The organism is Yoonia rosea (assembly GCF_900156505.1).
In the GTDB taxonomy this organism is placed as follows: domain Bacteria; phylum Pseudomonadota; class Alphaproteobacteria; order Rhodobacterales; family Rhodobacteraceae; genus Yoonia; species Yoonia rosea.
Map to the genome: position 1 here is coordinate 2,204,337 of NZ_FTPR01000001.1, position 54,240 is coordinate 2,258,576.

Here is a 54,240-nt window from a genome sequence, read left to right on the forward strand (position 1 = left end):
CTGTGAAGGCATTCAACTTGTCGATGTCAAACGCATAGGCCTGCAGCACATTGGGCACCATCCCAAGCTTTTCGCGACAGATATCAAAGTACTTCTGCGTAGCCTCCGGCAACGGGTCAGCCATGGGCAAATCGAGGGCGGTGGGTTGGTCAGTCAAAGGTTCACTCCGGCAATCGTCGATAGTGGTACTGTCCCACAAGCGTCATGCCGAGGGAAGTGTAGAGCGCGTTGGCCGCGTCGTTCACCTGCGTCGTCACCAGCGTCAGGTAATCCGCGCCATTGTCCTGCGCCCAAAAGGCTGCGGCCCGTGTCAGATGTTGCGCAAGGCCCTGACGGCGGTGGACGGTCGCAATCTCAAGCGCGTGGATCATGGCGCATCCGGCGGCGATGCCCACATAAACCGTTCCTGCAGGCTGGTCATTCAACCGCCCCAGCAAGGTTGTCTTTGGCCCCACGGCGCGTGCCATGATCGCCAAACGCCCTTGGCCGATCCCGCCCGCGGCCCAGATTTCTTCTTGTGCGGCCAGCGGCGGCCAGACTTCAAAACTGGTGACCGGCGGCGGACGTTCGGTGGCGACTGCGGCGACAGGGGCTGCGTAAAGGTTTGTGACGTCTTTGATCACATAACCGCGTGCGGCCAGCATGTCGTCCAAGGCGTCCTCACCCGCGCGCACCATAAAAAGTGGCGTTTGCCTTGCAGCGCGCATCGCGCCTTCAGCCAACGCAATATCGGTGTCGGTAGCAGGCCCCTGCGCTGTTGCGGCACTCACACGGCTGCTGCCGCTGTTATCAAGCCGTATTTTCCAAGGACCGACCGCGCGGCTTTCTGCGGGCGGCCATGTGCCTTCGATCACGGAATAGAGTGTTTCAAGCGACGGAAGTGTCGTCATGCAAATTTCGCCTCAAGTGCTTTTATCGCCAGATCGAGCGCAACAGCGTCACTGCCGCGCACGACGATGTTCGACCCGTAAACCCCATCTTTCTGGAAAGGGTAAGACCCGACGCTCAGATCGGGGTAATCTTGCGCAAATGCGCCCAATGGTCCCGCCAAATCGCCCTCACCCTTGAAGAGTTGCAGAGTGCGCGACAACAGCGGCGCACCACCTGTCAGTGTCGGCAGGATGCTCGCGACCATGGCTTTGAACACCGAAGGAACCCCTGCCATGACATGCACGTTCCCAAGGCTGAATCCCGGTGCCGTACTGACCGGATTGTCGATCAGCGTCGCCCCGTCGGGAATACGCGCCATACGCAAGCGAGCTTCGTTCAATTCCTGCCCCGACCGGTCGTAGTGCGCCTGCAACAGCGCGCGTGCATCGGCGCGCACGTCGATATGCGCACCAAAGGCTGCGGCGATACAATCGGCGGTGATGTCATCATGGGTTGGTCCGATACCGCCACTGGTGAAAACATGCGTATAACCCTCTGACAGAGCCTTAACCGCCGCGATAATCGCATCCCGATCGTCACTGACTACCCGCACCTCTTTGAGATCGATGCCCCGCTCGGTCAATTGTCCTGCAAGATAGTGCATATTCGCATCGCGGGTCCGCCCCGAAAGGATTTCATCGCCGATCACAAGCATGGCAGCGGTAGGGTTTGGCATCTGGTGGTTCTCCTGTCCTGTCAGAATTGTTATAGGGCGCGTATGGAATTTGCCACGCCTCTTGTCCCTGCCCGCCTGATCAAACGTTACAAACGGTTTCTGGCCGATGTCCGCTTGGAAGACGGGCGTGAAGTCACCGCACATTGCGCCAATCCCGGGTCAATGATGGGTCTGGCCGAACCTGGCATGAAGGTCTGGCTTGAGCCGAATGATGATCCAAAGAAAAAGCTGAAATTTGGCTGGCGTCTGGTGGATCACGAGAACGGGCATTTTACCGGTGTCGATACATCGGTGCCCAATCGCGCGCTCAAAGCCGCGTTGATGGCGCATGAGGTGCCCGGCCTGCCGCCTTATGATCTGGTGCGGGCGGAGGTGAAATATGGCGAAAACAGCCGGATTGATTTTCTGCTGAGCGGTGACGGGCCGGATACCTATGTCGAGGTCAAAAGCGTGACCTTGTCGCGCCAGTCCGGACTGGCGGAGTTTCCCGATAGCGTCACCGCGCGGGGCGCAAAACACTTAGCGGAATTGGCGCAGATGGTGCGGCAGGGGCATCGTGCGGTGATGTTCTATCTGGTCCAGCGGACCGATTGTAGGGCCGTGACCTTGGCAGGCGATATTGACGCTGCCTATCAGGCGGCCTTTCACCAAGCAGCAGACGCCGGAGTTGCGGTGTTGGCGCATGCATGCAGAATCGGCCCTACGGCGATCACACTGGGCGATCCAATCCCGTTCCGGCCCTAGAAGTTTGTGCGCAATTCGCCTATGTGGCGAAAAAGACGACAAAGGAACGCGCACCGTGGAAACGAACAAAACGCATCTGACCAAAGATGGCATTCGCCTGTATCAGCCCGAAGACTTTGCCGGCATGGCAAAAGCGGGGGCTCTGGCGGCCAAGCTTTTGGACGATATTGCGCCCCATGTGACCGTGGGCCAAACCACCGGTGAGCTGGATCGTCTGATCACCCAATGGGTGGATGAAGCGGGGGCAGTGTCTGCCACGATCGGTTACAAAGGCTATCAGCATGCAAGCTGCATTTCTGTCAACCATGTGGTCTGTCATGGTATTCCCGGCGCCCCCATCCCGAAATCAGCCAGCGAGACCGTGTCGCGCAACCACGAAAAGCGACGCGAGGATGATGCGCTCAAGGACGGGGATATCCTGAATATCGACGTCACAGTGATCGTTGACGGATGGTATGGCGACACCAGCCGGATGTACGTGGCAGGCACGCCATCCAAGAAGGCCGAACGCTTGATACAGGTGACCCATGACGCCCTGATGAAAGGGATCGAGGCTGCCAAGCCTGGCAATACATTTGGCGATATCGGCCACGCGATCCAGCTTTATGCCGAAAGCCACCGGATGTCTGTGGTCCGTGATTTTTGCGGGCATGGGCTGGGCCGTGTGTTCCACGCGCCACCCAATGTACTGCACTACGGGCGCGAAGGCACCGGTGCTGTGCTTGAGGAAGGCATGTTCTTTACGATTGAGCCGATGATCAATCTGGGGCGCCCTGATACCAAGGTTTTGGTCGATGACTGGACCGCTGTGACCTTTGACAGATCGCTTTCAGCCCAGTTTGAACATTCAATCGGCATCACCGCAGATGGGTGCGAGATTTTCACGCGCTCACCGGGCGGCAAGTTTCACCCCACAAATGGCGCATAAATTTAGAGGGAAAATCGCCCGTGATTTCCCCTCTTGCGAATAACTTGCAACTGGGGTGGCGTGGCCCTATATCTGTTGCGTCGCTAGCGGTGACACCTTTCCCCTGAAAACCTGATGAAAAGGATGCACGCTATGCACCTGATAAAATCTGCCGCTCTGCTGGCCGCGCTTGGCCTGTCTGCAACACTTGCAACCGCCCAAGAAGTGACACTGCGCTTTCAGCACTTTGTCTCACCCGCCAGTGCGAACCCCACCTACTTCATGCAGCCCTGGGCCGATGCCATTGAGGAACAATCAAATGGCCGCATCAAGGTAGAGCTCTATCCCTTTATGCAGCTCGGCGGCTCTGCGCCAAGCCAATACGACCTGATCCGCGATGGTGCGATTGATGGTGGCTGGGTCATCCCCGGGTATCAGCCCAACCGTTTTCCCGAAGCGGAGGCGATGGAACTGCCGTTCATGACAAGCAAATCCGGCGAGGAAGCCAGTGCTGCGGCGTGGGAATTCACGCAGGAATATCTGATGGATGACTTTGCGGATGTGCATGTCATTGCCGCCCATATGCATGGGCCGGGTATTGTGCACAAACGCGGCGCATCAGTTGCTACTCTAGAAGACTTCGCAGGGCTCAAGCTGCGCGGCCCGTCACGCCCGGCCACAATGTTGCTGGAAAAGCTGGGTGCGACCCCGATCGGGATGCCTGTGCCGCAATTCCCCGAAGCCCTTTCGCGCGGCGTTGTCGATGGCGGCGTGATTACGTGGGAAATGTCTCCATCGCTTAAGCTGGACGAACTGACTGACAGCCATACGGATGTGGCGGGTGATGAGGCGCTTTATAACCTCTACTTTATCTGGGCGATGAATAAGGACGTCTATGAAGGTCTGCCCGATGATCTGCGCGCGATCATTGACGCCAATTCTGGCATGATGGCAAGCCGCTGGGCCGGCCGCGCACATGATACCGGCGATGTCGTCGGCCGTGATGTGATGGCTGCGGATGGTAACGAAATTGCGCAACTATCCGAAGCTGAAACGGATCGGATCAAAGCGCTGGGTGCGGAAGTGACGGCTGATTGGATCGCCGAAATGGACGCCAAAGGCTATGATGGCGCAGCCTTGGTGACCAGCGCACAAGCCGCTGTCGCAGCAAACCGCGCGGCAGAGTAACTGCTCCCCCTGAGCAACCCTTTCGCCAAAGATCGAAAAGGGTTGCTCGCATATATGCTGATTGCGTTGCGCAAGGCCCGCGCTGTCAGCTTTGCCAAGGTTGATTTATCGACCTTGGCTTTTGATTTCTGACAACCCACACCGGCGCTCTGTCCACAGCGACTGCAACAGACACCGACTATGGTGGACGCTTCCAGATCATCGTGGCGCAACGATCCGGATAGAGTGCCTTTGGGTTTTCTGGCGGGGCTTAGGTAATCCGGGCGACGACGTAGTCCGCCAAATCGACCAGCATCTGTTTCAGCGGATGATCCGGCACAGCATCCAGCGCCGATTTCGCCTTTTCCGCCCATGCCAGCGCATCCTGTCGGGTGGCCTCCATCGTCCGGTGTTTGGCAAGAAGCGCGATGGCGTGATCAAGATCGCCTTCGTCCTGCCTACCTTTTCCGATTGTCCGTTCCCAAAAGGCGCGTTCATCCGCATCGGCGGCGGCAATGGCCCGAATCACAGGCAGGGTGAGTTTGCGCTCGCGGAAATCGTCGCCCACGTTTTTACCGGTGGCTTTGGTGCCGCCATAATCGAGAAGATCATCAACGATCTGGAACGAAACCCCCAGCGCATCGCCATAATCGAAAAGCGCCTGTTTGGTCGCAGCGTCTTGCCCCGCAATCTCGCCGCCGACTTCCATCGCGGCAGAAAAGAGCGCGGCGGTTTTCCCGCGCACGACCTGCAGATAGATCGCTTCGGTTGTTGCCAGATCACTGGCGGCGGTCAGTTGCAGCACCTCGCCCTCGGCGATGGTAGCGGACGCATTCGCCAGAATATCCAGCACGCGCAGCGATCCCGTTTCAACCATCAACTGGAACGAACGGGCAAAGAGATAATCGCCGACAAGTACGCTTGATGTATTGTCCCACAACAGGTTTGCCGTGGGGCGGCCCCGCCGTTGCTTGCTTTCATCAACAACATCATCATGCAGCAAAGTCGCCGTGTGAATAAACTCAACCGTGGCCGCCAGATGGATATGGTAAGGCCCCGTATACCCACACATCCGCGCCGCGGCGAGTGTAAGCATCGGACGCAAACGCTTGCCGCCTGCCTCAACCAGATGCGCGGTCACTTCGGGGATACGCGGGGCGTGTTCCGACGCCATACGCTCGCGGATCAGCGCATTCACAGCCGTCAGATCATCGGCCAGCGCCTCGGCGAGTTGTTCGTGCGGTTTGGTGGCAGCGGTATCAAGGCTCATCGCAATTTCCGTCATGTGAATAGACAACGGCTGCACCGCGCCTTAGGTCTTTGGTTATGAAAGAGCTTCTACGCACCAATGACCCGACCGTCATCGCATTTGCAACCGCCCTTCTGGACAGCGAGGGTATAGACTGGTTCACCTTCGACGTAAATATGAGCGTCCTTGAAGGCAGCATTGGCATAATGCCGCGCCGCCTGATGGTGCTGGACCGCGATTTATTTATGGCCGAGGCGGTGATGCGCGACGGAGAGATCGACCTTGGGCGCGACTGAGGACCTGACCAAAGACGATTTTCTGGGTGGCAAAATCGCAATTTGGCAGCCCAAACGCGGATATCGCGCCGGAGTTGATCCGGTCATTCTTGCGGCCTCGGTTGCGGCGAAATCAGGGCAGTCAGTGCTGGAACTGGGGTGCGGCGTTGGAACCGCGTCGCTTTGTCTGGCCGCCCGCGTCCCAGATTTGCAGATAACGGGGGTTGAGGTGCAGCCGGAATATGCCGCACTCGCCCAGCGCAATGCCGATGAGAACGCGCTGCCTCTGACAGTGGTACGTGCTGATTTGCGCGCGTTGCCAACGGAGCTGCGGCAAGAGCGGTTTGATCATGTCATCATGAACCCGCCCTATTTTGATCGCACTGCAGGCACGGCATCGGACGACACAGGCAAGGATATTGCTTTTGCCGGCGACACGCCGTTGCAGGCTTGGTTGGATGTCGGGGCAAGACGGGTTGGGCCGCGCGGATATCTGACGCTGATCCAACGTATGGAACGGCTGCCAGAGGTCCTCGATGCGCTTGCGGGGCGGCTTGGTGCCATCATCGTGCGGCCCATTGCAGGCCGCACGCACCGCGCGCCAGAGCTTTTCTTGCTACAAGCGCGACAAGAAGGAAAAACGCCGTTTCGCATGGCGCCGACGCTGATCATGCATGCCGGTGAGACGCATCAGGGCGATCAGGAAAGCTATACCCAAGAAGTGGCCTGCGTTTTGCGGAACGGCGCGGAATTACCCATCTGGAGTTAACGAATTCGCAATATTCGAGCGCCACGGTGGAAAGACGCCCAGTTTCTGCCTTGCAGCGTGACAGACAGGATCGAATGTGCTGCAATCAGAACACCCAAACCTAGAGGAGATCGACTATGAGCTTGAGTTCGCATGTACAGGAACTGAAGAAGAAGCATAAAAACCTCTCGGAGCATGTCGAGGCAATGCAGCGAAGCCCATCTGCCGATGACATCGAAATTGCAAAACTCAAAAAGCAGAAATTGATTCTCAAGGAAGAAATTTCGCGCCTTAGCGCGCACTAGCGATTTCTAACGCCGAAAAGAAAAGGCCACGTCCTGTTGACGTGGCCTTTGTGATTTCCAGGATGTGCCAGACCTTAGGTCATGTACTGGCCACCATTGGCCGACAGGGTAGAGCCCGTCACAAAACCCGCATCATCAGACACAAGGAAACAAACCGCGCGTGCGATCTCTGAAGCTTCGCCAAGACGACCAACGGGAATCTGCGGCAGGATAACTTCGTTCATCACTTTCTCAGGGATCGTGCTCATCATTTCGGTGTTGATATAACCGGGTGCCACGATGTTGACCGTGATACCGGCGCGCGCGCCCTCTTGGGCGAGTGATTTGGTGAAGCCGATGTCGCCTGCCTTGGTCGCGGCATAGTTTGCCTGCGCAAACTGGCCTTTCTGACCATTGATCGAAGAGATCGTGACAATGCGGCCAAACTTTCGCTCGCGCATTCCGCCCCAGACATTATGCGTCATGTTGAACACGCCGTTCAGGTTGGTGTCGATGCATTCATGCCACTGCTGCGGCGTCATCTTGTGGAAAGGCGCATCGCGTGTGATGCCCGCGTTGTTCACCAGAATCTCGACCGGACCGAGATCTGCTTCGACTTGGGCGACGCCAGCCTGACAGGCCTCGTAATTCGCAACATCCCATTTGTAGGTCTTGATGCCGGTTTCAGCGGTAAAGGCGGCAGCCTTTTCATCGTTGCCCGCGTAAGTCGCAGCAACCTGATAGCCTGCATCTTTCAATGCTGTCGAAATAGCTGCGCCGATACCGCGCGAGCCGCCTGTTACAAGTGCAACACGGGACATAGATTTCTCCTCCCAGAGATTTGATTAGTAATCTTATTATCGTTGCGCCACTACAGGCGCAACAATCTTTCTCAAAAATTACGGGCGCTCAACGCACATTGCAACACCCATGCCGCCACCGATGCAAAGCGTGGCAAGGCCTTTCTTGGCACCACGGCGCTTCATTTCAAACAGCAGCGTGTTCAAAACGCGGCAGCCGGATGCGCCGATCGGGTGACCGATTGCGATAGCCCCGCCGTTGACGTTCACGATCGCCGGGTCCCATCCCATCTCTTTGTTGACGGCACATGCTTGGGCCGCGAAGGCTTCGTTTGCTTCGACAAGATCGAGATCATCAACGCTCCAACCGGCCTTGGCCAGCGCCTTTTGCGATGCATAGATCGGACCGACACCCATGATGGTCGGGTCAAGCCCGGCTGTGGCGTAAGACGCAATGCGCGCCAGCGGTTCGATACCGCGTTTTTCGGCCTCATCCGCAGACATCAGCAAGGTTGCCGCGGCACCGTCGTTCAGGCCAGAAGCGTTCGCCGCCGTCACAGACCCGTCCTTGGTGAAGGCAGGGCGCAGTTTTTGCATGGCTTCGATGGTTGCGCCGTGGCGGATATATTCGTCTTTGTCGACGATGATATCGCTCTTGCGGGTTTTCACGGTGAAGGCTGTGATTTCATCGTCAAAGCGGCCTTCCTTCTGGGCCGCTTCCGCCTTGTTCTGTGACGCGACTGCGAATGCGTCCTGCATTTCACGTGTGATCTGGTATTTCTCGGCCACGTTTTCGGCTGTTTGACCCATGTGGTAGTTGTTGAACGCATCCCACAGACCGTCACGGATCATGGTGTCGATATAGGTCATATCGCCCATTTTGTGACCGGCGCGCAGGTTGGCGGCATGTACCGACAGAGACATGTTTTCCTGTCCACCAGCAGCGACAATAGACGCATCACCCAGCTGGATATGCTGTGCTCCCAGCGCAACCGCGCGGAGACCGGAACCACACACCTGGTTGATGCCCCAAGCGGCGGACTCTTTCGGCAAACCCGCGTTGATATGTGCCTGACGCGCGGGGTTCTGCCCCTGGGCGGCTGTCAGAACCTGGCCGAGGATCGTTTCGCTGACTTCGGATTTATCGATACCGGCGCGCGCGACGACGGCTTCCAGAACGGTGGCCCCCAGATCATGTGCGGGTGTGTTTGCGAATGATCCGCCGAAACTGCCAACGGCGGTGCGTGCTGCGGATGCGATAACGACGTTCGTCATGGATGGTTCCCTTCAGGTTTTGGTCCAGCAAAAAGGTGCCAGTTCCACCCGACAGGTGCAAGCCGAACACCTTAGCCCATTGCCTCTTTGGGTATGCGCAATTGTGCCGAAAAGCAAATCAAAGCATCTGGGGACTTGGTAGTTTTCTGTTAGAGCGCGGGTTTTGGCACGCCAAAGTAATACCCTTGCAAGCAATCCACACCGAGGCCTTCGAGAAATTCAGCCTCTGCAGCCGTTTCCACCCCATCAGCGACGGCAAACATTTCAAACTGATGCGCGACCGTAATCAGCGCCTCTGCCAAAACCTGATTGTCGGGATCACGGTCAATCCCGCGGATGAAGCTTTTGTCGATCTTCACCAGATCGAAGAAAAAGGATTTCAGATGTCGAAACGCAGTAAGGCCCGCACCGAAGCCATCCAAAGCAAAGCCAACACCCTTTGGTTGCATTTCAGCCATGAAGCGGATGACGTTTTCATGCAGCATCATGGCTGAGGTTTCACTGATCTCAAAGATCAAACGATCCCCGAGATTGTTGCGGTCCAGAAGCCCGCGATCCAAGGTGCGCCGCCATTCACCATCACCAATGGAACGCGCCGAAAGGTTGACCGAAAGACGCAAGTCCGGGTTCTGACGCAGTTTGTGCAGGGCCAGTTCCAGCGACAGGCAATCAATCTGGCGGCCCATATCCGTGTCTTCGACCTGCGGCATAAAGTGGGCCGCAGGCAGAACCCGCCCACTTTCATCCGACAAGCGGATCAGACCCTCATAGAAAGCGATTTGGTGCTGCGCGTCGGATGTTACAACAGGCTGGAACGCCAATTGCCCACGCCCCGCTGCCAGCGCATCGCGCACCAAAAGAAACACATCCGCATCGCGGCTGGCCATCGCGTATTCGAAAGGATCATCCAGCTCTTGCTTATCAACCTGCGCAAGGCCGAGCGTGGTGTTTTGCATCTGCGCACTCCATACTTACCCTGCGCAAGATGCCCCAGTTTGGGCTAACAACCGGTTAAGGACACCAAATGAACGAGCGTTGCGGCTGGGCCGGGCCCGAGCAGATTTACATCGATTATCATGACACCGAATGGGGTGTGCCCGAATATGACAGCCGCGCGCTTTGGGAAAAGCTGATCCTGGACGGGTTTCAGGCGGGGCTATCGTGGATCACGATCCTGAAGAAGCGTGATAACTTTCGGACGGCCTTTGCGGGGTTTGAGCCTGATACGATCGCCGAATGGGGCGAGGCCGATGTTGCGCGCCTGCTGGGTGACGCCGGTATCATCCGCCATCGTGGCAAGATCGAAGCAACCATCGGCAATGCCCGCGCATGGCAAGAGATCGAAGCGCGGCAGGGCTTTGACCGGTTCTTGTGGAACTATGTGGACGGGGTGCCGCTGCGCACGACCATTTCGAACCGTGCTGATATGCCGACGCAATCGCCGCTCTCGGCACAGATCTCCAAGGATTTGAAAAAGGCGGGCTTCCGGTTTTGCGGGCCGACAATTGTCTATGCCTTCATGGAGGCAACAGGGTTGATCAACAATCACCTGACCACCTGTCCGCGGCATGCCCCGTGTGCGGCATTGGCGCGCGATCCGGCCGATGTCTGGCCTACCAGCGTTTAAGCGCGTCCTCGTCAGCGTCTTTGGCATCAACCCATGAGGCGCCCTGCGCGGTCACTTCTTTTTTCCAGAACGGCGCGCGGGACTTGAGGTAATCCATCAGGAAGTCTGCCGCCTCAAAGGCTGCGGCGCGGTGCGCGGACGCGGTGGCGACCATCATAATCGGTGCACCAGGTTTCAGCGCGCCGTAACGATGGATCACCAATACATCGGCCAAGTCCCAGCGCGCGACTGCTTCATCCACGATTTTGCCAATCGCAGTTTCGGTCATGCCAGGGTAGTGTTCAATCAGCATTTCTTGCAGGTCGCCTTGGGTGTCGCGGACAACGCCAGTAAAGCTAACAACCGCACCAATATCGGTGCGCCCTTGCGCAAAGTCATTCAGCTCTGCGCCCGCGTCAAAAGGTTCTGCCTGCACACGAACCGTCATCAGCCGCCTGTCATTGGCGGAAAGAACGCCACTTCGCGGACACCATCAAGGGGTGCGTCGAAATCCGAGAGTTCCTGATCAAGTGCGACGCGTAAAGCGCTGATATCGGCAAAGGCAGCGGCATAGCGCTCTTCGCGCGCGCTGAGTTCCACAATCAGGTCGTTCACCGTTGCCGCACCTGTTTCTACCGTTTCATGCGGCAGACCAATGCGTTCACGGACCCATGCAAAATATACAACGTTCATATCTCACCATCCCGCAGAAAAGGCCGCGATTTGTTGAAGTAATCCCAGCCTGTCACCAGTGTCAAAACCGCAGCGGCCCAAAGCATTACGATACCGCCCCACCAGCTAATCACCATGCCTTGGTATTTCCACCACAGGCCCAACTCATCGGGGCCATTGCCAAAGATCGCGTCCTCGACCATCTCTTGTGTCATCGCGAGCGATTGCATCGCAAAATAATGCTCAAACGCGCCGGTCGCGAAAAGCATGGAAATCGCGACCATCTGGGCGGTTGTTTTCCATTTCGCAAGGTTCGTCACCTTCAGCGTACCAGCGGTATCGCCCAAAAACTCGCGCAGACCAGAGACAAAAACCTCGCGAAAAATGATCACCGTGGCAGGCAGCAAAATCCACGGGTTCATGCCGGAAAAGCCCGTAATCACGACCAGCGCAATGATCACCATCGCTTTGTCGGCAATCGGGTCAAGCATCGCACCAAGCTTGCTCTCCTGCTTCCATGCGCGCGCCAGATAGCCATCAAGAAAATCGGTCAGCGCCGCAACGATAAACAGCACCAGCGCGAACCAGTCCGCCCAAGGCCGCGCGAAATAAAGAAACATCACCACAACACCGGGTGCTGCGGCCAATCGCAGGATTGTGAGGATATTAGGCAGGTTTAATGTCATAGATGAGTGGTAGCGCGGCGCGGCGTCCGATACCAGTAGGTGTGTCGAGAATCTGGCCCAATCCGGCGGGAATGGATTTGACCCTCTGGGGCGTTCAAGACACAATACGCCTGACGCGGTGCACGTGCACCGCAAATCCTACCGATATATGGGGATACCCAATGAGATACGTTAAGCCCGAAAGTTTTGAGGCGGCCGCAACCCTATTGCGTGACGAAACCGGCATTTCCCGCATTCTCGCGGGTGGCACCGATGTGCTTGTGCAGCTGAAGGCAGAGATGGTCGAGCCTGATCTGATGGTCGATCTCAAGCATCTGCCCGGGATGCGTGAAGTCATCGCTGAAGACGGTGGATTTCGCATCGGGGCGGCGGTGTCAGGCGCGGAACTGGGTGAACATGACGCGCTAAAAGCAATGTGGCCCGGTGTGGTGGAAGGGGTCGAGTTGATCGGCTCTTCCCAGGTCCAAAGCCGTGCGACGATGGCAGGCAACCTGTGCACAGGCTCACCAGCAGGTGATGCGGTGCCTGCAATGGTCACAGCAGAAGCGGTGGCGCGGGTGCATGGCCCTGACGGGGTACGCGATGTGCCTGTTGTGGATATCCCGACAGGCCCCGGCAAGAATTCCCTGAGCAAAGGGGAATTCATCACTTCGATCTATCTGCCTGCCCGCCCAGCGCATGCAGGTGACGCCTATTTGCGCTTTATTCCCCGCACCGAAATGGACATCGCGGTGTCATCGGCGGCCGTCAGCCTTGCGCTCGAGGAGGATGGCACAGTCTCGTCCGCGCGCGTCGCGGTTGGGGCCGTGGCCCCGACGGTGCGTCTGGTGAAAGACGCAGGGGCGGCGCTTGTCGGCTCAAAGCTGGATGACGCAGCCATCGCTGCAATGGTGCACGCGGTTGAAGCTGCCTGTTCGCCGATCACAGACAAACGCGGAACCATCGAATTCCGCACGAAAACAGCAGGGGTTCTCGCGAAACGCGCAGCCCTTATCGCCTACGGGCGCGCAGGAGGTCAGCTATGAAAACGATACCCGTTGCAACAACCATCAACGGTGATGAGACAGAGTTCCTCTGCCATGCCGATGAAAGCCTTTTGGATGTCTTGCGCGACCGGCTTGGGCTGACCGGCGCAAAGGAAGGCTGCGGCACAGGCGATTGCGGTGCCTGCAGTGTGATGATGAACGGGCGTTTGGCCTGTTCCTGTCTGGTGCTGGGTGTCGAAACCGAAGGCGCCGAGATTGAAACCATCGAAGGCATGGCCAAGGGCGACAGCCTGCATCCTTTGCAACGTGTGTTTCTGGAAGAAGCCGCCTTGCAATGCGGCATCTGCACGCCGGGCATTCTGGTGGCGGCCAAGGCGCTCTTGGAAAAGAACCCCGATCCAACCGACACCGAGGTACGCTATTGGCTGGCGGGCAATCTTTGCCGCTGTACCGGTTATGACAAGATTATCAAAGCGGTCCAAACAGCGGCTGCTGAAATGAGAGGCGCATAACATGGCTTTTGACGCACAACCAACCCGCAAGTTCAATGTTGTCGGCACCCGGGTCACCCGCCCGGACGGGATCGACAAGGTCACGGGCAAGGCCGCCTATGGCGCGGATATCTCTGCACCCGGTATGTTGCATGGCCGCATCCTGCGCAGCCCGCATGCCCATGCGCGGATCGTGTCGATTGATACGTCCGCAGCAGAGGCGCTGGCCGGGGTGAAGGCCGTTGTTACAGGTGCTGACCTTGCGATGCCGGATGACGCTGATTTCGCGGATGTGGCAATCAACTGCCTGGCGCGTGACAAGGCGCTCTACGATGGGCACGCTGTGGCCGCCGTCGCGGCAACCAGCAAAGCAATTGCGAAACAGGCGATCCGGCTGATCAAGGTAGAATATGACCCCCTGCCCCATGTCACCGATGTGGACGCCGCGATGAAACCGGATGCACCCGTGGTGCAGGAAGGCCGCGCGCTTGAGAACGTACCGGCAGGCATGTCGCAAAACGTGACCACCTACTGCAAATTCGGCCATGGTGATCTGGACGCGGGCTTTGCCAAGGCGGACAAGATCATTGCACGTAGCTTTAAAACCGCCGCAACCCACCAAGGCTATATCGAACCGCAAGCCTGCATGGCGAGCCTTGGCAATGATGGCCGTGGTGAGGTGTGGTGCTGCACCCAAGGGCAATACATGGTCCGTGCGAATTGTGCGGCTGTTCTGGGCGTCGAGGAAAGCCAGCTGCGCATCACATCGTCCGAGATCGGCGGCGGCTTTGGCGGCAAAACATCGACTTTCATTGAACCCGTGGCGCTCGCCCTGTCGCGCAAGTCGGGCAAACCCGTCAAGATTGTCATGACCCGAGATGAAGTGCTGAAGGCAACAGGGCCGACGATTTCATCGTCAATGGATATCAAGATCGGCATGACAAAAGACGGCCGCATTACCGCGGCACGTGGTGAGTTGCGCTATTCGGGTGGGGCCTATCCCAACTTTACCGTTGAAATGGGCGCACAGGCTGCCTTTGCCGCCTACGATCTGGAAGCGGTGGAAACCATCGGCTGGAACGCCATGACCAACCGTCCCAAGGAAATCCCCTACCGCGCCCCCGGTGCGCCCACAGCGATCTATGCGGTGGAAAGTGTGGTGGACGAGCTTTGTCAGGAACTGGGCCTTGATCCACTGGACGTGCGTCTGATGAATGCGGCGCGCAAAGGCACCCTGTCGTCCTACGGGCCGACCTTCAACGACATCGGGCTGGTCGCCACACTGGAAGCGGCGAAGGCCCATCCGCATTACACTGCCCCCCTTGGCCCGAACCAGGGGCGCGGATTGTCCTGCGGTTTCTGGTTCAACTTTGGTGGCAACACCTGTGTGTCGCTGAACATCAATGACGATGGCACCGTTGGTGTGGTTGAGGGCAACCCCGATATCGGCGGCTCGCGCGCATCGATCTCGATGATGGCGGCGGAAGAACTGGGCGTGCCATACGATAAGGTGCGCACAGTGATCGCAGATACGTCGTCTTTGGGCTTCAACGATATCACCGACGGCAGCCGCGTGACCTTTGCGGTGGGCCTTGCCACGATTGAGGCTGCGCGCGCCGCCATCAAGGAAATGTGCCGCCGTGTGGCGAAAATCTGGGACATCGACGAAGACGCGGTGATCTGGGAAGATGGCGCTGCAAAACCTGCGGGCCCCAATGCAGGCACCCACCCGCCCATGACCTTGGCCGAGATTGCCGCCATTGCAGGCAACACCGGCGGCCCGATTGCAGGCCACCATGAGGTCAACGCCGATGGCGCTGGCGTCAGCTTTGGTGTGCACCTCTGCGATACCGAGGTCGATCCCGAAACAGGTGCCGTCAAAATCCTGCGCTACACGGTGTTTCAGGACGCAGGCAAAGCCGTACACCCCGACTACGTCGAAGGACAGATGCAGGGCGGGGCCGTGCAAGGTATCGGCTGGGCGTTGAACGAGGAATACATCTATGGCGAGGATGGGCGTTTGCAGAACCCTGCCTTCCTTGACTACCGCATTCCCGTGGCTTCGGACCTGCCACCCATTGAAACGGTAATCCTTGAAATCCCCAACCCCGGCCATCCCTACGGTGTGCGCGGCGTGGGCGAGACGCCGATCGTACCCCCCTTGGCTGCAATCGCGAACGCTGTGTCACGCGCGGCAAACGTGCGGTTGACGGAACTGCCGATGTCGCCGCCACGTGTGTTAAAGGCAATCACGGGCTAGGGGCGATGGTCCGCGTCAAACTCTGGGGGTCGCTGCGCACCTTCGCGGATGGCGAGGAATGGGTCGAAGTGGAGGCCAGCAACTTTAAGGAGTTGCTGGACGCCTTGGTCGAAAAACACCCCGGCCTTGCCCCGCAGATCAAACGGGGGGTGTCACTGGCACTGGACGGGGTGATCTACCGCGAGGCATGGTTCACGCAGATCGGGCCGGAGAATGAGGTGATCTTGATGCCCTATATGGTGGGGGGATAGCGTACCATGCACGCGCTGTTTTTCGAGGTCCGCCCGAAACCCGGGCATCTGGAGCATTATTTTGAACATGTTGCACTACTGCGGCCGGTGCTGGCCAAGCATACCGGCCTTACGTTTCTGGACCGTTACGCATCGCTGAAAGAGGCAGATGTGATCCTTTCCCATCAGCTTTGGGAAAGTGAAGAGGCCATTGTCGCTTGGCGCAAAGACGCAACGCACCGGCGGTCGCAAACCGCGGGGCGGCAAGTGCATTTCACCGACTACCGTATTCGTGTCGGCGCGCGTGTCTTGCATTGGACAGGTGGCGAGGCGACACCTTTAGGGGCGTCTGATACCTCACATGTCGTCGCACTTTATGGAACGGCACCTGTGACGGACCCTGCCTTTGGCGGCTTCGAAAGCGTCAATCACAAAGGCCAGTTCATTGCGCTGGCGACGGTCGATCGCGCTGCGGCCGCGCAGGCGTTGCTTGATCAACACCTTGGCACGTCCGGTCTGGAAGAGGCTGCGATCTACAGTATCCGCCGCGATTACGGGCAGCATGACCGGACGCAAGCGCCGACTTAACCATTCTCATGGAAGTAATCATAGACTGTCTGCGCCAGTTTCGCTGACACCCCGTCCACCGCGTTCAAATCGGCCAAATTGGCCCGCTTTGCTATGGTTCGGGCACTTATTATACCGTCCCCGACGGCCCGCTTGAACAAGGGGCGGAATACGCAGTTTAGGCTTGAATGCCCGCACGTCCGGCCTGTAGACCGTAAGGATAGTTTTGTAATTGTACGGGCCGTTACAGGCTCACTCATTCACAACTTACCCCATGGCAATTTGTGAACACAGGGCGTCATTTGGGCCCATACCAAAAGGGATAGGTGTCCACTCAATTCAAGTGAGGACTCTCATGAAACACGATACAATACTGATTACCGGTCTTTTGGTGGCGGCTTTGGCCACACCCACGATGCTGGCCGCGCAAGGCTGGGCCAATCCGGCAGAGCGCTACGTAGATGCGCATCTTGCCTATGCCGACGCAGCCTGTCCGATTATGGAAAACGGTATCGACCACTTCGTCTACTTTGCACGTGATCGGGGTGCGTTGCGTAATCATGCCTTGCTAGAGGCCCCGCGCTTTGACGGTGCCCAAATCATGTACGCCTGGGCAGAGCTTGAACCGCGCGAAGGTGTCTACGACTTCAGCAAAATTTACGGCGACCTCGCCTATCTGGACCAATACGGCAAGCAGCTGTTCATCCAACTGCAGGACGCCAGTTTCTGGGAAGGTTTTGTACCGGTGCCGGACTACCTACGCGCGGAAACCTATAATGGTGGTGCCGTCGAACAACTGTCTGAAACCGGCGAGGTGAATGGATGGGTCGCAAAGCGTTGGTCTCCGGCTGTTCAAGCCCGTTTCGCCGCACTGCTTGACGCGCTTGGCACCGCGTTTGATGGCGAAATTGCAGGTATCAATCTGCAAGAGACGGCCATCGGCGTATCCGCCGACAACGATCCCAGCTTCTCGCCAGAACTTTATTTCGACGGCATCAAAGCCAACATGACCGCGCTAAAGGCGGCGTTTCCACAAACAACGACACTGCAATATGCAAACTTCATGCCCGGCGAATGGCTGCCTTGGGAAGACGAAGGTTATCTGCAAGGCGTCTATCAGCATGGCAACGCTATTGGTGTCGGCCTTGGCGCGCCGGATTTGCTGATGCAGCGCAAAGGACAGCTCAACCACCCTTTGGCGATGATGCACGAAGGTGACTATTCGGTTCCCTTGGGGATCGCTGTGCAGGACGGGAACTATATCGGCCAGACCAATTCGAACGAGAACCTATCGGTGCGGTCAAATATCGTGCCCAAGCTGCATGCTTTTGCCGAAGACTTTCTACAGGTGGACTACATGTTCTGGGTTAACCAATCGCCTTATTTCGAAGAGGATGTGCTGCCTTGTTTTGAGTGACCTCTGCGTCGTCCCAGCACGTTCGGGTTTGCGCCCTCCGACACTGAATGCGTTGTCGGAGCGGCGTGAGTTAGGTCGCAACGGTCGCAGCCCGGACCGCCGCCTTGGAATCAGCCGTTCTCGTGAAAATAATCATACACCGTCTGCGCCAGTTTCGCTGACACCCCGTCCACCGCTTTCAAATCCGCCAGATTGGCGCGGGCGACGGCCTTGGCTGATCCGAAATGCGCCAGCAAGGCCCGTTTGCGGGTGGCCCCAACGCCGGGCACATCGTCCAGCGGCGTGGCCCCAATGGCTTTGGACCGTTTCGCGCGATGGGTTCCGATGGCAAAACGGTGCACCTCGTCCCGCATCCGTTGGATGAAATACAGCACAGGGTCATTATGGCGGAGCGCCATGACCGGTTTGCCGGTGCGGTGGAATTCCTCTTTGCCCGCATCGCGGTCTTCGCCTTTGGCGACGCCCACCATCGGAATATCGCTGACGCCCAGCGCATCCATGATCTCGCGCACAGCACTGACCTGCCCCTGCCCGCCGTCGATCAGCAAAAGATCAGGCCACGTCCCTTGCGTCCGTTCGGGGTCTTCTTTCAAAAGGCGCTGGAAGCGGCGGGTCAGGACCTCTTTCATCATGCCGAAATCGTCGCCCGGTGTGAGGCTATCGCCCTTGATGTTGAATTTGCGGTACTGGTTTTTGTCAAAACCATCCGGCCCCGCCACGACCATCGCCCCCACAGCATGGGCGCCTTGGATGTGCGAGTTGTCATAAACCTCGATCCGCTGGGGCACCTTTTCCAGATCAAAGGCCTCGGCCACACCTTTCAGCAGACGGGCCTGCGTGGCGGTTTCGGACATCTTGCGCGCAAGGCTTTCGCGGGCGTTGCGCAGCGCGTTTTGCACAAGCTCCGCCTTTTCGCCGCGCTGGGGCACCATGATTTCGACCTTGCGTTCTGCTTTCTCGGCCAAGGCGGCGGCCATCAGATCGTCGTTGTCCAGGCCGTGTGACAGGATCAAAAGGCGGGGCGGTTCGCGGTTGGAATAAAACTGGCCGACAAAGGCCTCCATCACCTCGGACATATCCTCATCCCCGCTGATGCGCGGATAGTAATCGTGATTGCCCCAGTTCTGGTTCGCACGGATAAAGAACACCTGCACGCAAGCCTGCCCCCCGTCCGTATGAAGCGCGATCACATCAGCCTCCGCGGTGTTCTGCGGATTGATCCCTTGGGCAGATTGCACTTGGGTCAGCGCCTTGATCCGGTCACGCAGCGCAGCAGCGCGTTCAAACTCCATCGCCTCGGACGCGTCTTGCATCTGTTTGGCAAGCGTTTCCTGAATACCTTTGGTGCGGCCTTGCAGAAATTTCTCGGCATCGCGGACCGAACCGGCGTAATCTTCTTCGGAAATCAGGCCACAACACGGACCAGAGCAGCGTTTGATCTGATATTGCAAGCAAGGCCGTGTGCGCGTTTCAAAGTCACTGTCCGAGCAATTGCGCAGCAAAAAGACCCGTTGCAGTTGATTGAGCGTGCGGTTGACGGCACCCGCGCCTGCGAATGGGCCATAGTAATTGCCCTTCTGCTTTTTCGCACCGCGATGCTTTTTGATCATCGGGAATGCGTGGTCTTTCGTGACCAGAATGTTGGGAAAGGATTTGTCGTCGCGCAGCAGGACGTTATAGCGCGGTTTCAACTGCTTGATCAGGTTCTGCTCAAGCAACAAGGCTTCGGTTTCTGTCCGCGTCGTCAGGAACATCATCGTCGCCGTTTCGCGGATCATCCGCGTGATGCGGGGCGAATGATTGCCAGGGCGGGAATAATTCGACACCCGTGCCTTCAGGTTCCGCGCCTTGCCGACATAGAGCACGCGGCTATCCGCATCGAGCATCCGGTACACACCGGGCGAATTATCCAGCGTGCGCAGATAGCCGTGGATCACGTCATATCCGGTGGGGGTTGGCTTGTTTGGCTGCTCAGTCATCTGTCTGGTCTATGATTCTGGTTTGTCTGCAATGGTAACGCGCCAAGGACAAGAGAAAAGGCATCCACTGTTTCTGTGGATAACTCCGTGGGTTATTCTCGGGCAGGTGGAAATTTCCGTTGTATTTAGCAGGGTTCAACGATTTGCGTAAAAAATAGGCATTTTACCAAACCATTGATAAGTATAGCAATTTTTATTGAAACTTCATTAACACCTTGAAAAATAGGCGGTTTATGAAGCTTTTGTGAAGATACGGGCGCGCAGTGCACAACTTGCCGGAGGTGTTACTCCAAACCCAACACGTCAGGCGTTTCCCACGCGAGGTGCTGGCCACCGTCCACAGCCAGCATCTGCCCCGTAACGGCAGGCGCGTCGAGGAAATATCCAAGGGCGGCGGTGATGTCAGCAGGGTTTGCGCCCCGCTTCAGGATCGTCGCCGCGCGCTGCTTGGAGAAGTGCTCTTTGCTTTGCCGGTGACCCTGCAAAGTGGGGCCCGGGCCGATCCCGTTGACCCGCACGCGGGGGGCCAATGCCTGCGCCGTCGTACGCGTCATCGCCCAAAGGCCCATCTTGGCGATGGTGTAACTCATGAACTCGGGCGTGAGTTTATGGATGCGCTGATCGAGCATGTTGACCACAAGGCCCTGGGCAATCGGTTCGCCCTCTGCGTCGGGCTTGGGTTCAGGCACTTGCGTCGCGAAATGCTGTGTCAGCACGAAGGGTGCACGCAGGTTGGATTCAATATGCCGGTCCCAGCTTTCACGGGTGGCGGAGGTGACGCTGTCATGCTCAAAAATCGAGGCATTGTTTACAAGGCACGTCAGCGGACCACCCAAGGCCTCTGTCGCGCGACCGACCAACGCCTGCGTTGCATCTTCGTCCAAAAGGTCCGCCTGTAGTGCAACGCCCTGACGCCCCAGCGCTGCGAGCTGGGCCACGGTTTCGCGCGCACCCGCCTCTGATCCGGCGTAGTGCACGGCCACATCATAGCCGCGCTGCCCCAGATAAAGCGCCATCGCTTGACCTAGCCGCGCACCTGCGCCCGTGACCAGCGCCCTCATTTCAGCTGCTTTTCGCACTGACACGGCCCTTTGCCGATCCGGTACCGCAGGCATTTCGGGCATTTGGCTTGCGCTAGACGCGCCTGCCCCGGAAACCGCCATTTGCCGAACATCGCCAATACCAGCATGAAGGCCAGAAAGAAAAAGATCGCTTTCAGGATCAAAGGCCAAACCTCGCGAATGCAGCGCGCTCTTCAATGCCGGCGACTGCATCATCCACAATCCGCGCGCCAAAGCGGGCAAAAAGCGGTTTTTTCTGATCGTAGCGCTTAAAGGTGACCTTGTCTCCAAAACGTTCCTTCATGACAGGAACCAGATGGCCGATCCCATCAACCAGCCCCTCGTCGACACCTTTCTGGCCAATGTAGACTTCACCGGTGAACAGATCAGGATTGTCCGATAGCTTGGTTCCCCGCCGCGATTTCACATAGTCGATAAATGTCGCGTGCAGGTCTTCCAGCCAACCTTTCAGCTTTTTCACATCCGCGGGTTTTTCGGGCTTGAACGGGTCCATCATGGATTTGGATTTGCCGGCCGTATAAACACGGCGTTCAATGCCAATTTTCCCGATTGCGTCGGTTGCACCGAAGCCCGCGCTGATCACGCCAATCGACCCGGTGATTGAGCACGGATCGACAAAAATCTCGTCCGCAGCACAAGCGAGCCAGTAGCCACCAGAGGCGGCCACATCTTCGACAAATGCAAAGACGGGGATTTTCTTTTCGTCTGCCAAGCGCCGGATGCGTGATGCAATCAGGGAAGACTGCACAGGTGATCCGCCCGGGCAGTTGATTTCCAATGCGACGGCCGCAGGCTTGCCTTTGCCAAAGGCCTTTTCGATGACAGGGGCGAGGCCGGGGTTATCAAGCCCCCGACCCGAATTGACGATCGCGCCCTGAAGCCGGATGACAGCGACGTAGGGCTCGGACTTCATGAATGGAATAAAACGTTTCATGGTAACTTACTTAGCCCTTCCCAAGCAGGGCGCAAGGGTTACTGTCTGATCCGCCATCCTGTGCGGAAAATCCACCAGATGACCGCCAGACAGATCGCGGTGAAAAGCGCGATCGCAAAGAGCGACGCGCCAATGCCGACATCCGCCTGCCCAAAGAAAGACCAGCGAAAACCGCTGATCAGATAGACCACGGGGTTAAAAAGCGTGATAGTTTGCCATACAGGCGGCAGCATGGTGATCGAATAAAAAGATCCGCCCAAGAAAACGAGCGGGGTGATCACCAACAGCGGGATCAGTTGCAGTTGCTCGAAATTGCCCGCCCAGATGCCGATGATGAACCCCAACAGGGCAAAACTGACGCAGGTCAGCACAAGAAAGGCTATCATCGCCAAGGGGTGCGCAATCTGGATATCGACGAAGAAGAACGACGTTACAAGGATCACAATACCAATGAACAGCGCCTTGGTCGCGGCGGCCCCCACATAGCCTGCCACCACCTCAAGAAAGCTGATGGGCGCGGACAGAAGCTCATAGATTGTCCCGATGAATTTCGGGAAATAGATGCCGAAACTGGCGTTGGTGGTCGCTTGGGTCATGACCGACAACATGATGAGACCGGGCACGATGAATGCGCCATAGCTCACGCCCTCAACCTCATCAATGCGGCTGCCGATGGCAGCGCCGAAGACAACGAAATAGAGTGCGGTGGACAGCACGGGCGAAATAAAGCTCTGCGTGATCGTCCGGAAGAACCGGCGCATCTCAAAGACGTAGATTGTCCAAATTGCGTTCAGGCTCATGTGGTTTCCTTTACAAGGCCGACGAAGATATCTTCGAGGCTGCTTTGTTGCGTTTGCAGGTCTTTCATCTGCAAACCGGCCTTTTGCAGGTCGGCCAGAAGGGTGGTGATGCCCGTCCGCTCGCCTTTGGTGTCGTAGTGGTAAAGCAACGAGAACCCGTCGTCGGCGCGGGTCAGCTCATAGTCAGCCAGCGCATCCGGGATCGTCTCGACTGCTGCGGACAATTCGATTTTCAACTGCTTGCGGCCCATCTGTGACATCAAATCGGCCTTGTTCTGTACCAGCAGGATTTCACCCTTGTTGATCACGCCGACACGGTCAGCAATTGCCTCAGCCTCTTCGATGTAATGAGTAGTGAGGATGATCGTAACACCCGAAGCTTTGAGTTTAGCGACAACCTCCCACATGTCTTTGCGCAGTTCGACATCGACGCCGGCTGTGGGTTCATCCAGAAACAACACACGGGGTTCGTGGCTAAGTGCCTTGGCGATCAGCACACGACGCTTCATGCCACCCGAGAGCGTCATGACCTTGTTGTCCTTTTTGTCGTAAAGCGACAGCTGCTTGAGGATATCCTCAAGGTAGGCATCGTTGCGGGGCTTCCCGAAAAGGCCACGCGAAAAGCGCACGGTGTTCATCACCGTTTCAAAGGGCTCAAGGTTAATCTCCTGCGGGACCAGGCCGATGAGGGCGCGCGCGCCACGGAACGCTTTTTGCGTATCGTGCCCGCCTACAGTGACGGTGCCCGAAGTTGGCACAGTAATTCCGCAGATCGTGGAAATCAGCGTCGTTTTGCCTGCGCCATTGGGACCGAGCAAAGCGAGAATTTCGCCCTCTTCGATGTCGAGGTTCACGGATTTAAGGGCCTCAAAACCCCCGGCATAAGCTTTGCGCAGGTTTTGGACGGAGACGATTGCGGACATATGAGTGCCTTTGATGATGTCAGCGTTACCTAGTGCCTTCGGCATAAAATGAAAATGCGCCAAGGGGTGTGCGGGGACGCACAGAGGTCACGCCATACGCGTCGCAACATCCAGCATGCGGCAGGAAAAGCCCCATTCGTTGTCGTACCAGCCAAACACCCGTAGCAGCCCGCCTTGGGTGACGCGGGTTTCAGGTAGCGACACCACAAGGCTTTCGGGGCGGGCGCGCAGATCGGTTGAGACAAGCGGTTTGTCGGTCCACCCGATAATGCCGGATTGAGCCTGCAAGACGGCATGGACATCTTCGCGCGTGACCTGACTGTCGAGCGTGACCGACAGATCGACGGCAGACACAGAGGCGACCGGAACGCGTACCGCTGCGGCCTCGATCCGCCCTGCGATATCGGGCAGCACCTCGTTCAGAAGCCGCTGGGCAGAGGTTGTGGTCGGCACCATTGACAATGCTGCGGCGCGGCTGCGCAGTGCGTCGCCTCGTGGCGCATCAATGCTTGGCTGGCTGCCGGTATAACAATGGATCGTTGTCATCCAACCCGTTCGCAGGCCCCATGTCGCATCAATAAGCTTTACCAACGGGGCCAGCGCATTGGTCGTGCAAGAGGCGTTAGAAACAATGGGCTGATCCTTCAGCAGGGCCTCGTTCGCACCTAACACGACCGTCAGATCTGCGGCAGAGGACGGCCCCGAGATCAGCACCCGCCGCGCACCTGCTTGCAGACCACGTTCTGCGACGGCGCGACTTTCGGCCTTGCCAGTACATTCAAGCAGGATGTCCACCCCAGACAGATCAAGCGTCGAGATGTCGACGGTCTGCGTGATCGGGATCGTCTTTGCGTCAACAACAAGTGAGCCGTCCGCATAGGTGACATCACCGGCATAAGGACCGAAAACGCTGTCATACGCGAACAGATGCGCGCAAAGTTCCGGATCGGCGATGTCATTGATACCGACAACTTCTATATCAGGCCAGGCGCCTGACGCATGCGCCCGAAGCATTGTGCGGCCAATTCTGCCGAACCCGTTGATGAATACACGCGCCATCTGACTGTCCTTACTATGTTACCCTTATTGCTGCACCTTTCGCGCGGGCACCACAAGCAAGGCTTGTACATCGACACCTCTGAATCGGCGCAAGAGAATCGCGTCGATTCCCACCGCATTTCTTGACAGAATCGGCAAAAGACTCGGTTTCAATCGTTGCAGCGCAGCAATGGTACGATGCAAAATTCAGAAAACGCGGAAATTCACCTTCAGCGAAACACCCGCGTGAACAGGTTGGTTGGATCAGGCCTAAAGCCGTAGGTTTCCAGTGAAAACAAAGGAAAATAGGCGATTTCCCGCCGGTCACTGTTTCTGCAGTCTTACCCAATGACGCAGAGTGAGAAAGATTAAGAACCACTAAACAACAAGTTAGTGTCACTTTTTGGCCTAATTTGAATGAGACGAAGATCATCGAAGACGAACGACCGTCGTGTGAGTGATGTTTGAAAGCTGGGTAGACAGATGGCGAAGCCGCAAATGAAAGAAGATACGACTGACAAGGATAGCTTCGTTGATGAGCTTAAGCCGGGCACAAAACTGATGCACGGCCAGTACACAATCGAAAGCTTTCTGAACGCAGGTGGTTTCGGTATCACGTATTTGGCCAAGGATAGCCTTGACCGCAAAGTCGTTATCAAAGAGTGCTTCCCCGGCGCGTTCTGCCGTCGCAGCCGCTATGTCGTGCAGGCCCGTTCGCGCGCCCACCAGAACGAGCTGAAGTCAATTGTCCGCCTGTTTGTTCAAGAGGCCCGCAGCCTCGCGAAGCTGAACCACCCGAATATCGTCGGTGTGCATCAGGTCTTCGAAGACAACGAAACCGCATATATGGCGCTGGATTTTGTAACGGGTCGCGATCTTCTTGATACAATCGAAGATCCAAACCACGGCCTGAACGCGGCGCAGATTAAATCAATCCTCAAGGAAGTATTGGGCGCGGTTGGCTTTATCCATGACCAAGGCATCCTGCACCGCGACATTTCGCCAGACAACATCCTGATCAACAAGGATTTCCACCCTGTTTTGATCGACTTTGGTGCGGCCCGCGAGGAAGCAACAAAACAAAGCCGTGTTCTTTCAGCGTTGCGTGTTGTGAAAGATGGCTACTCACCACAAGAGTTCTACATCGCAGGGTCCGAGCAAAGCCCCAGCAGCGACCTTTATGCCCTGGGTGCCTCTTTCTACCACCTGATCAACGGCGATGTACCACCAAATTCACAGGCCCGTTTGGCTGCGATCGCATCCGGCGAACCAGACCCATATGAACCACTTGTGGGCCGTTTCGACGAATATGAGCCGTCTTTCCTTACTGCGATCGACAGAGCGCTTGCTGTCCTGCCAAAGGATCGCGTCCAGTCTGCGAAAGAGTGGATTGAGATCATGGAAGGCGGACAAAGCAACGTCACGCCACTGAAAGTTGGCGCAACAGCTGCGGCCGAGCCACAAACGGCCGCGACAAAAGCGCCGGTTGCCGGTGGTGCCGCCAAGAAATCGAACATGCCAATTCTACTGGGTTCTGCCGCTGCGGTTGCCCTGCTGGTCGGCGTCGGCGTCATGACGATGACCGGGGGCGAAGACGCACCTATCGCGACACAAGAGCCTGCCGCAGTTGAAGCACCCGTTGTGGCCGAAGCGCCTGCAGAGCCTGTCTCTACACCAGCGCCTGCGCCCGCCCCCGTAGTGGCCGCAGATCCTGTCGTGGACGAAGTGCCCGCCTTCCTTGCGCCACGCGCCGAGGACCCTGCACCCACAGTTGAAGAACAATTGGCAGCGTCAATTGCGGCAGAGCAAACCCCTGCCATCACACAAGAGCCCGTCTCAGAAGAGACAGCGATTGTGCCACCTGCTGTTATTGAGCCTCCTGTCGCGGCCGTTACGCCGGCACCAACAGTACGTCCTGCTGCACGCCCTGAAAGCGTTGAAATCGCTGCATTGCCTGCGCCAGAACCGCTGCCAGAGCCTGTCGCGACGCCACAGCCTGCTGCTGATCAGCCTGTATCCGGTGACGTTTTGGCAACGGCAAACCGTCCTGTAGAAGCCTCCGAGATTGCGCCAGTTGCCCTGCCATCGACGCCCGAAAACGTCGAAAGTGTCGGATCCGGTCCAACTGTCGAGATTTCGGCCGTAACACCCGGAAATGAACTTGCGCCTGCTTCTGTAAGCGGGTCCTGGACTGTCGAGCTGCCTTTCACCGCCGCTGGCGAACAGTCTAACATTGTGGCCGAGGCCGGCCTGATCTCTCCTGTCTGGGTTGAACCCGGACTTGTGATCGTGGCCGTGAATGGCATTGGTATCGATGCGATCTCAGACATTCCAGAAGCACTGCGCCAGCAAATCGGTGACGGCGACGTCGCACCGACCATTCCGGTCTCATTCAACACGATCAAGCCATCAACTGGTGATTTCGTGCAGTATAACTGGGTTGTTCCGGTCGTGCAGAATGTCTCGCTGGCCGATGGAACGGCGTTCGAAACTGCGTTCTCCGGGACGGGCTGGACGACAACGGTTGTTGCACTTGACGGCGCCGAGTCCGGCGGTTTGCAAGTGGGCGATGTGATCACATCTTATATTTCGACCGGTGAAACGATTGATCAACGCGACTCGATTATGAATATTTTTGAGCGAGAGCTCGCGAACGGAACGGAACAATTCAGTTTCGCTGTGCAGCGCGATGGTGGCCTTTGGGTGGCGTCGCATACTGTATCGGACGCGGCGGAGTAAAACATGTCTTTCTGGTCCGCCGGGACCGCAAGACATCAGTAAATTGGAGGGTAGCAAGATGAAATTCATTCGTGATCTACTTGGAAAGAAGCGTAGCGAAACAAATCCACGGCGCGCGAGCTCTGTAGAATCGTTGGAACAATCCTATCGCGAAACGATCGGATCGATGGTGGATGAGGCCGCGCCTCTGGGTAAACCTCCCCTTGCGACGCCTCCTGCAGCAGAAGCCACACCCGATGCGCGGGTTGTTGCAGCAGCGCAGGCCCCCGCAGCGCCAGAAGCCCCTGCGGCTGTGAATATCTGGGATCTCGAAGATGACGGAACATCGACCGCCCTTCCGGAACCTTCAACGCCGATAGCACCCGCACGCCCCGTTGCGGCACCTGTTGCTGACCAAGCGGTTGCTTCTGCAGCGGCAGCACGGTCACCCGCACGGTCGCGCCGGACGAAAACACGTCTGATCGGATTTGAAAAATCCGATGGTGACGTTGTTGATCTCTTCAACGATGCCCAAAAAGCTGCGCCAACCAAGAGCGTGCGTTTTCCCGTGGGTTGGATTGTTGTCGCCGAAGGTCCTGGCCGTGGCGAAAGCTTTTCCCTGATGGCGGGCATGTCACAGATTGGCCGTGGCGAAGATCAGGCGATCCAGCTTGATTTCGGCGATAACTCGATCTCGCGTTCGAACCACGCCGCGATTGTCTTTGACCCCGACACCAAAGAATTCTTGCTCGGCCATGGCGGCAAATCGAATATTGTGCGCCTGAACGACAAGCCTTTGATCAGCAACGAGACACTGAAAACCGGTGATGTGATCCGTATCGGTGAAACCATGCTGCGGTTTGTTGCCCTGTGCGACAAATCATTCAACTGGTCCGATGGTGCGACCGAGGAGGACGAAGATGTGGCGATCGCCTGAACCACGTTTTGACGTCGCATCTGCGATTTGTCAGGGCGGGCGTGACTATCAAGAAGACGCAATCGTCACTGATTTCCCGTTTGGGGCGGATAGTGGTGTTGTTGTGCTTGCAGACGGCATGGGCGGCCATGCGGCCGGTGATGTTGCCAGCAAGATTGTCGTCACCGAAGTATTTAGCGAGCTTAAGTTCGAAAGCGCGAATTTCGCCGATTTCGAAGGTGAAATTCCACGTTTCCTGACCGAAGCTGCGACGAACGCAAACGGCTATATCCGTGAACATGTGCAAGCACATCCCGAGACACGCGGCATGGGGGCAACACTTGTGTCTGTCGTTCTGGTCGAGAACCGCATGTATTGGATGTCGATTGGTGACAGCCCCTTGTACCATTATCGCAATGGCACGATGAAGCAGCTGAATGAAGATCATTCGATGGCGCCACAGATCGACTTCATGGTCCAGCAAGGTTTGCTCGATGAAGAAGCCGGCAAGAACCACCCCGACCGCAATTGCCTGACATCCGTGATCCTCGGTGACCGCGTGACGAAATCGGATTGTCCGAAAGCGCCGTTCGAATTGCAGGTTGGTGATATCGTCGTCGTTTCAAGTGACGGTCTGCAATATCTGGAAGATGCAAAGATCCAAAAGATACTGCACCGCTATCGCCGCAAGAAAGCCGCCGAGATTGCGGGCTATCTGTTAGAGGCAATTGAGGCGCTGGCCGACCCCGATCAGGACAATTGCACGTTCTCGGTGATCAAGCTGAACCACAACAAGCCGGTGATCCGCGCAATCCGTGCCAAACCGGTTGGTCATGTGGACCATCAGACCTCGACTGTCACACGTGTTGTCGAACTGGACGACATTGAGAAGGTTGCGGCCAAGACAAAAAAGCCCAAGGAAGTCGCCGCAAATAGCGCGTCAACTGTGATTAAGGAAGTAAGACCCCTCAAGAAGGTCGAACTGAATGATGAAACCGATTTGACACAGGAGGTTGATGCGGCTGAGCCGCCGGCTAAGATAGCCGCCGGAGGCAAGTAATGTCGAATCAATCACTGGGAAACCGGGTTCAAACAGAATTGAAGCAGGCCGTGCTGAGTGGCCTGCTTCCTGATTCTGACCATGAAAAAGCGGAACTGCTGCTTGAGCGCCTGCAAAAGCCGGTGCGCTTGGCCATTCTTGGCATGCCTGAATCTGGCAAATCGAGACTGCTGAACTTGCTTGTGGGCGCGGATGTCATCCCACAGGGTGTGCATCTGCCAACGATGCAACTGGTTTATGGCGAGAATGAAAAATCGCTCTGCACGCTGGCGGATGGGTCCAAAGAAGAATTCAACGCCGTCGATGCCGACATGATCGCGGGCCTGTCCCCGGTCTTTGTCGAAATGCAGATGCCTCTGCCGGCCCTCAACAAGATTTCGGTTCTCGAAGTCGTCGCCCCCGATGACACGAACGCCGTGCACCGTGCATCGCAGTGGGCCTCCAAGCGCACGGACGTCGCACTTTGGTGCACGCGCGGCTTTACCGAGCCCGAACAACGCATTTGGGCCACGATGCCTGACCTGATCAAGGATCACGCGTTCTGCATGGTCACGCATGCCGATTTTCTTAAAGCGCAAGGGCTCTATGAGGCCGCAGTTGGTGCAATCTCTGCAGCTGCTGGGGATGAGTTCAATGCAGTACTTGCAATCGCCACAAACCAGGCACTTTCAGCGCGGCATGCGGATGGCAGTGTCGACAAGGATGTCATGCGCGAAAGCGGTGGCTCTGCCCTCATATCGGCGGTTCTCAAACAGGTCGAGCGCGGCCGCCAGTCCGCAGTGGATCAGGCTGATGTTCTGCTGCACCAGTATTCCGATCTGCTGGCCCCCTTAAAAGAAGCCCCTGTTGCGCCAGATGTGAGCACACCACCAAAGCCCACACCAACACCAGAACCGGTGGTCACCAAAGAGCCTGCCGCGCCGGTTGCTGCGCCCGAAAAGGCACAAGCAGACGCACCGAAACCGACAGCAGGCCCTTCTGAATCAAAGCCTGCGACACGCGACGCGATTTCACGCCTGCGCGAGATTGCTGCACGCAAGAACGTATCCCGCGACCTCGCATTTGAAGAAGCCGCAAAACCTGCGGAAACGCCTGCCGCAGAGCCAGAAACAAAACCTGAGGTAGAAGCACCTGCCGATGTTGTTGCAGAACCCTTGCACCCTGCCACGCGCGACGCCTACGAACATGTCATCGCTTACCTTGAGGCACGCGGTGCAGAACTTGCATCAGTACTGGAAGAACAAGGTGAAGATGGACCTGTCGCAGTCATGACAATGGCTGTAGACCATGTACAGTGGCTGTGTGATTATCTGAACGAAAATGGCGATGCTGCAGACGTGTCATTGCAACGCACGCGCGACACTGCCTTTGACGCTGCAGACATGGTACAATTGATGCAGATGGAAAAACAAGGCAACGCAGCACTTGAAGCGATAAGCCTGATGCTACAGATTAAGCGGGAACTACAGGCTGATCTGGCTGCGTAATCTGCGTTGTCGCTTGGGAATTTTTTAAGCAAGACGCCATACTTTTGCCGTGCGGATCTGTTTCCGTTATGGCAATAAAGACGGTGTTTTTCTTGCTATTTAGCGACGCACGAGACCACAGCATGCCGTGGTGATATGAATTTGTTAAGGACGGACAAGAATGAAGATGGAAGAGGTCGCAAATGGGGATGGTCTTGCAATCCCGCCGGAGCAACTCCCCTTCATGCGCCTTGGGCTGGAGAAGCTGGACCGTTTCCACGATGAAGTCGTTGATCTGGAGGCGACCCTTGCGGACGTTGTAAAGCTTGGCGGCCAGGATGCAGAAAAGAAAGCATCTAAACTTATCAAGCAGTTACACGCTTTCGAACCAAGCATCACGATGATTGGCCAAATCAAGTCGGGCAAGACGTCTTTGGTGAATGCCATGGTCGGCCGACCTGATCTTTTGCCTGCAGATGTGAACCCATGGACATCTGTTGTCACCTCGCTTCACCTCAACGCGCCTTTGCCTGATGATGCACCAACGGCGACCTTTCAGTTTTTTAGCCAAGGCGAATGGGACCACCTTGTCGAAAACGGCGGGCGAATCGGCGAATTGTCGGAACGCGCCGGTGCGAATGACGAGCTTGAGAAAGTACGTCAACAAATTGCCGAAATGCGTGAAAAGACAAGGCAACGTTTGGGTCGCAAGTTCGAACTGTTGTTGGGACAAAAACACAGTTACGCCGAGTTGAGCGACGAATTGGTGCAGCGCTATGTCTGTATGGGCGACGACTTCGAAGATCTCGAAGAAGAAGACCAGCAGGGCCGCTTTGCCGATATCACAAAGTCCGCTGACTTGTATCTGAGCGCGGATTCGATCCCGATGTCGATCTGTCTGCGTGATACGCCCGGCGTGAACGATACATTCATGATGCGCGAACAGATCACCATCAACGCCCTGCGCGATAGCCGCATCTGCGTTGTCGTCCTGTCCGCCCATCAGGCGCTCAGTTCGATGGATATGGGCCTGATCCGCCTGATTTCGAACGTCAAAGCCCGCGAGGTCGTGATCTTTGTAAACCGGATCGACGAATTGTCAGACCCGGGCGCACAAGTGCCCGAAATCCGTGAAAGCATTTTGCAAACGCTGGCCGATAACAACGGACCAGAGAACCCCGAGGTTATTTTCGGCAGCGCCTATTGGGCGAATATGGCCCTGTCAGAAGACCTTGACGACATTGTTGCCGATAGCGCCGAGGCCATGTTCAACTGGGCCGAGGCCGCGCTGAGTGCGGAAACCGCCAGCATGGAAACCAAAGAGCTTGTCTGGCATCTTTCCGGTATTCCCGAGCTGTATCGCGCCCTGTCCGAACGTATTTCGGAAGGCCCCGGCGCTGAAGTCCTGTCCGCATCTCGCAAGCGCGCGCTAAACCTTGTTGGCGGTGTGCGCGCGTCCAACGCTGTCGTGTCGATGCGTTTGGACGGGGACACAGTCGAAGTGATGTCGAGCGAAAAGCTTTCGGCCCACCTTGATCAATTGGAAGCCGCAAGCATGAAGGCCCTCGATGAGCGGCTGGATATCGCCTTTTCGCAATTCGGGTCACGCGTTGACCAGTCGCACAAACGCTTTCTGGATCGCGCGCTGGAATCGCTCCTGCGACATCTGGAAACCAATGGCGAAGAAGAGATCTGGCAGTATAGCCCGGATGGTCTGCGTATGTTGCTACGTACCAGCTATCAGGTGATGCGGCGCAATGTGACGGCGAGTTGCCAAGACGTCTATGCAGCGGTTGCCGATGATCTTGCCGAAACTTATCGTTCTGCCTTCGGCGTCGATGTTGAAAACTTCACAATTACGCCGCCTGCCCCGCCAGAAATTCCGGCACCTGTGTCGCTTGGCCAAACCATTGCTTTGGACTTGCAAACATCATGGTGGAAGGGGTGGTGGAAACGCCGCAAGGGTTACCGCGCTTTTGCAAGCGGGTTTTACGACCTGATCGAAGCAGAAACAGCCCCGATCGTTGACGAACTTAAGTTACGGCAAGCGGATGACATCCGCGCCCGTGCGCAGGCAGAATTGCGTGAGTTCCACGCCGAACAACGCGCAATACTTGAGGACATCAGCAGCAAATCAGAGATCGCCGTTGACGATTTGGAAGACATTTTTGGTATTACTGCTCAGCAGGAACGTGATGAGCTCTTCGACTATATTTTCGAAGAGCTGAGTGAAACGAAACCTCTGCTGGCAGTGGGAGTTGATAAATGAGTGTTGGTGAAACAGCTTCAGGCGGACGCCGCAAACCGCGTATCGCGCTGATGGGTGAATTCAGTGCGGGAAAAAGCACACTCTCTAACCTGCTGATGGGTCAGCGTCCGCTGCCTGAAAAAGTGACCGCGACGCGTTTGTCACCTGTCTGGATTTCGCACGGGACCCGCGCGCCCTACCGCGTTGACGTCGATGGATCAAAGGAACCTGTCACGCTCGCTGATTTGGAAAACATCCCTGTTGAGCAAACCCGCAACATCCGCCTTTTTCTGGAAGCCGACATTCTGGAAGTCTGTGATCTGATCGACTTTCCAGGCATTTCGGACCCCAACATGTCATCCTCTGTCTGGGAACGGATGCTGCCCGAAGTGGACGCGGTGATCTGGTGCACCCATGCGACTCAGGCTTGGCGCCAGTCTGAATCGGCTGTTTGGGAAGATATGCCGCAAGCCGTTCGCGAAAACTCCATCCTGCTGATCACACGGTTTGACAAGCTGAACACCGAAAAAGACCGAAGCCGCGTGGTCAAACGCGTGACACGCGAAACCCAAGGACAGTTTGGTGCGATTTTCCCTGTCTCGCTCTTGCAGGCCATTCAAGCGGGCGAAGATTATGACCTGTGGGATGCCAGTGGCGCAGGACCTTTCACAGCCCATTTGATTGACGTGATCGAGCGGCTGACAGCGCTCACCGCCCGCACCGAACTGCCCCTGTATAACATGGCTAACCTCAGCGACATTCCCGCGCCCGTGGCTGCGCCGGTGCTGCCACGCCGTGTCCAGCGTGCATCTGATAGTGGCCGTTCAGCGCGGGACCGCGCGCCTTCCGACCCTACAACGGACGACCCTATGTCTTCTGTCGACCGGGTCTTGCGCTCATCGTAATGCCGCGCAATTATTTGCAGCCCTTCCACAATCCTTACATTTGCCGTACTCATGGCAAAGTATAGTCAGGAAACGAGCTGTAGATGGTTGTTCATGAGTTAGATGCTTTGCGTGAAAGATTTGAAGGCTGCACTGCGCTTGCCTTTGCTGATCTCTCGACGAAAATGATCCTCGTGACAGACTCACATTCAAATTTGCGCCGTGAGGCGCTGGATGCCCTGTGCGAAGAGGCCGCATTATTGCTGGGCGCGAATGGCAAGCCGGCATTGGCGGACAAACCAAGCGGGATGGCGTCTGTTGCGAGTACGTCGCAGTTGCGCGTCTTTTTGCGCGCGGAACATGAGCCAAATGATGTTCTTTGTTGTATCTGCGGCCCAAAGATGGATGCAGATAAGTTTGTTGCTGACGCTTGCGCATGCCTTGACCGCATCAGTAGCGGTGAATGAAACTACGTAACAAAGAGCTGGAAACAGGCTTATGAGCGAATTGAACGCTTTGGCACAAAAACTTGCTGTTTTGTCTGCGCGGGACGTCGTGGATCAAACCGGCGCACGCATGATTTCGGAGGGTGGATTGCCATCGCCTCTGGCCGCGATCCTGCGCGAGGTTGATGATACCGTACTTGAGCGCTGTCTGACTTTTCGCTGTGGCGACACAACCATCCGGATCATCGCGGCAGGACGCCGTATGCGCGGGATCCTGAGCGTTTCGCCCAAGTCCAGTGCAGATGTCATCGGTCAGGTTTTGTCGCGTGAAGATCCCGCTGTTGTGCAGGCCGCGCATGACCTTTTGCGCGATCTCTGCGACAACGTCGAAAACATGACAGTCCGCAGCCTGCCTTCCGAACCCTTTGGAAACAGCGGCGAACGCGGCATTTCCGCCCTTGGTCTGGCCGAACTTTGGGGCGTCGCACTTGCCGAAATGGACACCACCCCCAAGCCTCCCATGGAGCAGTTCCTGACGGTGAATGCCCCGGCGTTTTCATCACTGCTGCATGTTTGCGATGGCGAGATCGTTGCAAAAGAGGGGGATTTCGCAGCATTGCAATCCATCTGGAACACGCAGGTCGAAGCATTCCGCGAAGCACACAAAAAGACGTTGCGTGGCGAGGAAGCGGCGCAGTTAATCTGTCTGGATGGTGCCTTTGATAACGGTAATTCCGCTGCACTCGCACTCTACGAAAGCCACGTCGCATTGATTGCATATGAAGCAGAGCGCTTTGGGGCGATGCAGGCGTCCTGGCAACGGATATTCGCGTAATGCATCCCGCAGCCGCAGCAGCCCCCGCCGCGCCGCATTTCTTCGACGGCTTTGAAGAGCGTACTCTGGCCACGCCCGAGGGCGATGTCTTTTACCGCATCGCTGGCAACGGGCCGCCGCTGCTGCTGCTACATGGCTATCCCCAGACCTCTGCGATGTGGCACGCGATAGCACCTGTTCTGGCAGAGACCTATCAAGTCATATGCCCTGACTTGCGGGGCTATGGCCGGTCGTTAAAACCGACAACAGACGCGACGCACAGCCCTTACGCCAAACGCGCAATGGGGGGCGATGTCATGGCGCTGATGGACCATTTGGGTCATGATCGCTTTCTGATCGGCGCGCATGATCGCGGAGGCCGTGTGGCCCATCGTTTGGCGGCAGACCATCCCGAACGGGTAATCGCGCTCTCAGTGCTGGACATCGCACCCACGCGCGAGATGTACCGCGACGCAGGCAGCGCCTTTGCGCATACCTATTGGCATTGGTACTGGCTGACCCTGCCACATCCGTTTCCGGAAAATCTGATCGGTGCTGACCCTGCCTTTTTCTGGCTCAAGAAATGCGGTGCGGGTTCTGCGGGACTGTCGCCTTTCGTACAGCAGGCGCTGGATGAATACCTGACCTGTTTCTCCAAACCCGAGGCGATCCAAGGGGCCTGCGAGGATTACCGTGCCGCGGCAACCATCGACATCGCGCATGATGATGCCGACCCGACAAAGCTGCAAATGCCGCTGTTGGCGCTATGGGGTAAGGACGGCGCAATCGAGGCACATTTTGACTGTCTCGCCCTTTGGCAAGAGCGGGCCGCCAAAGTGCGTGGCTGGGCCCTGCCCGGCGGTCACTATTTGGCCGAGCAACACCCCGACAAGGTGCTTGAGGCCTGGATACCGTTCTTTGCCGAGGCGCTGATCTAGGTCAGCCGCGCCGGGAACCCTTCGGCGCGCAAGTCCGTGTCGAGCAAGTCCTCGAGCACTTTCACGATCATCGGCGATTGCGCATCACCGCCATAGGCCGCGCGGGCGGCCACATAGGTTTGTTCGGTCGCGGCCGCCAGTTCAAGCGGCACTTCGAATTCGCGGCCAAAGCCCATGGCGAACCCCAGATCCTTCAGCGCCAGATCAATGTTGAAGGCCACGTCGTAAGATCCGTTCAGGACAAGCGCACCTTCGGTTTCATGCACGAATGATGTGCCAGACGAGGCTTTGATCGCATGCCACGCCTGTCCCAGATCAAGCCCGCCACGCTTGGCCAGCATCAGCGCCTCACCGCAGGCTTTGAGATGGATAAAGGCCAGCATATTGGTGATCACCTTGATAATAGACGCCGACCCGAGCGGGCCCATGTGAAACACTTCATTGCCCATCGCCTTCAGCGCTGGCAGATGGGTCTCAAACATATCCTTGTCACCACCGGCCAGCATGGTGATGTTGCCCTGCGCGGCCAGATGCACACCGCCGGTAACAGGCAGTTCCATCATCCGAACATCATGTGCTGCCGCTTTCGCCGCAAAGGCCAGCACTTCGTCACGGCCCAAGGTGGACATTTCGATCCAATGCGCGCCCTCTTTCATCACGGGTAGCATCTGGGCCGCGACCGCCTCGGATACGGCAGGCGATGGCAGGCAGGTGATGACGTGATCAACCGAGCCTGCAAGTTCTGCGGGGCTGTCGGCCCATTTGGCACCCAAGGCAATGGCGGGTTCTGCCGCGGCGCGATTGATATCCGTGACGGTCACATCCATGCCCCCGCGCAGCAAACAGGCCGCGCAATTTGCCCCAAGATTACCTTGGCCGATATATCCGTAGTGCATGAAAGCCCCTTACTTGAAGTAGATATTATAGTCAGCGCGGATCGCCGCATCGACCGCAGGGTCGATCTGGATTTGCGCTTTGCTGAGGATGTCATTCTTTCGGGCAATGGCCTGATCAAGCAGCATGGGACGGTTGGCTTCGTTCCATTCCTTCGGGCTCATCCGGTTGCCCAAGGTGGGATAGATGTATTCCGTCTGCATCAAAGCGAGCGTTTGGTCAGAGCCCAGATAATGCCCCGGACCACCCAGACAGACGGCCTTCATCGCCTCGATTGACGTGCTGTCTTCGGTCACGTCAATGCCACGGACAGTGCGCAGAACCTGCCCCAGCACATCATCGCCAAGCACCAGCGATTCCAGACAGAACCCCAGCAATGAGGCATGCATGCCAACGGCCTCATAGACCATGTTCAGGCCCGAAAGACCGGCCAGCACGTTGGTGATACCTGTCTCCCATCCGGCCTGCATATCAGGGAGTTTCGAATCCGATATGCCCGCAGCAGCACCCCCGGGTATGTCATAGAACCGGTGCATTTGGGCGCATCCTGCGGTCAGCAGGGCCTGCTCTGCCGAACCACCCGACATCGCGCCCGTCCGCAGGTCAGAGACGAAAGGCCATGTGCCAAAGACCGCCGGATGACCGGGGGCCATGGCGTTGACGTAAACCACACCGGCAAGGCACTCCGCGACGGCCTGAACGATCGCAAGGGCGATCGGCGCAGGTGCGGTGGCACCCGCTTGCCCCGCAGAAAGCAAGAGAACCGGCATGCCTGCACGAATGCAGGCCTCCATGGAACGGCAACTTTCTTCGGCGAATTTCATCGGCGGGACGACAAAACAGTTCGAGTTCGAAACAAAGGGGCGCGCACGCCATGCTTCTTCGCCGCCTGCGATCCGGTGCAAGAGTTCGATTGACGGCGCAACATGGCTTGGATCATCAAAAGATGTGCCGACATGTTTGGTCGTGCCTGAACAGCAGGCATAGATCGTGTTCAGGTCCATTTCGAGATTGTCAGAGATATCCCGCGCCACCATCGCGCGCTGGAAGAAGTGCACGTTGTCCAATGCGTGGGTAATCTTGGCAGCGTCATGCAGGTCTTGTGCGGTACTGTCGCGATACGTGTTGGTTGCAAGGTCAACAACATGCACCGCAGCACCTGCCGTGCCAAAATGAACATTCGTGCCCGTCAGGTGCAGATCGTATTGTGGGTCACGACCATGCAAGGTGATATTCCGCGCAGCTTTGGCCAGCATGTCCTCGACCAAGGCACGTGGAAAACGGATGCGCCCGTCATCACCAAGGATCGCGCCCGCTTTCGTCAAAATCTCGACACCAGAGGGCGGGGCCTGTGACAGACCGATCTGTTCCAAAGCATCAAGCGCCGCATGGTGGATGCGTAGAACCTCGGCATCAGTCAGCGGCCTATATTGCCCGCCCGGAAGGCCCGCACGGACAGGGCGCATATTCTCTGCCAAAGGTGCGCTTCGCAGGGCAACACGGGCGGCGCGCCCACCGCTGCGCCCTTTTCTTTTCTCTGTGTCCAACATGCATGCGCCTCCCTGGAACTGGATCAAGTATTCTCGCAGTTCAGAAATCGCGCAATCTGCTTTTCCGGTCATTATTGATCGGTCTTTTCGATTAGTGCAGAATGAAGATCATGCAGATAGAACTGATCGATACCTTCCTGGATCTTTGCGAGACAAAGAGTTTCAACCGCACCGCAGAGCGTTTGGGTGTAACACAGTCAACTGTTTCAGGACGCGTGCGTTCGCTGGAAGCATCTGTCGGGGTGAAGCTGTTTCAACGCTCTCGCTCGGGCACTGCCTTGACGACCCAAGGCTTACGGTTTGAACCCCACGCCCGCAGTCTGCGCCACGATTGGGTGACGGCCAAGAACGCCGCGCAAGATACCGCACTTGCAGGCGTGACAATGCGGATCGGGATACAGCACGACCTTGTGGGTATTGACATCAAAGCGCTGATCGGGCGTCTTCGGGAAATTCTGCCGGATACCGCTTTTCTGCTCGAAGCGGATTATTCGATCCAAATGTGTTCTGATTTGATTATCGGAAAGCAAGATATAGCAATTTTATATTCTCCTCAGATTCAACCGGACCTCTACTTCGAAACACTGGGTGACGTGCGCTATGTTATGGTATCGACGCAGGCAGATGCTTTGGCGGCCGTCAGAAAAGAGACCTACATTCTGGCAAACTATTCAACGAGCTTTGCAAATGCACATGCAGCCCTTTTGCCCGACCTGACGCATGTATCGCTTTCGATCGGTCAAAATGCTGCAATGGTTGATCTTTTAACCTCGCTTTCGGGCACCGCCTATGTTCTGGAACACTCGGCCAAAGCTTTGGTGGCCGCGGGTGTTTGTCAGAAAGTCATGGACGCCCCAACCGTAGACCAGTCGGTGTTTGTCGGTGTGAATGTGCGCAACCGGCACCGTGCGGCTTACCGGAAACTGATCAAAACATTGCACGAACAGTATCCTTCACAGCAAGCGCATGGTCGGGCGCGACTTGAAAGGCCGGGTTTGAGCGACAGCAACGGACCGTCAGGCCAGAAACCCTGAAATCACACGACTTCAGACAAAGGTCGATCACGTTTGATCGTGCGGCGCGCCGGTCCCAAGGCGCGTCTGGATCTTTGACGTCGATCTTGGCGCGTTCGGGTTTCAAAACGACGCAAGCCCAGTCAGGGCTCCGCGACAGATGCTGTCTTATCGCATCAGCACGACAGGTACCTTACAGGATCTGACCATCTCGGTGGTTGTTGATCCGATGACAAGGCTGCGGATACGGCTATGCCCATAGGCCCCCATAACAACCATCCCAAAGCCTTCCGCCTCGACCATCTTGCCAAGCTCGGTCTCTGGCTGGCCGGGCACGATCCGTGTCTCGGCGACAATTCCGGCGGCCCCGAGAAGTGCCTTCGCATCCGCGAGACCCTTTTTTGCGTCTGGCGTTTCCGCACCGACTGTCACGACCGTGACTGCAAGGTCAGCGAAAAGCGGGCTGCGCGCGATGTGATCGACGGCTTTCATCGCCGACCCTCCACCATCATAGGCGACAAGGACACTTTGGATGGGATTAAAGGCGCGCGAGGCGACAAAGACCGGCCGGTGCGCTGCCCGCACAATCCGTTCAAGGTTCGATCCAAGATGCCCCTTGGCAAAGTCCGCCGCCTCGCCGCGTTTGCCGATGATGATGACGCGCGCCTCACCCTCGACCGCGCCGATGGCTTCAACCAGATCGCCATGGCGCAGGCGGGTCGTGATATCGCTCACGCCGTCCTGATCCACAATAGCCTGCGCATCCTCAAGGATTGCGCGGCCACGGTGGCTGACAAGCTTGGCGCGCTGCGCATCAAGCGCCGCCAACTCTTCCATCAATTTGGTGCGTGCGCCCAACCGGATCGCACCCGACAGGTCAGCCTTGTCCTGCGCTTCGCGGCGGCCCAGAACATGGATCAGCTCGACAGGCGCCTGTGTTTTCTGCGCAATCCACGCGGCGTGGTGGCAGACGCTCTCGGAATAGATGGAACCGTCCACCAGCGCGATGATCTTATCTGTCATGGTCGGGTCTCCCTCAGTGGTCCATCAGTTTGTCCATGGCGCCGGGCTTGTCGTGGATGGCAAGCTGGTCAACCAGCGTTTCAGTGGCTTCGTTCATGCCGACGACATCCACTTCTGCGCCGTCACGGCGGAATTTGAGGATCGCCATGTCAAGCGCCTGCACGGAACTGATGTCCCAGATATGCGCCGCACTTACGTCGATCACGACGCGTTCCGGCGCCTCCCTTAAGTCGAAGCTATCCATGAAATCCTCGACAGAGCCATAAAAAAGCTGTCCTTCCACGCGGTAGGTCCGCACGCGGCCATCCGCGCTGATGTCAGTGGTGACACGGAACAATTGCGCGATCTTGCCGGCAAAGAAAATCCCCGACAACAGTACGCCGACCAACACGCCGATGGCCAGATTATGGGTGTAAACCACAGTCACCACCGTCGCGATCATCACAATGGAAGATGATCGTGGATGCACGGTGAGGTTCTTGATCGAAGACCACGAAAAAGTCCCGATCGAGACCATGATCATGATGGCGACCAGCGCGGGCATCGGGATGATGCTGACCAAGTCGCCAAGTCCAACGACAAGGATCAAAAGAAAGACACCGGCCACAAAGCACGACAGCCGCCCACGACCACCGGATTTCACATTGATGATCGACTGGCCGATCATGGCACAGCCCGCCATGCCGCCGATAAAACCGGTGGCGGTATTGGCAAGTCCTTGGCCCACGCACTCCTGATTCCGGTTCGATTTCGTGTCGGTCAAGTCATCAACGATGTTCTGCGTCATCAGGCTTTCGAGCAGACCCACAACCGCCACGGCGACCGAATAGGGCAGGATGATCTGCAGTGTCTCGAGGTTCAGCGGGATGTCAGGGATCAGAAACACAGGAAGCGTATCGGGTAGTGCCCCCATATCGCCGACGGTGCGGACGTCCAGCCCGAGCGCGACAGTCAACGCCGTCAAGATCAGGATAGTGACAAGCGGTGACGGCACAGCAGTGGTCAGCAGCGGGAAAAGATAGATGATGGCCAGCCCCAAAGCGACCATCGCATAGGTGATCCATGTCACATCGCGCGGATCAAGCTCGGGCAGCTGCGCCATGAAGATCAGTATCGCAAGCGCGTTCACAAAGCCCGTCATCACCGATTTCGACACGTAACGCATGACAAAGCCCAGCCGCAACAGGCCTGCGCTGATCTGGATCAATCCCGCCAGCACGGTCGCAGCCAGAAGGTATTGAAGCCCATGATCGCGCACGAGCGTCACCATCAGCACAGCGGTCGCGGCGGTCGCGGCCGAGATCATGCCGGGCCGTCCGCCGGTGATGGCGGTGATCACGGCGATGGAAAAGCTGGCGTAGAGGCCTATCTTCGGGTCAACACCCGCAATGATGGAAAAAGCGATCGCCTCGGGAATAAGTGCCAGTGCCACGACCAGCCCCGCCAGCAGATCGCCACGGATGTTGCCCAGCCACTGGGCGCGATAAGCGTCTAGCGAGATCATGAATATTTTGTCCGGTACCAGTCCAGCGCCCAGCGCGAAATCGGCGTGCGCATGCACTATTTTTTGTGGTTGTCCGGCGGATCAGCGGCCGGAAGAGCCACCCAAGATCGCTCTCGGGTCCAGGTTTTCTAAGCGGCGGGATAATGGTGTCTTGAGAGAATGGCAACACCTATGACTATTTACGAGACGTGGGACCATCGCGCAGCTTGGTTGACGCATCCTCACGTCAGTCAGCCCGTTGATCACCACCTTGCCGTCGCCGCGACGTGAGACAACCGCGGGACAGTGGTTCTGGGGTGCTTCGTTCTGCGCAAATGCATGCGCCGCGGCTTTGCTTGGTTCCCCAATCTTGGGCTGCTCGGACGTTGGGCAATGCAGCGCCGCAATTTCCCATGATCTCCGAAACTCAAGATATAGTCGGCTTCATGGCCAATCTGCATAGCTGCCGACCTGCAAGTGTTGCAAGCTACCGCCGTGTTGGGTGTTTGCTTTACGGAAGGCCCCCGGGGGCGTGCCCAACTCTTTTTTAAAGAAAGCACTGAATTGCGATGTGCTGCTAAATCCAAGGTGGTCAGCGATTTGCCCGAGTGAGTGATGCGATCGCTGGAGCAATGCTTGGGCCTCATATGTCAGGCGGTCCCGGATAAGGCGCTGTGGCGGTTTACCCAAGGTGCGTGTGCAGATGTCATGCAACCGGTCGGGAGAAACGCCGAGTTCAGCGGCAAACCGGTTGACCGGCCACCGTTCATGCAAGTGCGCTTCAACCAGATGACGAAATCGCTCAAGGGTCAGGTTTGCGGTCTTATAGCTTTGATCTTCAATCATCTCATTCACGCCGGCACGCCAGAGCGAAACCAGCATGATCCGTATTTGCGCCTCGATCACGGTTTCCATACCGGTTTGTGCGGCATCCAGTTCTTTGAATATCGCGTCAAAGCAGGCTGAAAGCGTTCGAACGATATCGGGTTTCGTGTCCAGATTCAGGGTGAATTCACGACCGGACATAAGACGAAGTGCAGCGGCTTCGGGTTTGTGGCCGATGGCGTTGCTCAGTGTGGCATCGCCGACTGTCATGATAACACCGTTGCTGCCTGCCTTTGCCTTGATCCGCGCGTCATTGACCTTTGGTCCCCAATGAATTGCGGGGCCTGCGATCGTCTCTTCGCTGTCGGGTTTGAGGCGCAGCGCCTTTCCGGACAGCACCAGAAGACATTGGGTCGTGCGACCCGGAAAATTGACCAAGCCGCCGAGAAACCGGTCATCCAACCCGCTTTGAAAGACATCCGCGTGGACCGTCGCTTGATGCGCGGCAAGTGGTGTCAGACCAGATACCATTCTTTTCATGACCAGATAGTGACAACAAAAGACCAGATATCAATATTTTTTAGCCAGCTCTTTGGCATAGTGTAAGGGAATGGCCCCGGTGTCGGGTCTGCTGCGTCGACTTATGGAGGTTCGTCTACGCAGGATGAGGGGGGAATTCGCGTGAAACGTGCCGCTTCGAAGCTTGGTATGATATCAGGAGTGGATGAGGCTGCTATGGCAGTCGATGCCGCGGTGAATGCTGCGGCGTCCGCTTTTCCTGTATGGTCCCGCCGGTCTGCCGCGGATCGGGCGCAGGCTTTGCGCAACCTGATCCCTGCACTGAATACGCACCGGCACGACTTTTCCGCGCTCGCCGCGGAAGAAGTCGGCGCATCGCGTTCGTGGACTGAATTCAACATTGATCTGGCGATCAGTATGCTGGCGCATGTAGCAGGCCTTGCGCCTGCACTGGACGATCACGTTGTTGTTGATCCGCAGAGCGGCAAGCACTCGATCATGCGCCGCCAGCCCGCCGGTGTGGTCCTGGGCATGGTACCGTGGAATGCGCCGATTACGCTGGCAGTGCGGGCGATTGCGGGCCCGCTGATGTGTGGCAATACGGTGGTCATGAAGGGATCAGACCGTTGCCCCAAGACACATCAGCATTTGGTTGACGTGCTGAACACGGCGGGACTGCCCGAAGGCGTCCTGACCTGTGTCGTAAGCCCGCCCGAAAACGCCCATGACGTCATGGCACAGCTTATCGCCCATCCGTGCATTCGCCGGATCAACTTTACAGGGTCCACGCGCGTTGGCCGTGAGGTTGCGATGGAAGCGGCACGCCATCTCAAACCCGCTTTGCTTGAGTTGTCGGGTAAGGCCCCGCTGATCGTATTAGAGGATGCCGATCTTGATGCCGCCGTCGAGGCGGCCTGTTTCGGCGCATTCTTCAATCAAGGCCAAATCTGCATGTCCACGGACTGGATCATCGTTGTGAAAGCGGTAGCGGACGCATTTGTTGCCAAACTTGAGGCGCGGACACGGCAGATCGTGGCCGCTGATCCTGTGCATGAGGTGGCTCATCTGGGCCGCATGATTTCCGCCGAAGCCGCCCAACGTGTGAACGGGTTGATCGAAGATGCGGTGTCGAAGGGGGCGCGACTTCTGGTTGGCGGTCAGATTGACGGGTGTGTGATGCAACCTGCCTTGCTGGACGGGATTGCCGCAAACATGCGTATTTACCGCGAAGAGACATTCGGGCCGCTGGCCAGCATCATGCGGGTTCATGACGCTGACGAAGCCGTTTCAATCGCAAACGACTCGGACTTTGGCTTGAACGCAGCCGTCTTTACCCACGACCTTGATCATGCGCAGGCCATTGCAGACCGATTGGAATATGGCGTGGTCCAGATCAACGGGCCAACGGTGCACGATGACCCGTCAATGCCGTTCGGGGGGATGAAACAAAGCGGGTTCGGCCGTTTTGGAGGTGCACAATCCATTCACGAATTCACCGAACTTCGCTGGATCGCAACACATCAATCAGGACACACACCAACGCTTTGACACTACGAAGGGCAGTTGCCCGAACGACCAATTGCAAATGGAGGATACGCAATGAACCGCAGACCATTTTTGAAACTCGTCAGTGCTTTGACAATCGCAGGTGCCTTGGCCGCAAACGCAGCCAGCGCCGAAACCATTCGCATCGGTGCAGTTGCACCCAAAACCGGCCCGCTTGCCGGTGGGGCGACAGTCACCCAGTGGCCTTCGATCTATCTTTGGGTCGAGCAGGTCAATGCCGCTGGCGGCCTGACTGTCGATGGCGAACAAATGATGATCGAACTGATCGAGTATGATGATCAAACCAACCCCGGCGAGACGATCAAAGCCGTTCAGCGTTTGGCGACACAAGATGATGCGCACTTCATCATTGCGCCTTATGGCACCGGCCTGAATCTGGCAGCAGCCCCGCTGTTTGACCGCTATGGTTATCCTCAGATTGCCGTGTCAGCCATCACCGACCAGCAGCCTGAACTGGCTGCACAATTCCCGAATATGTTCTTTACCTTGGGTACGACCACAGCACTGGCCGCCGATGTCGTGAAGGTCCTGAGCGATATGCGTGATGCAGGTCAGATGGGCGACAAAGTAGCGATGGTGAACGTCGCTGATGCTTTCGGTATCGAATTGGCGACGGCTGCAAAACCTCTTTTTGAAGAGGCGGGTTTCGATATCGTGTATGAGACGTCCTATCCGTTGGGCACACAAGACTTGTCTCCGGTCATCAAGGGTGCCGCTGCAGCGGAACCGGACGCTTTCGTGGCATGGTCCTATCCGCCGGACACCTTTGGTCTGACCGAACAGGCAATGATCGAAAACCTGGACGTGAAAGCCTTTTACACCGCTGTTGCAACCCCGTTCCCGGGCTATGGTGCACGCTTCGGCTCAGCCGCAGAGGGTGTTTTGGGCGCCGGTGGCGTTAACCCTGATAGCCCCGCATTCATGGAATATGCCGCAGCACATGAAGCCGTGACAGGCGCGAAACCCGACTATTGGGCCTCGGCGACAACCTATGCGTCGCTCGAAATCCTCGGTCAGTCCATTGAGGCGGTGGGCCTTGATCGGGCTGCGGTGACCGCGCACCTCAGAGAGGCCACTTTTGACACAATCCTTGGGCCGATCAGCTTTGACGAGAACAACTCGAATGCTGATTTCTGGACCGTTGGACAATGGCAAGGTGGCGTTTTCAGAGGTGTCGCATCGCGCGGGCGTGACGGCACAGTGCCGGTCATCCTGAAAGACGGCTGGGAGTAATCCCGCAAGGGGCGGCCTCCGCGCCGCCCCGATCGAACCAACAAAGGAAGCACAGTCTTGGATATTCTGATCACAGGGATCCTGTTGGGCGGCACCTATGCGTTGATCGCGATGGGGCTGAACCTGCAATATGGCGTGGCGCGGATCATGAACCTTGCCAATGGCGAGATTCTGGTGGCTGGCGGCTATTTTGCATTCATTGCCTACACATCTACGCAGCTAAGCCCGCTTTTGACGATCTTTGTGGTCGCGCCAATCGCTTTTGGTTTGAATTGGCTGATTTACGTCCTGATGCTGCAACCTTTGGTCAATCGTGCCAAGAACCGTGGCCAGTTGGAACAAGACAGCATTCTTGCAACGTTTGGGCTGTCCTTCATCGGCGTCGGCCTGATGCTGAGCTTTTTTGGCGGTGACTACTTTTCCTACAGCTTTATGGCGGTTCCGGTGGAACTGCTGGGCAATACCTACGGTGCAAACCGTGTTCTATCTTTCGTTATGGCCGTTCTGATCTGCGGGGCGCTTTATCTTTGGCTGAACCAGTCGCGGGCAGGATTGTCGATCCGCGCGATTGCGACGGCCCCGGCCTCTGCCCGATTGGTCGGGATTGATGTAAAGACACTGTCTGCCCTGGCCTTTGCGCTGGGCGGGGCGGTGACGGCCGTGGGTGGTGCGCTCATCTCGACCTATTTGACGCTTGATGCGTCCACAGGGGTCGTCTTCACGCTCAAGGCGCTGATCATCGTGATCATGGGGGGCGTTGGCGATGTGCGCGGCACAATTGTGGCCGCCTTGCTGTTGGGCGTTCTAGAAACCGTTGTCGCAAGCTTGCTTGATCCCGGTCTCACGCTGGCTGCGGCCTATGTGATGTTTCTGGCCATCCTGCTGTTCCGCCCACAAGGCCTTTTCGGAAAGAAACCGACATGAGCTTGACCGGAACAGATATGCGCAACCTGATCCTGACAGCACTTGCCTTTGGCGTCTGTGCCTTGCTGCCTTTCGGTGACAACGGATATTGGCTGGGGCTTGGCGTGACGATCGCGATGTTTACCACGCTTGCGACCTCCTGGGCGCTCTTTTCCGGGCCAACTCATTATATCAGTCTGGCAACGGCCGCATTCTTTGGCGTGGGCACATATGTTACGGGTCTCGGCATTGATACGCTGCCCTTCTGGTCACTGGTTGGTCTTGCCGGCCTGATTGGTGCAGTGCTCGCTGCGCTTGTTGGTCTTGCGACCTTGCGTTTGTCCGGCGTGTATTTCGTGATCTTTACGCTTGGATTGGCGGAACTCGTCCGTCAGGTCATCACATGGGTCCAGAACAACACTGGCCAGAAAGGGCTTTATGTTCTGACCGATCTGGATGAGGCCGGCATCTATTGGTGGCTCTTGGGGCTTGCCGCGGCTGTCTTTTTGACGGGCTGGCTGATCGGGCGCTCGCGTCTTGGTTTTGCATTGCGCATTATTGGCGACGACGAAACCGTTGCCGCGCATTCCGGCATCAATACGGCGCGTGCAAAGATCCTTTTGTTCATGGTGCCCGGTGCTGTGGCGGCCATGACCGGTGCGATCCTCGCGCCGCGCTATGTCTATATTGAACCGTCGCTTGCCTTTGCGCCCATCTTGTCATTCCAAGTCGTAATCATGGCGCTGCTCGGGGGGGCGTCACGGCTCTGGGGGCCATTGGTCGGGGTGATCCCGTTCACATTCCTGCTGGAAACCGTTTCGTCCAACTTCCCCAACCAGACGACTTTGGTCATCGGTATCGCATTTCTTGTGATCGTCTACCTGCTGCCCAACGGTTTTGTTGGTCTACTTGATAAAGTCCTGCACCGTATCGAAGCGAGTGAGGTTCAGTAGCATGACAAACCATGTCTTATCCCTGCGGGGTGTCACCAAACGGTTTGGCGGTCTTGTCGCTGTCAACGGGATGGATTTTGACGTGGCCGAGCACGAAGTCGTCGGCCTGCTTGGGCCGAACGGTTCGGGCAAGTCGACGACGCTGAACCTCGTGTCAGGTGCGCTGCCACTGACGTCGGGCAATATCACGTTGTGGGGAAGCCGGATTTCCGGCCTGCCAGCACAAACAATCAACCGCAAAGGCGTCAGCAGAACATTCCAACTCGTACGTTTGTTGCCGTCGATGAATGTCCGCGACAATGTCGTTGTCGGTGCTGTCTTTGGCCACCGCCGCCGGTGGGGCCATGACGCGAGCGAGCATGCCGACCATTTGCTGGAAAGGGTTGGCCTTGGCGGCAAGGGCGATCTGTCGTTGGGCCAATTGACCTATATTGATACGAAACGGGTCGAGTTGGCGCGCACTTTGGCAAGTGATCCCAAAGTGCTCTTGCTGGACGAGTGGCTTGCCGGATTGAACCCGACAGAACTGCAGATCGGGATCACCCTGATCAAATCGCTCAGGGATGAAGGCCGCACGATCATTCTGGTGGAACATGTGATGGATGCGATCAGGTCATTGTGTGACCGCTGTGTCGTCATGGCTGCCGGCACGAAGATTGCAGAGGGCACCCCGACACAGGTTCTCTCCGACAAAGAGGTTATCCGCGCCTATTTGGGAGATGACGATGCTTGAGCTGACCAACGTCACAGTCCGCTATGGACAGCACCGTGCCTTGGAAAATGCATCGGTGAATGTCGCCAAAGGCGAAATCGTGGTCATCCTTGGCGCGAATGGTGCGGGGAAATCGACGCTGCTCAAGGCCGCCAGTGGAATTTGCGAAGGCGTCGTCACGGGCGATATCCGCCTCGACGGCACCAATCTTGCAGGCCTTGCGCCACATAAGATTGTTGATGCGGGTCTGGCACTGGTGCCCGAAGGGCGCGGCGTCTTTCCGGATCTGACGGTGCGCGAAAATCTGATTCTTGGGGCCTATTCGGGGCGGGCACGCGATGACGAAAAAATAACGCTTGAGCGGGTTTATGACCTGTTCCCTAAACTGCGCGAGCGCGGCAGCCAGATTGTCGGCACCATGTCCGGTGGTGAACAGCAAATGGTAGCTATTGGTCGTGCGATGATGTCGAACCCGACGATTCTTACGCTTGACGAACCCTCTTTGGGTCTGTCGCCCCTGCTGTCGAAAGAACTGTTTCAAAACCTCGCGCGGGTCCGGGACCTTGGTATCGGGGTGCTCATGGTCGAACAGAACGCCAAGCAATCCTTGGCGATTGCGGACCGCGGTTACCTGATTGAAAACGCGCATGTCGTGCATGAAGACAGCGCCAAGAACCTGATGCGCGACCCCGCTGTTCAGGCAGCCTACCTTGGTGCCGGAAGTGCCGAGACACCAGAAACGCAAAATCCAGCGCCGGATATGCCGGAACCCATGTCCGAGACTTTTGCGATCAGACCGCGCAGTCAAAAAACGCAATCCGCGGACGCGATATTGGGGCGGTCGGTGGCCGATCTTGTCGCGGCGGCCAGCACGCAAAGTGTGAATGTCGCTGCACAAAAACGGCCCGCCGACAGCCGTGGTGCATCAAATATCGACATCCCCGCCGATCGCCTTGCTGCGGCACTTGCAGCAATCGAACGTGGCGCAGCCAACGCCCGCAGTCGGCCAAAGTCATACCACCCATCCAACCGTTATGTGGCGGCACCCGCCCAGCCGGAGACGTCAGAGGCCAAGCCACCCCCTGTGATTGAAGTATACCGTGCGCCCCGCGTTGAAGTTTATCGCCGCCAGGCTGATGGCGCCGGTTTTGAAAGGAAATAAGATGCTCGACTCTCACACCCGGATCAAAGGCATGTTAATCGGCGGAAACTGGGTTTCGGCCAGCCACATGTTTGATGATATCAACCCATCAACCGGAGCGGTCTGGGCACAGATCCCCGAAGGCGGGCGCACTGAAGCCCGCGATGCAATCAGCGCCGCGCAGGCCGCGTTTCCCGCGTGGGCTGCTTTGCATTTTCAGGATCGCGCGCGGATCCTGCTGAAAGCTGCGGATGTCTGGGAAGCCCGCAAGATGGATTATGTCGCCGCAGCACAAGCCGAGGGTGGCGGATGGTTTGGCAAGGGAATGTTCGAGGCAGGCTACGTGCCAGAGGTTTTTCGTGCGGCCGCTGCGATGTGTTACAATGCGGTTGGTGAAATGCTGCCGTCCCAGCACGGCAAAGTGTCGATGGTCGAACGCGTCCCGATGGGCGTGGTCAGTGTCATCAGCCCATGGAATATGCCTGGCATCCTGACGTCGCGCGGATTTGCCTTTCCTCTGGCAGCGGGAAATACGATTGTCCTGAAACCTTCAGAAGACACCCCCTACGCGGGGGGGTTATTCTTTGCCGAAGTGATGGAAGAGGCAGGGATCCCCAAGGGCGTCTTTAACGTTGTGACCTGTTCACGCGACCGCGTTGGCGAAATGGGCGACGAATTGGTCGAAAACCCCTTAGTCAAAGGCGTCTCTTTTACGGGTTCTACGCCTGTCGGGCGTCAGATCGCGGCCAAAGCGGGTGCACACCTCAAAAAGGCATGTGTCGAGCTTGGCGGCAAGGACAGTCTGATTGTGCTGGAAGACGCCGACATGGAGCGGGCGACATCGGCGGCGAGCTTTGGCAGCTTCATGCATCAGGGCCAGATCTGTATGTCTGTCGAGAAGGTACTGGTGCACGAAAGCATTTATGTCGACTTCCTGCGCCAATTCGTGGCCCGCGCGGCGAAGCTCAAAACAGGCGATACCGCTGACAAGTCCAACGTCATTGGCCCGCTGATCAACGACAGGCAGGTCGAGCGCGTGAAGTTCCAGATCGAAGACGCCCTTGCAAAAGGCGCCAAGGTGGTGTTGGGCGGCAGAGTCTGGGACCGTTTCGTGGAACCCACGATCCTGACCAATGTGACACCCGATATGGCCGTCTGGCAGGATGAAACCTTTGGTCCTGTGGCCGTTGTCGTCCCCTTCCGTACCGATGCTGAGGCCATCGCGCTGAATAATGATACCGAATACGGGCTGAGTTCCGGGATTATCACTGCCGATGAAAACCGTGCGCTGGAAATGTCGCGCAAGCTGGAAACCGGCATGTGCCACGTGAATTGTTCGTCAGTGAATGATGAGCCACACGTGCCGTTTGGTGGCAGCAAAGCCTCTGGCGTCGGCAAACACGGCGGGAAATGGTCGATGGAGACCTTTACCGAAACGCGCTGGATCACGCTCGAACGTGGCGGGCGCCCCTTCCCGCCGGTATTTTGATATGAGCTGGGAACGCGCGCCCTTGTTGAAGGGCAAAACGATTATTGTAACAGGTTCTGCGTCCGGCATCGGTTTGGAGACAGCCCGTGTCTGTACCGCCATGGGTGCGAAGGTGCTCGGCGTCGATGTGACCAAACGCTTCGACCATGTGGAGGAATTCTACCGCGCGGATTTGTCTGACGGGGCAACATTGGACGCCTTGATCGACGTGTTGCCAAATGGCATCGACGGCATTGCCAATATTGCAGGTTTGCCGCCCACGGCCCCTGCAGAGAAAGTGCTTGCTGTGAACCTTTTCGGGCTGAAGCACCTGACGCTTGGCCTGATCCCGAAACTGAACAACGGCGCCAGCATCGTCAATTTGGCTTCACTTGCAGGTTTTGGCTGGCCTGATGCGATCCCGAAAATCCGCGCGAGCGAGAATGTGCATGTGGACGACACGGCACGTTTTGCAGCCGAGCATCAAATCACGAATGAAGGCGGGCGGAGCTATTTCTTTTCAAAAGAAGCCTTGATTGCATGGACCATGCAAAACCGCTGGACGTGGCGCGATCGCGGCATTCGCATGAACACCGTAAGCCCGGGCCCTGTCGATACGCCCATTCTGGGTGATTTTCTGGAAACGCTCGGTGCGCGCGCCGAAGAGGATGCCCGTGTCATGGACCGCCCGGGCACACCACAAGACCTTGCACCGATTATCGCGTTCTTGTTGTCGGATATGACAGCATGGATCCGCGGCACCAATATTCCCGCTGACGGCGGCATGTCATCAAACATCCTGTGCGAGATGCACGGGCTGTCATCATAAAGGAGGCCAACTCATGTCTGCTCTGGCTTGGATCATTATCGTTCTCATCATTGCCGCGATCATCATCGCTTTGGCTGCATCCTTCTATCAACGCGCCACAAATGAAGTGGCGCTTGTCAGGACTGGTCTTGGTGGCCGGCGGGTTGTGATAGACGGCGGAACGCTCGCGATCCCCTTCTTTCACGAGATCAATCGGGTCAATATGCAAACCTTGCGCATGGATGTCGCGCGCGCGGGCGAGTCGTCCTTGATTACCAAGGACAGGCTCCGCGTCGATGTCGGTGCCGAGTTTTACGCCAGCGTGACGCCGAATGATGATGCCGTCACCCGCGCGGCACAGACACTCGGCAAGCGGGTCTTTCAACCCGATCAGCTCAAAAGCCTGATCGACGGGATGATGATTGATGCCCTCCGCTCTGTCGCTGCGCAAATGACGATGGACGAGCTCCATGAGAACCGCGCGGTCTTTGTGAAGCAGGTGCGTGAGGCTTTGACAGACACCTTGGCGAATTACGGTTTGCAGCTTGATTCCGTATCGCTGACGGCGCTCGACCAAACACCTTTTGCAGCATTGGACGAGAATAACGCCTTCAACGCGGTCGGGATGCGCAAGCTGGCGGAAGTCATCGCGCAATCCAAGAAAGAACGTGCCGAGATTGAAGGGGACAGTCAGGTCAGCGTTGCCCGTGCCGCGATGGAATCTGAGCGCCGCAAACTCGAAATCAACCTCGAACAGCGTCGCGCGGAAATTGCCCAGACACAAGAGATCGAAACACTGATGGCTGCGCAGCTTTCGGAAATCGCGGCACGCAAGGCCGATAGCGAACGTGCAGTTGCGCAATCCCGCATCCAGATGGAAAAGGATATTGCGTCAGCTGACATCGCGAAAGAGCAGGCACTGCGGACAGCCGAAATTGCGCAAGCGCTGGCGCTTGAAGCGGCTGAGCAAGACCGCGCAATCTCCCTTGCCGCAAAATCACAAGAAGAGAGCCGCGCGCATGCGAGCGCTGACACCGCTCGCATTGAGGCCGTGAAAGCGGCAGAAGCCGTCCAGACCGCGCGCCAGATGGCCGAGGCCGAGCGGCGCAAGGCCTTGGCATTGATCGCAGCGCAGGAGCAGGCAGAAGCTGCCGCCGCCCGCGCCAAGATTGCCGCTGCCAGCGATAAAGCAACTGCCGCAGACAAAACCGCGGCCAAGCGCGAAGAGGCAGAAGCACTCAAGGCGATGAAACTTGCCGAAACAGAGGCCAACCTGGCGCAGATCAACGCTGAAAACGCGCGCTCCGAAGCGCAGGTGGCTATGGAGCTCGAGCTGGCGCGCCTTCAGGCGCTGCCCAAGATCCTTTCTGAAATGGTGAAACCGGCAGAAAAGATAACCGGGATATCGATCAACCAGATGAGCGGTCTCGGACGGACAGGTAGCGAAGGTTCAACCTCGCCAATCAATCAAACAGTGGATGCGATCATGGACATGGCTGTTTCGCTCCCTGCGCTTAAAAAGCTGGGTGAGAATATCGGTATTGAAGTCGATACGAACCTGTTGAAAACACCCCCAAAGCCAAAAGATGAAGTGTAGCGATAGCGCGTTGCGGTGGACGGCAGCTGTGAGCATCGCGTGGAGGCTTTTGCAGAGGGTTGCACGTCAAGATTGCTGACGTCTTGATGCCGTTTGTATTGTTGGACCACGTTTGGGGATTGTGCCGTGTTGCTACGCTGCCGATTTTGTCGTTATTGCTTCCGGAGTGCTCCCAGTGCATCTTTCGGCACGCCACCGGCCACCTGATAGTGGCTGTTATCGTGTTGTTCTGGGTGGGGTTTGTTGGTTGCGGGAGTAGGATTTGAACCTACGACCTTCAGGTTATGAGCCTGACGAGCTACCGGGCTGCTCCATCCCGCGCTACCGTGTTGCAGT

General features: G+C 57.2%; 54 protein-coding genes, 1 tRNA gene and 1 other annotated feature (1 of these 56 cut by a window edge). Of the genes, 32 read left to right on the plus strand and 23 right to left on the minus strand.

The genetic code is table 11. The features are described 5' to 3' along the window. The 3 genes in view from B0B09_RS11030 to B0B09_RS11040 are tightly spaced (at most 4 nt apart) and all read right to left on the minus strand, a layout consistent with a single transcriptional unit that may run on beyond the window. A protein-coding gene (locus tag B0B09_RS11030; protein WP_165689319.1) for a peroxidase-related enzyme crosses the window boundary here: on the minus strand, positions 1-157 show its 5' portion. It extends 410 nt beyond the left edge of the window; only the first 157 of its 567 coding nucleotides appear in the window; its start codon is at positions 155-157; its stop codon lies beyond the left edge, outside the window. 4 nt (positions 158-161) lie between these two features. Next, positions 162-890, minus strand: coding sequence for a GNAT family N-acetyltransferase (locus tag B0B09_RS11035; protein WP_076659637.1), 729 nt, complete (start codon positions 888-890; stop codon positions 162-164). Continuing rightward, positions 887-1,606: a competence/damage-inducible protein A gene (locus B0B09_RS11040; RefSeq protein WP_076659639.1), complete on the minus strand. Its 720-nt coding sequence runs from the start codon at positions 1,604-1,606 to the stop codon at positions 887-889. Before B0B09_RS11040 ends, B0B09_RS11035 begins: the two co-directional genes overlap by 4 nt. Positions 1,607-1,648: 42 nt before the next feature. Here B0B09_RS11040 and sfsA point away from each other — a divergent pair, with 42 nt between their 5' ends. The 3 genes from sfsA (at position 1,649) to B0B09_RS11055 (ending at position 4,445) form a co-directional block, all read left to right on the plus strand. Further along, positions 1,649-2,350, plus strand: a complete 702-nt coding sequence (gene sfsA, locus B0B09_RS11045) for a DNA/RNA nuclease SfsA (protein WP_076659640.1) — start codon at positions 1,649-1,651, stop codon at positions 2,348-2,350. Between the two features lie 55 nt (positions 2,351-2,405). Beyond that, positions 2,406-3,278: a type I methionyl aminopeptidase gene (map, locus tag B0B09_RS11050; protein WP_076659642.1), complete on the plus strand. Its 873-nt coding sequence runs from the start codon at positions 2,406-2,408 to the stop codon at positions 3,276-3,278. A 123-nt stretch (positions 3,279-3,401) separates the two neighbouring features. Continuing rightward, positions 3,402-4,445: a TRAP transporter substrate-binding protein gene (locus tag B0B09_RS11055; RefSeq protein WP_076659643.1), complete on the plus strand. Its 1,044-nt coding sequence runs from the start codon at positions 3,402-3,404 to the stop codon at positions 4,443-4,445. A gap of 250 nt (positions 4,446-4,695) precedes the next feature. Here the strand turns inward: B0B09_RS11055 and B0B09_RS11060 are convergent, their stop codons facing one another. Then, the gene (locus B0B09_RS11060; RefSeq protein WP_076659908.1) at positions 4,696-5,694 is read right to left on the minus strand and encodes a polyprenyl synthetase family protein; all 999 of its coding nucleotides are present in this window, start codon (positions 5,692-5,694) and stop codon (positions 4,696-4,698) included. Between the two features lie 56 nt (positions 5,695-5,750). On the opposite strand from B0B09_RS11060, the gene B0B09_RS11065 reads away from it, so the two are divergent. The 3 genes from B0B09_RS11065 (at position 5,751) to B0B09_RS11075 (ending at position 7,001) form a co-directional block, all read left to right on the plus strand. Beyond that, positions 5,751-5,969: a putative signal transducing protein gene (locus tag B0B09_RS11065; RefSeq protein WP_055297113.1), complete on the plus strand. Its 219-nt coding sequence runs from the start codon at positions 5,751-5,753 to the stop codon at positions 5,967-5,969. Further along, on the plus strand, positions 5,956-6,717 hold the full coding sequence (locus B0B09_RS11070) for a tRNA1(Val) (adenine(37)-N6)-methyltransferase (RefSeq protein ID WP_076659645.1): 762 nt from the start codon (positions 5,956-5,958) through the stop codon (positions 6,715-6,717). The genes B0B09_RS11065 and B0B09_RS11070 overlap by 14 nt, the downstream gene beginning before the upstream one ends. Before the next feature lie 116 nt (positions 6,718-6,833). Continuing rightward, positions 6,834-7,001: a YdcH family protein gene (locus B0B09_RS11075; protein WP_076659647.1), complete on the plus strand. Its 168-nt coding sequence runs from the start codon at positions 6,834-6,836 to the stop codon at positions 6,999-7,001. 74 nt (positions 7,002-7,075) lie between these two features. Here B0B09_RS11075 and phbB read toward each other — a convergent pair whose 3' ends face one another. The 3 genes from phbB to B0B09_RS11090 form a co-directional block, all read right to left on the minus strand. After that, positions 7,076-7,801, minus strand: coding sequence for an acetoacetyl-CoA reductase (gene phbB / locus B0B09_RS11080; RefSeq protein WP_076659648.1), 726 nt, complete (start codon positions 7,799-7,801; stop codon positions 7,076-7,078). A 78-nt stretch (positions 7,802-7,879) separates the two neighbouring features. Continuing rightward, entirely contained in the window at positions 7,880-9,055 is a 1,176-nt protein-coding gene (locus B0B09_RS11085) for an acetyl-CoA C-acetyltransferase (protein ID WP_076659650.1), read from the minus strand. A 149-nt stretch (positions 9,056-9,204) separates the two neighbouring features. Then, positions 9,205-10,011 carry an EAL domain-containing protein gene (locus B0B09_RS11090; protein WP_076659651.1) on the minus strand — a complete coding sequence of 269 codons (807 nt, stop codon included), beginning with the start codon at positions 10,009-10,011 and terminating at the stop codon, positions 9,205-9,207. Between the two features lie 68 nt (positions 10,012-10,079). Between B0B09_RS11090 and B0B09_RS11095 the strand changes: the two genes are divergently transcribed. Next, a complete protein-coding gene (locus B0B09_RS11095; protein WP_076659653.1) occupies positions 10,080-10,682 on the plus strand; it encodes a DNA-3-methyladenine glycosylase I in 603 nt (200 codons plus the stop codon). On the opposite strand, the gene B0B09_RS11100 is transcribed toward B0B09_RS11095, so the two are convergent. From B0B09_RS11100 to pgsA, 3 genes are read right to left on the minus strand one after another with little or no spacing between them, the layout of a single operon-like run. After that, complete coding sequence (locus tag B0B09_RS11100; RefSeq protein ID WP_076659654.1) at positions 10,669-11,109, minus strand: molybdenum cofactor biosynthesis protein MoaE; 441 nt, start codon at positions 11,107-11,109, stop codon at positions 10,669-10,671. The genes B0B09_RS11095 and B0B09_RS11100 overlap by 14 nt on opposite strands. Next, positions 11,109-11,354, minus strand: coding sequence for a molybdopterin converting factor subunit 1 (moaD, locus tag B0B09_RS11105; protein WP_076659656.1), 246 nt, complete (start codon positions 11,352-11,354; stop codon positions 11,109-11,111). The genes B0B09_RS11100 and moaD overlap by 1 nt, the downstream gene beginning before the upstream one ends. Then, positions 11,351-12,019: a CDP-diacylglycerol--glycerol-3-phosphate 3-phosphatidyltransferase gene (gene pgsA, locus B0B09_RS11110; RefSeq protein ID WP_076659657.1), complete on the minus strand. Its 669-nt coding sequence runs from the start codon at positions 12,017-12,019 to the stop codon at positions 11,351-11,353. The genes moaD and pgsA overlap by 4 nt, the downstream gene beginning before the upstream one ends. 161 nt (positions 12,020-12,180) lie before the next feature. On the opposite strand from pgsA, the gene B0B09_RS11115 reads away from it, so the two are divergent. The 6 genes from B0B09_RS11115 (at position 12,181) to B0B09_RS11140 (ending at position 17,970) form a co-directional block, all read left to right on the plus strand. Further along, the gene (locus B0B09_RS11115) at positions 12,181-13,044 is read left to right on the plus strand and encodes an FAD binding domain-containing protein (protein ID WP_076659659.1); all 864 of its coding nucleotides are present in this window, start codon (positions 12,181-12,183) and stop codon (positions 13,042-13,044) included. After that, positions 13,041-13,517 carry a (2Fe-2S)-binding protein gene (locus tag B0B09_RS11120; RefSeq protein ID WP_076659660.1) on the plus strand — a complete coding sequence of 159 codons (477 nt, stop codon included), beginning with the start codon at positions 13,041-13,043 and terminating at the stop codon, positions 13,515-13,517. Before B0B09_RS11115 ends, B0B09_RS11120 begins: the two co-directional genes overlap by 4 nt. 1 nt (position 13,518) lies before the next feature. Beyond that, the gene (locus tag B0B09_RS11125; RefSeq protein WP_076659662.1) at positions 13,519-15,756 is read left to right on the plus strand and encodes a xanthine dehydrogenase family protein molybdopterin-binding subunit; all 2,238 of its coding nucleotides are present in this window, start codon (positions 13,519-13,521) and stop codon (positions 15,754-15,756) included. Between the two features lie 5 nt (positions 15,757-15,761). Continuing rightward, positions 15,762-16,007 carry a MoaD/ThiS family protein gene (locus B0B09_RS11130; protein ID WP_076659663.1) on the plus strand — a complete coding sequence of 82 codons (246 nt, stop codon included), beginning with the start codon at positions 15,762-15,764 and terminating at the stop codon, positions 16,005-16,007. A gap of 6 nt (positions 16,008-16,013) precedes the next feature. Further along, positions 16,014-16,574 (plus strand): antibiotic biosynthesis monooxygenase family protein, encoded by a 561-nt coding sequence (locus B0B09_RS11135; protein ID WP_076659665.1) that lies wholly within the window; start codon positions 16,014-16,016, stop codon positions 16,572-16,574. Between the two features lie 334 nt (positions 16,575-16,908). Beyond that, positions 16,909-17,970 carry a hypothetical protein gene (locus tag B0B09_RS11140; protein WP_076659667.1) on the plus strand — a complete coding sequence of 354 codons (1,062 nt, stop codon included), beginning with the start codon at positions 16,909-16,911 and terminating at the stop codon, positions 17,968-17,970. Positions 17,971-18,080: 110 nt separating this feature from the next. On the opposite strand, the gene uvrC is transcribed toward B0B09_RS11140, so the two are convergent. From uvrC to B0B09_RS11170, 7 genes are all read right to left on the minus strand, one after another. Continuing rightward, entirely contained in the window at positions 18,081-19,949 is a 1,869-nt protein-coding gene (gene uvrC / locus B0B09_RS11145; protein WP_076659669.1) for an excinuclease ABC subunit UvrC, read from the minus strand. 284 nt (positions 19,950-20,233) lie between these two features. Continuing rightward, entirely contained in the window at positions 20,234-21,010 is a 777-nt protein-coding gene (locus B0B09_RS11150) for an SDR family oxidoreductase (protein WP_242654378.1), read from the minus strand. Beyond that, positions 21,007-21,174, minus strand: coding sequence for a hypothetical protein (locus tag B0B09_RS17970; RefSeq protein WP_165689268.1), 168 nt, complete (start codon positions 21,172-21,174; stop codon positions 21,007-21,009). The genes B0B09_RS11150 and B0B09_RS17970 overlap by 4 nt, the downstream gene beginning before the upstream one ends. After that, entirely contained in the window at positions 21,171-21,965 is a 795-nt protein-coding gene (locus tag B0B09_RS11155; RefSeq protein ID WP_076659672.1) for a S49 family peptidase, read from the minus strand. Before B0B09_RS11155 ends, B0B09_RS17970 begins: the two co-directional genes overlap by 4 nt. A gap of 38 nt (positions 21,966-22,003) precedes the next feature. Next, on the minus strand, positions 22,004-22,765 hold the full coding sequence (locus tag B0B09_RS11160) for an ABC transporter permease (protein WP_076659673.1): 762 nt from the start codon (positions 22,763-22,765) through the stop codon (positions 22,004-22,006). Continuing rightward, positions 22,762-23,688, minus strand: a complete 927-nt coding sequence (locus B0B09_RS11165; protein ID WP_076659675.1) for an ABC transporter ATP-binding protein — start codon at positions 23,686-23,688, stop codon at positions 22,762-22,764. Before B0B09_RS11165 ends, B0B09_RS11160 begins: the two co-directional genes overlap by 4 nt. A gap of 87 nt (positions 23,689-23,775) precedes the next feature. Further along, positions 23,776-24,747: a type I glyceraldehyde-3-phosphate dehydrogenase gene (locus B0B09_RS11170; protein ID WP_076659677.1), complete on the minus strand. Its 972-nt coding sequence runs from the start codon at positions 24,745-24,747 to the stop codon at positions 23,776-23,778. 477 nt (positions 24,748-25,224) lie between these two features. Here B0B09_RS11170 and B0B09_RS11175 point away from each other — a divergent pair, with 477 nt between their 5' ends. The 9 genes from B0B09_RS11175 to B0B09_RS11215 all read left to right on the plus strand — a co-directional run bounded on the left by B0B09_RS11175 (position 25,225) and on the right by B0B09_RS11215 (position 36,216). Further along, complete coding sequence (locus B0B09_RS11175) at positions 25,225-27,465, plus strand: serine/threonine protein kinase (protein ID WP_242654379.1); 2,241 nt, start codon at positions 25,225-25,227, stop codon at positions 27,463-27,465. A gap of 58 nt (positions 27,466-27,523) precedes the next feature. Next, positions 27,524-28,381 (plus strand): FHA domain-containing protein, encoded by an 858-nt coding sequence (locus tag B0B09_RS11180; RefSeq protein ID WP_055297069.1) that lies wholly within the window; start codon positions 27,524-27,526, stop codon positions 28,379-28,381. Beyond that, positions 28,365-29,420: a PP2C family protein-serine/threonine phosphatase gene (locus B0B09_RS11185; RefSeq protein WP_055297067.1), complete on the plus strand. Its 1,056-nt coding sequence runs from the start codon at positions 28,365-28,367 to the stop codon at positions 29,418-29,420. The genes B0B09_RS11180 and B0B09_RS11185 overlap by 17 nt, the downstream gene beginning before the upstream one ends. After that, the gene (locus tag B0B09_RS11190) at positions 29,420-30,907 is read left to right on the plus strand and encodes a hypothetical protein (protein ID WP_076659680.1); all 1,488 of its coding nucleotides are present in this window, start codon (positions 29,420-29,422) and stop codon (positions 30,905-30,907) included. The genes B0B09_RS11185 and B0B09_RS11190 overlap by 1 nt, the downstream gene beginning before the upstream one ends. A 160-nt stretch (positions 30,908-31,067) precedes the next feature. Beyond that, a complete protein-coding gene (locus B0B09_RS11195) occupies positions 31,068-33,155 on the plus strand; it encodes a dynamin family protein (protein WP_076659682.1) in 2,088 nt (695 codons plus the stop codon). Next, a complete protein-coding gene (locus tag B0B09_RS11200; protein ID WP_076659683.1) occupies positions 33,152-34,039 on the plus strand; it encodes a dynamin family protein in 888 nt (295 codons plus the stop codon). Before B0B09_RS11195 ends, B0B09_RS11200 begins: the two co-directional genes overlap by 4 nt. 173 nt (positions 34,040-34,212) lie before the next feature. Continuing rightward, complete coding sequence (locus B0B09_RS11205; protein ID WP_242654380.1) at positions 34,213-34,485, plus strand: hypothetical protein; 273 nt, start codon at positions 34,213-34,215, stop codon at positions 34,483-34,485. Between the two features lie 31 nt (positions 34,486-34,516). Continuing rightward, positions 34,517-35,299, plus strand: a complete 783-nt coding sequence (locus B0B09_RS11210; protein ID WP_076659685.1) for a hypothetical protein — start codon at positions 34,517-34,519, stop codon at positions 35,297-35,299. Next, positions 35,299-36,216, plus strand: a complete 918-nt coding sequence (locus B0B09_RS11215; protein WP_084190784.1) for an alpha/beta fold hydrolase — start codon at positions 35,299-35,301, stop codon at positions 36,214-36,216. Before B0B09_RS11210 ends, B0B09_RS11215 begins: the two co-directional genes overlap by 1 nt. On the opposite strand, the gene B0B09_RS11220 is transcribed toward B0B09_RS11215, so the two are convergent. Then, positions 36,213-37,112, minus strand: coding sequence for an NAD(P)-dependent oxidoreductase (locus tag B0B09_RS11220; RefSeq protein WP_076659687.1), 900 nt, complete (start codon positions 37,110-37,112; stop codon positions 36,213-36,215). The genes B0B09_RS11215 and B0B09_RS11220 overlap by 4 nt on opposite strands. Before the next feature lie 9 nt (positions 37,113-37,121). Continuing rightward, a complete protein-coding gene (locus B0B09_RS11225; RefSeq protein ID WP_076659910.1) occupies positions 37,122-38,660 on the minus strand; it encodes a trimethylamine methyltransferase family protein in 1,539 nt (512 codons plus the stop codon). Positions 38,661-38,770: 110 nt separating this feature from the next. On the opposite strand from B0B09_RS11225, the gene B0B09_RS11230 reads away from it, so the two are divergent. Then, entirely contained in the window at positions 38,771-39,694 is a 924-nt protein-coding gene (locus tag B0B09_RS11230; RefSeq protein WP_076659688.1) for a LysR family transcriptional regulator, read from the plus strand. Between the two features lie 147 nt (positions 39,695-39,841). Here B0B09_RS11230 and B0B09_RS11235 read toward each other — a convergent pair whose 3' ends face one another. The 3 genes from B0B09_RS11235 to B0B09_RS11245 all read right to left on the minus strand — a co-directional run bounded on the left by B0B09_RS11235 (position 39,842) and on the right by B0B09_RS11245 (position 43,544). Further along, positions 39,842-40,696, minus strand: coding sequence for a universal stress protein (locus B0B09_RS11235; protein WP_076659690.1), 855 nt, complete (start codon positions 40,694-40,696; stop codon positions 39,842-39,844). 13 nt (positions 40,697-40,709) lie between these two features. Continuing rightward, positions 40,710-42,200, minus strand: a complete 1,491-nt coding sequence (locus tag B0B09_RS11240; RefSeq protein WP_076659911.1) for a SulP family inorganic anion transporter — start codon at positions 42,198-42,200, stop codon at positions 40,710-40,712. Between the two features lie 67 nt (positions 42,201-42,267). Then, positions 42,268-42,324 (minus strand) — a sequence feature (sul1 is cis-regulatory element that is thought to sense ions involved in sulfur or methionine metabolism; They are found in Alphaproteobacteria). Positions 42,325-42,623: 299 nt separating this feature from the next. Next, entirely contained in the window at positions 42,624-43,544 is a 921-nt protein-coding gene (locus B0B09_RS11245) for a helix-turn-helix transcriptional regulator (protein ID WP_084190785.1), read from the minus strand. Positions 43,545-43,739: 195 nt separating this feature from the next. Between B0B09_RS11245 and B0B09_RS11250 the strand changes: the two genes are divergently transcribed. Genes B0B09_RS11250 through B0B09_RS11290 form a run of 9 tightly spaced genes read left to right on the plus strand, consistent with a single transcriptional unit; the run spans position 43,740 to position 53,904 of the window. Continuing rightward, the gene (locus B0B09_RS11250) at positions 43,740-45,071 is read left to right on the plus strand and encodes an aldehyde dehydrogenase (RefSeq protein ID WP_242654381.1); all 1,332 of its coding nucleotides are present in this window, start codon (positions 43,740-43,742) and stop codon (positions 45,069-45,071) included. 51 nt (positions 45,072-45,122) lie between these two features. Further along, a complete protein-coding gene (locus tag B0B09_RS11255) occupies positions 45,123-46,322 on the plus strand; it encodes an amino acid ABC transporter substrate-binding protein (RefSeq protein WP_076659695.1) in 1,200 nt (399 codons plus the stop codon). Between the two features lie 57 nt (positions 46,323-46,379). After that, positions 46,380-47,246, plus strand: a complete 867-nt coding sequence (locus B0B09_RS11260) for a branched-chain amino acid ABC transporter permease (protein WP_076659697.1) — start codon at positions 46,380-46,382, stop codon at positions 47,244-47,246. Further along, on the plus strand, positions 47,243-48,178 hold the full coding sequence (locus tag B0B09_RS11265; RefSeq protein WP_076659699.1) for a branched-chain amino acid ABC transporter permease: 936 nt from the start codon (positions 47,243-47,245) through the stop codon (positions 48,176-48,178). The genes B0B09_RS11260 and B0B09_RS11265 overlap by 4 nt, the downstream gene beginning before the upstream one ends. Before the next feature lies 1 nt (position 48,179). After that, positions 48,180-48,911 (plus strand): ABC transporter ATP-binding protein, encoded by a 732-nt coding sequence (locus B0B09_RS11270; protein WP_055297041.1) that lies wholly within the window; start codon positions 48,180-48,182, stop codon positions 48,909-48,911. After that, a complete protein-coding gene (locus tag B0B09_RS11275; protein ID WP_076659912.1) occupies positions 48,904-50,052 on the plus strand; it encodes an ABC transporter ATP-binding protein in 1,149 nt (382 codons plus the stop codon). The genes B0B09_RS11270 and B0B09_RS11275 overlap by 8 nt, the downstream gene beginning before the upstream one ends. Position 50,053: 1 nt before the next feature. Beyond that, the gene (locus B0B09_RS11280; protein ID WP_165689320.1) at positions 50,054-51,520 is read left to right on the plus strand and encodes an aldehyde dehydrogenase family protein; all 1,467 of its coding nucleotides are present in this window, start codon (positions 50,054-50,056) and stop codon (positions 51,518-51,520) included. 1 nt (position 51,521) lies between these two features. Continuing rightward, on the plus strand, positions 51,522-52,328 hold the full coding sequence (locus tag B0B09_RS11285; RefSeq protein WP_076659914.1) for a coniferyl-alcohol dehydrogenase: 807 nt from the start codon (positions 51,522-51,524) through the stop codon (positions 52,326-52,328). Between the two features lie 13 nt (positions 52,329-52,341). Next, on the plus strand, positions 52,342-53,904 hold the full coding sequence (locus tag B0B09_RS11290; RefSeq protein WP_076659700.1) for a flotillin family protein: 1,563 nt from the start codon (positions 52,342-52,344) through the stop codon (positions 53,902-53,904). A 244-nt stretch (positions 53,905-54,148) separates the two neighbouring features. Here B0B09_RS11290 and B0B09_RS11295 read toward each other — a convergent pair. Continuing rightward, a tRNA-Met gene (locus B0B09_RS11295) sits at positions 54,149-54,225 on the minus strand. Between the last annotated feature and the right edge of the window lie 15 nt (positions 54,226-54,240).

Bases quoted from the DNA above. Each gene is read 5' to 3' on its own strand.
- phbB (WP_076659648.1), bottom strand. From the start codon at position 7,801: ATGTCCCGTGTTGCACTTGTAACAGGCGGCTCGCGCGGTATCGGCGCA.
- B0B09_RS11040 (WP_076659639.1), bottom strand. From the start codon at position 1,606: ATGCCAAACCCTACCGCTGCCATGCTTGTGATCGGCGATGAAATCCTT.
- sfsA (WP_076659640.1), top strand. From the start codon at position 1,649: ATGGAATTTGCCACGCCTCTTGTCCCTGCCCGCCTGATCAAACGTTAC.
- B0B09_RS11265 (WP_076659699.1), top strand. From the start codon at position 47,243: ATGAGCTTGACCGGAACAGATATGCGCAACCTGATCCTGACAGCACTT.
- B0B09_RS11155 (WP_076659672.1), bottom strand. From the start codon at position 21,965: ATGAAACGTTTTATTCCATTCATGAAGTCCGAGCCCTACGTCGCTGTC.
- B0B09_RS11225 (WP_076659910.1), bottom strand. From the start codon at position 38,660: ATGTTGGACACAGAGAAAAGAAAAGGGCGCAGCGGTGGGCGCGCCGCC.
- B0B09_RS11240 (WP_076659911.1), bottom strand. From the start codon at position 42,200: ATGATCTCGCTAGACGCTTATCGCGCCCAGTGGCTGGGCAACATCCGT.
- B0B09_RS11210 (WP_076659685.1), top strand. From the start codon at position 34,517: ATGAGCGAATTGAACGCTTTGGCACAAAAACTTGCTGTTTTGTCTGCG.
- uvrC (WP_076659669.1), bottom strand. From the start codon at position 19,949: ATGACTGAGCAGCCAAACAAGCCAACCCCCACCGGATATGACGTGATC.
- B0B09_RS11190 (WP_076659680.1), top strand. From the start codon at position 29,420: ATGTCGAATCAATCACTGGGAAACCGGGTTCAAACAGAATTGAAGCAG.
- B0B09_RS11185 (WP_055297067.1), top strand. From the start codon at position 28,365: ATGTGGCGATCGCCTGAACCACGTTTTGACGTCGCATCTGCGATTTGT.
- B0B09_RS11090 (WP_076659651.1), bottom strand. From the start codon at position 10,011: ATGCAAAACACCACGCTCGGCCTTGCGCAGGTTGATAAGCAAGAGCTG.
- B0B09_RS11065 (WP_055297113.1), top strand. From the start codon at position 5,751: ATGAAAGAGCTTCTACGCACCAATGACCCGACCGTCATCGCATTTGCA.
- B0B09_RS11220 (WP_076659687.1), bottom strand. From the start codon at position 37,112: ATGCACTACGGATATATCGGCCAAGGTAATCTTGGGGCAAATTGCGCG.
- B0B09_RS11275 (WP_076659912.1), top strand. From the start codon at position 48,904: ATGCTTGAGCTGACCAACGTCACAGTCCGCTATGGACAGCACCGTGCC.
- B0B09_RS11140 (WP_076659667.1), top strand. From the start codon at position 16,909: ATGAAACACGATACAATACTGATTACCGGTCTTTTGGTGGCGGCTTTG.
- B0B09_RS11160 (WP_076659673.1), bottom strand. From the start codon at position 22,765: ATGAGCCTGAACGCAATTTGGACAATCTACGTCTTTGAGATGCGCCGG.
- B0B09_RS11100 (WP_076659654.1), bottom strand. From the start codon at position 11,109: ATGACGGTTCGTGTGCAGGCAGAACCTTTTGACGCGGGCGCAGAGCTG.
- B0B09_RS11150 (WP_242654378.1), bottom strand. From the start codon at position 21,010: ATGAGGGCGCTGGTCACGGGCGCAGGTGCGCGGCTAGGTCAAGCGATG.
- B0B09_RS11270 (WP_055297041.1), top strand. From the start codon at position 48,180: ATGACAAACCATGTCTTATCCCTGCGGGGTGTCACCAAACGGTTTGGC.
- B0B09_RS11195 (WP_076659682.1), top strand. From the start codon at position 31,068: ATGAAGATGGAAGAGGTCGCAAATGGGGATGGTCTTGCAATCCCGCCG.
- B0B09_RS11200 (WP_076659683.1), top strand. From the start codon at position 33,152: ATGAGTGTTGGTGAAACAGCTTCAGGCGGACGCCGCAAACCGCGTATC.
- B0B09_RS11060 (WP_076659908.1), bottom strand. From the start codon at position 5,694: ATGAGCCTTGATACCGCTGCCACCAAACCGCACGAACAACTCGCCGAG.
- B0B09_RS11180 (WP_055297069.1), top strand. From the start codon at position 27,524: ATGAAATTCATTCGTGATCTACTTGGAAAGAAGCGTAGCGAAACAAAT.
- B0B09_RS11175 (WP_242654379.1), top strand. From the start codon at position 25,225: ATGAAAGAAGATACGACTGACAAGGATAGCTTCGTTGATGAGCTTAAG.
- B0B09_RS11245 (WP_084190785.1), bottom strand. From the start codon at position 43,544: ATGAAAAGAATGGTATCTGGTCTGACACCACTTGCCGCGCATCAAGCG.
- B0B09_RS11280 (WP_165689320.1), top strand. From the start codon at position 50,054: ATGCTCGACTCTCACACCCGGATCAAAGGCATGTTAATCGGCGGAAAC.
- B0B09_RS11135 (WP_076659665.1), top strand. From the start codon at position 16,014: ATGCACGCGCTGTTTTTCGAGGTCCGCCCGAAACCCGGGCATCTGGAG.
- B0B09_RS11255 (WP_076659695.1), top strand. From the start codon at position 45,123: ATGAACCGCAGACCATTTTTGAAACTCGTCAGTGCTTTGACAATCGCA.
- B0B09_RS11115 (WP_076659659.1), top strand. From the start codon at position 12,181: ATGAGATACGTTAAGCCCGAAAGTTTTGAGGCGGCCGCAACCCTATTG.
- B0B09_RS11035 (WP_076659637.1), bottom strand. From the start codon at position 890: ATGACGACACTTCCGTCGCTTGAAACACTCTATTCCGTGATCGAAGGC.
- B0B09_RS11075 (WP_076659647.1), top strand. From the start codon at position 6,834: ATGAGCTTGAGTTCGCATGTACAGGAACTGAAGAAGAAGCATAAAAAC.
- B0B09_RS11085 (WP_076659650.1), bottom strand. From the start codon at position 9,055: ATGACGAACGTCGTTATCGCATCCGCAGCACGCACCGCCGTTGGCAGT.
- B0B09_RS11250 (WP_242654381.1), top strand. From the start codon at position 43,740: ATGGCAGTCGATGCCGCGGTGAATGCTGCGGCGTCCGCTTTTCCTGTA.
- B0B09_RS11230 (WP_076659688.1), top strand. From the start codon at position 38,771: ATGCAGATAGAACTGATCGATACCTTCCTGGATCTTTGCGAGACAAAG.
- moaD (WP_076659656.1), bottom strand. From the start codon at position 11,354: ATGAACGTTGTATATTTTGCATGGGTCCGTGAACGCATTGGTCTGCCG.
- B0B09_RS11215 (WP_084190784.1), top strand. From the start codon at position 35,299: ATGCATCCCGCAGCCGCAGCAGCCCCCGCCGCGCCGCATTTCTTCGAC.
- B0B09_RS11235 (WP_076659690.1), bottom strand. From the start codon at position 40,696: ATGACAGATAAGATCATCGCGCTGGTGGACGGTTCCATCTATTCCGAG.
- B0B09_RS11095 (WP_076659653.1), top strand. From the start codon at position 10,080: ATGAACGAGCGTTGCGGCTGGGCCGGGCCCGAGCAGATTTACATCGAT.
- B0B09_RS11170 (WP_076659677.1), bottom strand. From the start codon at position 24,747: ATGGCGCGTGTATTCATCAACGGGTTCGGCAGAATTGGCCGCACAATG.
- B0B09_RS11130 (WP_076659663.1), top strand. From the start codon at position 15,762: ATGGTCCGCGTCAAACTCTGGGGGTCGCTGCGCACCTTCGCGGATGGC.
- B0B09_RS11285 (WP_076659914.1), top strand. From the start codon at position 51,522: ATGAGCTGGGAACGCGCGCCCTTGTTGAAGGGCAAAACGATTATTGTA.
- B0B09_RS11290 (WP_076659700.1), top strand. From the start codon at position 52,342: ATGTCTGCTCTGGCTTGGATCATTATCGTTCTCATCATTGCCGCGATC.
- B0B09_RS11165 (WP_076659675.1), bottom strand. From the start codon at position 23,688: ATGTCCGCAATCGTCTCCGTCCAAAACCTGCGCAAAGCTTATGCCGGG.
- B0B09_RS11125 (WP_076659662.1), top strand. From the start codon at position 13,519: ATGGCTTTTGACGCACAACCAACCCGCAAGTTCAATGTTGTCGGCACC.
- B0B09_RS11120 (WP_076659660.1), top strand. From the start codon at position 13,041: ATGAAAACGATACCCGTTGCAACAACCATCAACGGTGATGAGACAGAG.
- B0B09_RS11055 (WP_076659643.1), top strand. From the start codon at position 3,402: ATGCACGCTATGCACCTGATAAAATCTGCCGCTCTGCTGGCCGCGCTT.
- pgsA (WP_076659657.1), bottom strand. From the start codon at position 12,019: ATGACATTAAACCTGCCTAATATCCTCACAATCCTGCGATTGGCCGCA.